A 57,671-nucleotide genomic window follows, 5' to 3' on the forward strand; every position below is an offset into this window, starting at 1 on the left:
AACAAAATCCAGTCGAACAAGCAAAGGCTATACGCGCAGTGGTGCAAAGCATTGTAGCTATTCCAGATGAAATAACACGCACCCTATTTCTTAAAAAATGTAGCCAACTGTTTTCTATAGAAGAAGCAGTGCTTTTTACCACTTATCATACATTACAGCATCAAACTACTGAAGTACGGACACAAAAAAACACCTTACCCAAGTATCATAGTATCGCCAAAAATAGGCCATACGTAGACAGGAAAAACATTCCTTTTATCAGCAAACTCACAGCAAGTATTGAAGCCTATGAGCGGGAGATTATGCGTATTCTGCTGACCTATGGTACCACTACTGTAGCAGAAGGGAAACCATTGTATGCATATATACTATTAGAATTAGAAGATGTAGTATTTAGATCTACCGATTGCAAAGTTCTTTTTGATTATTGTCAAACTGTATTTAAACAGGGCGGGTGCGTGGATATGCAGTGTTGTTTGGATAGTACAGAAGCACTCATTAGAAAAATAGCCATCGATGTAACCGCTTCTCTCCATGACATTAGTGAAGCTTGGATCAAAAAATATAGTATTTATACTACAGAAGAGGCGAAAAATGTATACCAGATGAGTTTGGAAGTTATCCTTAGGCTAAAAATTCGTTTGGTACAAGAGCTTATTGAGCAAAACAGAGAAGCACTTAAAAAAGAATTATCTGAAGATGAAGAAACCCATCTATTACAAGTCCACCAGTCGCTTAAGGATACGGAATGCCGCATCGCTAAACAGTTGGGTACAGTGGTCGCACAATAAAGATAGCTGGCTAGCCATTTTCCACTATAGTGGAAAGCTACTTTCCAATCTACCTTGTATCTGTTCAAAACAACTCGGTCAACATAAAAAAAAATTTAATAACATTAAGCGATTGCAATAGAGCATTTTAACGATTTGTTTTATATCGCACCATCCACACCATACAGCATAATATAAAACAAGTCCATGCAGCGATACGACCAATGTAATCGCCATATAAGCTATAAACAGTCAATTGATTATTAGCATATACTACACCCCGGATTGCAGCAACTGCTAGTCGATTTGTGGCAGCTATTACCGCTCCACGCTGGCTGATTAATCCAGAAATACCAGTACTAGCTGCCCGCACCACACTCCTTCGGTGTGCAATGGCCAATAAGCGGGTATATTGAAAGAAATCGTGATATATTGGCGTGTTGCCCCACCAACCATCATTGGTTGCTACGGCAAACAAATTAGCCCCTTTTTGGGCACTTCTACCTACAAAAGCGCCATAAAGCAACTCATAACAAATAATCGGTGCTACGTTTATGTGCTCATCTATTTTAAACACCTTAGTTTCATTTCCTTTACCGAAGAAAGGATTTATATTGCCAATATCAAGAAATTTTTGTTTGAGCCAAGCAGATAATGGTAGTGGTAGAAGATGAAAATAAGGGATATATTCTCCACCTGGCAATCTTTTTTGCTTATGATATATATCTATTTTTGCTCTATTTTTTAAATGAAAAACACTATTGAAGCAGTCTACATATACACCTCTGCTTATTTGACGAGCAGTTTTTGTAGCTTGGGCTGGACCATACACACAATAAGAACTGATACCAGTTACAAGGTTTAAAGCAGTATAAGTATCCAAAAACTGAAATATAGGTTGCATCAATAGATAGTCACCAACTTTTACTTCGTCTAACCAGTGACTTATTGCTGACTCAGGCCAAACTACTAAAGAAGTCGCTGGTGTAAGCTGTTGTTTAGAAAGGGTCAATAATCGATCTATCTGACGCGGATAAGGAACAAAGCAAGGAGCGTCACAATCTTTTTCAGTATAGTTATCAAAGTTGGGTTGAACCGCTACTACCTCTACATTGCTTCCTTTTTCTTTATAACGATAATAGATCGTTAAACTTATGGCTATAGGCAATAGAATCCCCCAACACCATCCATTGAATAGCATAAAATTTGCTTTTTCAAACAACAAATGATAAAGAAGAATGTTTACTATTAAAACCCAAAGGGAACCTCCGAGTATGCCAGTATATTCATACCATTGAATCCATTGTGGCAATGCCGCGAATCCATTGCCTAAGTTTAGCCAAGGAAAAGTAAGTTCCCAATATTCCCAAGAAAGATGTGCATATTCTAATGTTAACCAGCTCGTTACCAACCCTAAATAGGCTATATATAGTCCGGCCCATTTCCGTATACAATAATAAAAAAAACAAGGCAAAGCCAAACAAAACGTATTGTAACATGCTGTGAAAAGAAAAGCGGGAAAAGTAGCTTTATAAATCCACCAAATCGTTAGTGTATTCCAAAGAAATAAGGTACAAACAACTGAAAATAAGCAAAAATATTTTTGTTTGGGTGCGATAGTGAGCAATCTAAAGATGCCGAGTATCGGCACAATAGCTACAAATAATAAACCACCCAACCAAAAAGAACACCAAGATAGGTAAAAACAAGTACTACTCAAGGTTACTAAAAGGAAAACATAACGCTTGGGAAATCGTTTGAGCGCCATGCGGTCCATGGCTAAAGTATATTGAATAGAAAGCAAATGATGCGCCATAAACTTTATAAATTATTTGGCGTGAATTGGGTAAATCTTCTGGTATAGAGAAGAGCCCTATGTGCCATTGTACTGTTTGCGAGAATTGATAAATAATAGGATCAGACTAATTTACAAAAAAGGAAAGAAAGCTAATAGAATAAATACTACTTAACCACTTGCGGTTATCCGGCCCTCAGAGAAAATATACAGTAGGCAATATGTAAAATAAAAACCATAGACAAAAAATTGTAAATATTTTATTTTTTGTTTACCGTATGTATTAACTTTTAACAAAAGACCTAATCTGCTAGTGCATGGAACGCTTTATACTTTTAATCCAGATATGTCTTATAGAGTTGAAAAAAAGGCAACAATGGACTAAATTAGCAGTAAAATGGTTTCGTAGTTCAACGGATAGAATAGAAGTTTCCTAAACTTTTGATGCAGGTTCGATTCCTGCCGAAACCACTCTATGCTATTTTATTATTTTTGGTATATATCGGTTTAATCATCACATACTATCAGGTTTAAACTTGATCAGACAATAAAGGTATAATAACGTGTAGGAATCACACACATTAGCTTAGTGAAATTATCAAAAGTATATACCTGTTTTTGAGATCTGATTACTTTAAATATCTCTTATCTATACAATATTTTGAATATCACACTTAGATAAGCCAGTAATAGATATGATATCTTCTATAGGGTAACCTTTTGCAAGCATAGATTTAGCTATCTCTAGCTTACCTTCTTCTCTCCCTTCTTGTCTAGCTTTTTTTTTCATATAGTCTTCTACAGCCTGATTATCCATAATCCGCTTGATCTCTTGCTCATAGGTCCTTAATTCTTCTTCTGACCAGTTAAAACGATTTAACGCTTCATACGCACGCTGGATCACTAAATCTGAATCTATTATTTTTCGTACCTCTTCTTCACTAGTAGAGGAAGCATATTTAAAAAAGTAGCACCACTTTTCTATCATCGTAGAAAGTCCTTCAATAGATTGAATATTAAATTTGGGTAATTCTATAAAGGTGAAGGAAAAGTCTTTTAAATCTCTTTCATATGTTTTACAATCTAAAATAACATGATTAGATAAATAATCTTTTTTTGTACGAAAAACAATATAATCTGTAATAGCTATAAAGATCACTCCTTTAAGATCTTGGTATCTACTGCCTACTTCTTGACCTGAGTTTAGTTGCCTGGAATAAGCTTTAGAAGCATAGTACTGCGCTCTTTTTTCAAATCCTTCTCGAGGAGATACTTGCATTTCTACTATTATTTGCTTCCCATATTGGTCTGTGCATAATACGTCTACTATACTCTCTTTTTTACAAGCAATATCTGGGTCTTGAATAGTAGATAAGAAGGTAACGTCTTCTACCTTATCTGATCCTTCTAGATCTAATACATCATTGATAAAGTGAATAAGAATATCTTTATGTTTTTCACTACCAAATATTTTACGAAAGGCTACATCGTTCTTTGGGTTTAAAAATTTTGAGGTCACCATAAGGATACAGTAGAGCTATTTAAGAATAAAATTGAATATAACAACTTTTTGCGTTCTGACAAACCTATATGATCGTATCAAAATCTTGATTTTTCCATACTGTCTCAAATAGCCTAAAAATAATCAGTTTATCGTATTTTGTTTTTTGAGATCGCAATATAATAACTTGAATTATATATTTATCTACTTGATTTAAAGCTATTAAAGCAACTGCTCTACTGCACGATATTCTGGAGCAAAGTTTATGACAAATTCTGATTTAGCTTTTTGCATCCATTTGTCAAGGACTACTTTTTTTTTCTGTTCAAGTAAGTGATGATGAATCTGTTCATAATCCTGAGTAAGATTCATGAGATGGGCTTCCACTTTTTGCTTGAGATAGTATAACCGCCAAGCTGATCTACCTAATGTATCAATATACTTCTGAGGTTGACTAACTCCCCCTACATTAAGGCTCTCAATTGCAAGATAGACTTCTGGATGCAAAGATTTAAAAGGAATGCGTATACCTGGTAATAGCTCACCTTCTTGGTTATGCGTAATCAACTCTGCCTGAACGACTATTTTTTTGTCTTCTGCATATTGCTGTACAGCTGCTTGAAACTTTAATTTGCCTAAAACTATTTGTGTTCTAATTTTATTCAATTCAATTTCAGCTAATTTAACTTCTTGCTCTGTTGGCTTAACTGCTTTAGGATAGACAACGAGTTGATATACCTCACCAGAGGTAGGATAGTAAGGAAGATGACCTGGGGGCAATGCATTGAAATAATTTTTTACCTCTGCTGGTGTAACTACTACATGTTGGGTAAGATGGCGATAGGCTAACATAGCCAAATATTGTTCCTTTAATTGCTTTTTTAACTTTTTCTTAAAATGGTAGATAGATTTACCCGTAACCTCCAGAATCTTTTCTTCAGAGCCAAAGTGCTCTATCCAACTGGCTATTTTAGCCTCACATTGTCCTTCAAGGTATGCTTTGGAAATCTTAAGATCGTCTAACTTAGCTTTTGCTAAAAGCATTTTATATACAACCAATTCCCGTAATAGCGCTATTTTTTTAGATTCATCTACTATTTTTACTTCTGAGTAGAATTGCTGGTTGTATACTTCTTCTAAATCAGAATATAAAATTACCTCTTGATTTACACTAGCAATCACTTTATCCAACAACAATGTATCGGTCGCCCTAGTGATAGGTAATCCAGCACAAATACTTATAGCAAGGCAACATACTACAGTTTTAATTAATCTGAATAACACAGGTATTATTTTTTTTAGCATCTTCTAGGAGTTTACATTTAATTTTATTTATGAGATCTAATTTCCTTTTATGTAATATAATTGCCTTAATTCGATCTTCCACTGCTTCTAACGGGGCAATTTCTTGTGCTAGTTTATACTGATCTATTTTTAAAAAATAGGTATGCTTTCGGCCCACTATATGAATAAATTTGTTGGTTTTTAACAATCTAGTTGCATCTCCGACTGGACGATAGCCAGTTTTAGCCAAAACTGCTTCCCAAGGTAGCCATTTATTTGTTTCTAAGATAGCGGTATGGGCATAAGATTTACAATAGGCTTGCAACTTTGCGCGATCTGCTGCTTTATTTGATAATATGAGTGACCTTACAGAATTAATAGAAGCAGCTTTTGAGGGAAGCACCAAAAAAAGACCCTTTACGATATCATGAGGCAGTATAAAGTCACACTGTTTGTATTTTTGATAGTAATTTGCTACTTCTTCTGATGATACATATGGATTCCATTCAGGTTGAATGAGCGTTTCTAAAAAATGGTACGCCAATAAGTCATTTTTATAGTCATTTAACTTCGCTTCCATAGAAGACTGCATAGATGGGCCATCTGCTTGCGCAATAAGGAGCTGCTTACAGACCCACTCTTCTACATATTTTTTAATAAAAAAATCTCTATCTGCAACATCAGTATGCAAAAGATCGATGGATGCAAGATCCGATGGATATAAATAATGTTTACCAACACAAGCAATAAAAGAATCCTCTGGGGAATTTTTTATGCTTTTTTCACCACTACAACTGCGCAGTATCCAATAAACGAGGATCAACAGTAAGCCATAAGCAAAAAATCTACTTAGATAAGATAACCTCAAAATGAATCCATAAAAAAATGATACTAAACTAGGTTACAAACTAATAAAAACCACTATACCCCCCCTCTTTACTGACTAGATAAAATAGGAAAGAAGGGGGCACCGGCTTATTTTTTCTTAACTGTTTTAGCCGAACGGGTAGATGACTGAGCAGGCGTTTGTACCTTCGGACCTACTACAGGTGGCTCCATCTCTTTAGGCGCCATTGCTTTAAGTTGTTCCAATACAAGCTCAGAAAGATCAAATGCAGGCTGCGCAAAAAATACTATAGGACCTCCGGGTGTATCTTTAGCCAAGACAAAAGCATAACCCTGTTCTTTTGCAATTTTGTGAATGACCTGTTTTATTTTTTGATGGATAGGTTCTATAACTGCCTGATATTTTTTTTCTATGTCAACAGGCATTTGCTGCTCAAGGGTACGAAAACTTTGATGCAATGCATTGAGCTCCGCTTGTTTCTGTTTTTGCTGAGCTTCCGTAAACGTATCCACCTGCTTTTGATAATCGGAAAACTTCCTTTCTAGCTCGTTCGCTTTCAATTGAATCTGATTTTTCAATTGCTCCTGGAAAGTTTGTAGTTCTTCACCATTTTTTATAGCCTCTGGTAGTTGGCCAAATATATAACCCACATCTACATACCCAATCTTTAAACTAGGTGGTGCCACTTGCGATTGGCCATCCTCTTGAGATGGATTTGCCTTTACACCTGTATACATGCAGGCCATTAGTACCCATGCAAATAAAAATCTATAATTCATTACAGTATAATTTTAAGGTTTAATCATATCAATACAAAAGAAATATTAAATATTCCATACTTCTATACACTACTGCCACCCATAGATACCAACCAGATGGCACTAGTTCTATTTACTTAAGTAAAATAGTTTTGCTTGGTAAATTTAACTAAAAAAAATAGATTTTTAAATATTTTTCATCATTAGCTATGCGAGATAGCTTTATGGTTGATAAGAGGTCCAGATCTGCTTTCAACTAAATGGGGCTATTGTGTTCCTTTATGTGGGCTGCTTAGCAGCTTTTCTCCTTTGGCAATGGCTTGTTCAATATTCCCGACTAAGTTAAAAGCCATTTCAGGTAAATGGTCTACCGTTCCATCAATAATCATATTAAATCCTTTAATGGTATCTTTTATAGGTACACGTTCTCCTGGGATCCCTGTAAACCGCTCTGCTACATGAAAGGGCTGAGATAAAAACCGCTCTACTTTTCTAGCACGGTAAACCGTGCATATATCTTCCTCTGAAAGCTCGTCCATACCCAAAATGGCTATAATATCTTGTAGTTCTTTATAACGTTGGAGGGTTCTTTTTACTTTTTGAGCGGTATCGTAATGCAAATCACCTAATACTTCAGGATTTAATGCCCTAGAAGAAGAGGCTAAAGGATCTACAGCCGGATAAATACCGAGTGCCGCTATCCTTCTGGAAAGGACCGTAGTGGTATCCAGATGGGTGAAAGTAGTAGCAGGAGCAGGATCTGTTAAGTCGTCGGCTGGAACATAAACTGCTTGAACAGATGTAATAGAGCCATGCTTAACAGAAGTAATGCGCTCTTGCATGGTACCCATTTCTGTGGCCAAGGTAGGTTGATACCCTACAGCAGAAGGTATCCTCCCTAGTAATGCAGAAATTTCTGCACCGGCTTGTGTGAAACGAAAAATATTGTCAATAAAAAAGAGAATATCTTTCCCTTCTTTACCCTCACCATGATCACGAAAATACTCTGCGATAGAAAGTCCAGTCAGTGCTACACGGGCCCTTGCACCGGGTGACTCATTCATTTGCCCAAATACCAGTGCAGCCTGAGATGTTTTTAATGCTTCATGATCTACCTTACTTAGATCCCAATCGCCTTGTACCATAGCCTTCGTAAATGCTTCCCCATAATTGATCACGCCTGCTTCAATCATTTCCCGTAAAAGATCATTGCCTTCACGGGTTCGTTCGCCTACACCAGCAAATACGGAAAGCCCATTATAAGATTTAGCAATGTTGTCAATCAGCTCCATAATCAAAACTGTTTTACCTACACCTGCACCACCAAACAACCCAATCTTACCCCCCTTCACATAAGGCGCAAGCAAATCAATTACCTTGATACCGGTATAGAGCATTTCTGTTGTGGAAGAAAGTTGGTCAAAAGGTGGCACTGGTCTATGAATCGGGAATTTCTGATCGGTTACTGGTTGTGCCATACCATCTATAGCCCTTCCTATAACATTAAAAAGGCGCCCACGTACTCCATCGCCTACGGGTACTTGAATAGGCGCTCCTGTATCTATTACCTCTAGCCCGCGCGTTAATCCTTCTGTTCTTTCCATAGCAATGGTACGTACACAATGCTCACCCAAGTGTTGTTGACATTCTAGGACAACCAATTTTCCAGAAAGGGTTTTAACATACAATGCATTTAATATGCTAGGCAACTGAGCTTCTTCACTAAAACGGACGTCTATTACAGGACCTATAATTTGAATAACTTTTCCAGTATGGGACATTGCTTTTTAATCAAAATTTAAAAATATGATGCAAGCATCTTTTGCCTATTGGTTTTAGTAGATCTTCAAAAAGATCTTACAAAAAAATTAAATACCTGCAGGTTTATGCAAAAATTTGAAAAAAAACACCAATAGTTCTAAGCAACGGAACCGTATATAATAACATTAAAGACTGGAAATAAAGTTATAAATGGACGTTGAATACTTGAAACTATTTTACATGGTGTGTAACCATTTTGAATATATTGCCATGCAGGATCTACATCTTTTCCTAAATTTATAAAAAAGGATTGAATTTGCTAGTGTAATCTAAAGGGCTGCAGCTGCCGCATTTGGTCTGTTGCTACTTTATTTTTACTTTTCGATGATGTAACCAAGTTTCAACTAATATGACTATAAAGTGCTTTGTATGGATTTTTTTAAATGGCCTGATAGGGTGCATGGAATCAAAAGCTGCCTCTTCATCTAACTGGAAACAATTAAAAAAGGGAACCTATGACGAAAATCTTGCTCCATACAGAATAGAATACCTTAAAAGCCCCAAAGCAATAAAAAAGAGGCCTTCCCTTCCATTGATATGTCCATTGGACCAAACGAGTTGTTTACTGGAGCGTTTAACAGAGCGAAAGCTAGCTTATGCGGAACTTAATTGGTTACAAGGTTATACCATACAGCTCTATACGGGTAGTAGTAGAACAGCAGCGTTAAAGGCACAAGAATTAGTGACTACCTTTGCTTATACTCCTAAGCTTCACTACAGGCAACCCCATTATACGGTTCAGTTAGGATTTTTTTGGGATAGGTTAGAAGCCTATTTTGTCTATCTTACTTTAGTAAAAAAAATACCTTCTGTGATGATTCAACCTTTTATGCTCCCTAACGAGGCCTATTTAGCCACTATCCCCCACCTTAAACTATAGAAACCTATGATTTATAGATGTTTTGTTAGCTTTATTTTTGATATATATTTTCTTTCTCAGGTCTTGTAATGTTATAGATGTTTGTACGATTACACCTTTCCTGTTGTTGGGAAAATAGTATGAACAGGGGGCCTTAGCAACTACGCTGTATTACTTACACAGCCGTCCGCAATCCCCTTCATCTTTCAGCTCACTGCCTAGGGAAGAAAGTTATAGAGCCTACCCTTCTCCACCTGTTTTCTTCCTGGAATTTGGTAATGTGGTTGCTTATTTTAATCCCCAAATTTAAAGCACAAAGGAGCTTTTTTGAACCAACATTTTTTAAAATCCAATCACCAAGCTCACGTTAATACAATTAATTTGTTTACATTAACTATATAACCTACTAAAGGCTCGTTCTTAGTTGGTTCCTTGTTGAAACGACCACTAGATGGTCTAAGTCAAGCCAACTTGGTTTAGGGGAATAGGCAAAAACGGCTAAAATAACTATAGTACATATCAATAACTTATATGAAACCTATCACTTACTCAAAAAAAATTGTTGTAATTTTAGCATGGTATGGGATAATGGTTTTAAATGGAACCGCGTGCTTTAAATCAGTTGAAAAAAAATATTGGTCAGTCGATAATACAAGAGATTTTATCAGGAAAAAGGCAAATGGTATCTCTGAACAAGAGGTGCCTGCTAACAATTTCCTAGCTGATGCAATAGAAGAAGATAATGCTATCTACCTATGTTCAAATCATAAAATGGTAGATGAAAGTAGCGAAGAAAAAAATGGTATATATCAACGGGGAAACAGTACATATCATAAACTACAACCATCCAATCTACCAGATGATTCTATAATAATCCTAGATGATGTTATAAAAACAGACCCAACTGATCAAGAGGAACAGACTGAACAGATAGAAGATTCGATGAACCAGGAGCATGAAAAACAAACTTTACAGGATGAACAAAGGCAACAAGATTAGGACACAGAAAAGTTTAGAAGTCAAGATTTAATCTTACAGCCAGTAAAAAACTATAGCATATAGCATAACGTTAAGCTTATCCAATACTTTTCAAATAGTTTCATTTACCATGCGCATATACTACTATTTTGCTACTAGTACAAACGTAACCTTACCTGTAGAAATACCAGATGGGGTCTGAGCTGTTTTGCTAAACGTAAGGCCAAGTAGCGCATCTGCGTAAATTTTTTCTACGATAGGTGTAACGGTTTTTTCAATTGTTTGAATAGAGATGATTTCACCATCTTGATCTACTTTAATTTCAAAAACTATTTTACCACATTCTTCTGTCTTATCTCTTGGATTAGGGACTACATCCCACTCCCAACCTTTTAATTCAAGCATAGCACCTGCTTGGATAGGGTTTCCTGTATGGTATAATCCCCGTGTATCTATTTGAGCAGTTTTATGATGGGGTATGGTTTTTTGTACTACTCCATTTGGCTGCTTTTGAGACACTTGTTTTGGGCAAATATTTTTATTTTTTATCTGATTTTTAGATATATTATTGGTTTTACGAACAGGTACATCAATGGCTTTCATGGATACTTGAGGTTTATAATGTTCAACAGAATGATCTTTGGCTACTGTATACCTGGATTGTAAAGCAACTTTATAAACCTGTCGATTAGGATACCTTGGGACTGAGGTATGACGTATGGAATAAGCCAAACCTAAAAGGAATAGATGCAATGCAGCTGATAGAGCCATTCCTTGACCATGTGGAGAAGATAACCAGCTATTTTTCATTATTTCTTTCAAATTCTGTTGCTATGGAAACTGTAGCACCTAGTTTATTCACTACATCAGCTATTTTAACCATATCAGCTATAGAAAGTCGCTTATCCATATATAATACAACTACCTTACTAGATCTTTTTACTAGTAGATCTTCTAACACATTGTGCAACCGATTGAAAGCAACCCGTTTGCCGTCCACATAATAGGTCAATTGGGCAGTAACGGTTACATTTACATGGAGCGCTTCTCTTTTCTCATTTGTGCTTTGTGGCAAATCAACTGGAAGCACTTGAGGGCCATAACTAGCTGTAATCAGTAAAAAAATCAATAATAAAAATACAATATCAGTCATAGACGCCATGCTAAAAGAGGCGTCTATCTTATTTTTTGTACTGATTTTCATTTTTTTAATCTATTTTATGCCATTCTACTATAGAGACTGTACCTTAGCTAAGAAAAGATTGACTACGTAAGTTAATGTTGCTACAGCTTTATTAACTTGAGCAATACAGTAATTATAACCTAAATAGGCTATAATGCCAACGATTAATCCCGCTACAGTTGTCACCATGGCTTCATAAATGCCACTTGAAAAAACATGAGAAGCTATATGATGATTTTCTTGGGAAATTGCCATAAACGTTTGAACCATACCTGTCACCGTACCCAAGAAACCAATCATAGGTGCAACCCCAGAAATGGTTGCTAGTAAAGAAAGTTTTTCTTCTAAATAAGCTATTATCTTACTAGATACACTTTCTAAAATCAATGCAACATTAGAAGTTTGTCGCTCAGCTATTCCTTTACTGATTACTTTTTGTATAATGTTATCTTGATCGGTACAGATATGCTTAACCTTTGAAAGGTCTCCATCATTTAATGCTTCTTCCATCAATGCCAAAAAACCGCTGGAAAAGTTTAAGTACTTTCGATAGATGAATAAACGTTCTACTATTATATAGACAGCTGTTACAGATAGCCATATAAGCGGTAACATTAACCAACCACCTTTTAATAGCAATCCTAATAGGGTATGTGTAGTCATAAAATTATAAATAATGGATGGATCTAAAACCAAACCCAACGATAAGGCACTAGTATTTTAAAATAAAAATTTGGGGATATCTTGACTTAAATTGCTTAAGCTTTTCCTCTGCTTCGGATTCAGTTTTACTATGCCCTATGGTTACACGATAGTACATTTCTGTTTTGTTTTTATTTATTCTAGGTAGAATAAGACAGACTCCTTGTTTTTTTTTCATAAGCTGTTGAACCACTTTCATAGCAGATCGCTTATCTAAATAACTGACTACCACTAGGTGGTATATGCCTTGTGGTTGACTTAATACCTGATAGGTACCTGGCTTTACTAGTGGCTTATTTTGTTTGATGCCTAGCTGCTCTTGTGTAGCACTAATACTCTCTTTTATTTTTGTACTTTTTTTATGTTCAAAAGCTGGCTGATCTGGAACAGATTGGTTAACCCCTTGATGAACATTTGTATCCATTTGGCTTGAATGGGCCAATTGGGGAAGAGAATCGGAACTATTACCTGTTGTGTTAAGAGCAGGTATAGTATTTTTCTGACCTAGGATCTTTATGTAGCCATTATAACCCACTTTAGCTATAATAAGCATCACTATTACACCTACAATAACCAATATTGGCCATATAACTTTTTTCTTAGGGAATGCTTGAAAATCTGGTTGGGGCAATCCAAATTTATGATCGATCGTGTCCATAGAGATGCTAAAAAAATTTTAAGTAGAGCTGCATACATGTTATTTACAAACTAACTACGGATAAAACCGCTCATTAATTAATAGTAATATAATAAATTTATAGAAAAATGTGCTGATCTAGACTATAAGATCAACTAAAGGATGCTACTAAAGGATGCTACCTTGATCTAATCAAACGTTATAAAAATATAAGAAAGCTTTGATATACTTTAAAAAGTGATAGTCTTTATGACAAAATTTGTTGTATCAGCTGGCAAAGCGCACCATAAGATTCTGCAAACAGTGGGCACATATTGCCAGTTAGGCTATTTCTAATCTGTGTACGACTGGCACTAAAAGTTGCTCCCAAAAGCATATCCAATTTACAGATTGGATAACGGAACAAAAAACTATTTTTCTGATCACTATCCTGATGGGTAGAGACATCTATAACAATAGAGACCAATTTGCATAATTTATGCTTGTTCTCAGAAACCAATGTTATAAAATTATCCAAACCAACTGGCAGCATATTATTATACTCAGGCAGCACAAGCACTATCTTATCTATAAGAGATAAGGTATTTTGTAATACCGTTAACTTTTCTTGTTCAATCTCTAAAGGTTCATTGGATGAAGCCTGTATGATTTTTTCCAAGCTTATTACTTCTAATGTTGTACCACAACCTTTTGCTTCTAATGCACCTGCACACCAAAAACTAAAATTTTCTGGAAAGGTATTACCAGGCTCAGCCGTAGTGAGCATAAGAACCTTGCTGTTCATCTTGTGGCATTTCTTTAAACTTTGATAGACGTAAATTATAAGCTATTAAAAATAGTTGCATAGCTGGTAACGCTTTTTAATGAATAGTTTTACGTTTTTTCTAAAATTTTTAGTGGTCTACTATAATCATTAAACCAATTTATTCTTGTACAATAGATAAAATATGGAAGCAACAAGTAATGTACGAATATAGCAATTATTTGGGGAAAATAAGCGATTATATCTGTTTATTATGTTTTTTAACTTTATGATTTAGTTTGGACAGCATAATTTCATTGGTCATTTTCACATAGATATAGGATTAGTAAGCACGACAGAGGGGAACGCATATCTATTTAAAACAAGGGTGACAGAAGCGATAACTATAGCAAATAAGATGTAACTTAACAAGTTAGTTGGTTTTCAGTAGTTTATTTTAACAAAAGCTTGAATAAATAAAATTTAGAGAAGAGCTAATAAGTTGGCAAAAAAGAGGGAAAGCTACTATTTAAAATAAATGCGGTAAGAAGAGAGGAATTGCATTTTACTCTATAAAAGAGATATTCCAGCCACACCTTCCGGTACGGCTACCTTGTTACAACTTAGCCCCAGTCGCTGGTCTAACACTAAACAGCTCCTGTTACGGCCACTGTCTTCAAGCTCTACCAACTCCCATGGCTTGATGGGCGGTGTGTACAAGGTCCGAGAACGTATTCACCGCGTCATTGCTGATACGCGATTACTAGCGATTCCAACTTCATGAGGTCGAATTGCAGACCTCAATCCGAACTGAGACATGCTTTTGAGATTTGCATCTTGTTACCAAGTAGCTTCCTTTTGTACATGCCATTGTAGTACGTGTGTAGCCCTGGGCATAAAGGCCATGATGACTTGACCTCATCCTCTCCTTCCTCCCGCTTACACGGGCAGTCTACTTAAAGTTCCCACCATTACGTGCTGGCAATTAAGTAAAAGGGTTTCGCTCGTTATAGGACTTAACCCAACACCTCACGGCACGAGCTGACGACAGCCATGCAGCACCTTGTATTTTGTCCCAAAGGAACCTTTAATTTCTCAAAGTAGCAAAATACATTCTAGCCCAGGTAAGGTTCCTCGCGTATTATCGAATTAAACCACATACTCCACCGCTTGTGCGGACCCCCGTCAATTCCTTTGAGTTTCACCCTTGCGAGTATACTCCCCAGGTGGATCACTTAACGCTTTCGCTTAGACACACATAAAGTTTATGTATATCGAGTGATCATCGTTTACGGCGTGGACTACCAGGGTATCTAATCCTGTTTGCTCCCCACGCTTTCGTGCCTCAGCGTCAGTTAAAGACCAGTAAGCTGCCTACGCTATTGGTATTCCTTATGATATCTAAGCATTTCACTACTACACCATAAATTCTACTTACCTATTCTTAACTCAAGCCTAATAGTATCAATTGCAGTTCTAGCGTTAAGCACTAGGATTTCACAACTGACTTAATAAGCCGCCTACGCACCCTTTAAACCCAATAAAACCGGATAACGCTTGCACCTTCCGTATTACCGCGGCTGCTGGCACGGAATTAGCCGGTGCTTATTCTTACAGTACTCTCAAGAATCCCCGCAGGGATTGTTTTGCTCCTGTACAAAAGCAGTTTACAACTCAGAGAGCTTTCATCCTGCACGCGGCATGGCTGGTTCAGGCTTGCGCCCATTGACCAATATTCCCTACTGCTGCCTCCCGTAGGAGTCTGGCCCGTATCTCAGTGCCAGTGTGGGGGATCTTCCACTAAGAACCCCTACCCATCGTAGCCTTGGTGAGCCATTGCCTCACCAACTAGCTAATAGGACGCACGCTCATTTTACACCGCCGGAGCTTTTATCTTTTTAACATGGGTTAATAAGATTATATGGGGTATTAATTCCCGTTTCCGGAGGCTATTCCCCAGTGTAAAGTAGATTGCATGCGCATTACGCACCCGTTCGCCGGTCGCCGACAACACCGAAGTGTTTCGCTGCCCCTCGACTTGCATGTATGAGGCCTGCCGCTAGCGTTCATCCTGAGCCAGGATCAAACTCTTCTTTCTATTATTTATTAACGGTATTCTTAGATAATTAGTATAATTACTAAGAATGATTTTCTGAGTTACACAATTTCCTCTTACTCATGTTTAAAATGAGCTTCTTACCTACATTTATTTCAAAGAACTAAAGCTAAGCCAAAATTAAACTACTACTTTTTTATCAGTTGCTGCGCTACTTTGACCAGCTGTGAAACAAAGATACGTACTTTTTTATAATTTCCAATAAACTTTTCAAAAATAAAGGGGGATTTTTTACTTATTTTACGAAATACCTAATAATCAAATGATTAACTTTATATATTGGATTGGAAAGTAATTACAAATTAACACAGCGTAACCACTACTTAACTATTCAAGTGTAAATATAGAAGCGCTGATTAAGCGATTCAAAATTTGAACAGATAAGGAGTTGGTATATGACCTAATGGCCTGTGCTTTGGTGACGATGCTACTAAAAAATTAACTGTGTAGATGGAGCCATTAACAACCTTTAGGATTAAAGCTTATACTCCAATGAGGCATTTCAAGCTTAAAAATCCACTGATCATTTATCTTTTTAAACCAAGGAAAATCTATAGACATATGAATAGGATAAATATTTCTATTAGATAGTAATCTACTTAAAACATTCAATTCTAGGCCAAAGGTATCGGGATTTTGGTTGGTAGCTAATGAATAATAACCATTTATCCATATATCCTTTAAAAACCAAATGAGTGGTATGCCACACTCTGGATAGGCTAAGGGCAAACCATATTTAAGCTTAACGTTTTTAAACATGTGACGCCACTTATTATTTAGATTTTTGAATCTTTCAAGTTCAATAATTGGATTTAAAGTAAAAATAAAATAGTGGTGGTGCTGAATCCCTGGGAAATAGCATGCAAAATAAAAATCACATTTATCTTCATAGAAAATATTATTTTTATAAAAAGCCCCACATTTAGAAAACTGTACATTAAATAGTTGCATCCAGGGTGGATATCTATCTCTTTTACTTTGCATGGAGTGATTTTTTATTTTAAAAAAGTAGTCTGTGTCATAAAATCCTTTTTTATCAAAAGGCTGATTTAAATTCAATACAGCTCCTAAAGATGCTTTTCCGAAGCACTTTCCTAAAGTAAAGTAATAAGGAAGTCTGATGCCTAACCTTAATGTGGTTGCCCAATATAGATCTGTTTTTCGCTTTAGATCATAAACATACAATGAATTTTTGTTTGTATTATCCCGAGTACCTACCATACCTGTAATGTTTACGTTAAAGATTGGATAAAAGCTTCTATACTTTACTTGCAACCTTATTTTAGTCGTTGGAAATTGATTTTTAGGTTTAATAACTAGGCTAAAATAAGGGGTAACTTTCAGATTATCCTGTAAGTTTACTAATGTAAAAGGCACGATGTCTAGCGACTTATTATCCCAATTGGGTGCTAAATTTATGCCCTTATAGCCAATATTATCTATTCCAAAACGGTATTTAGTAAGCGGATATTGATGGTTGGGCACTTTTTCCAAAATATCACCATTCTCTTCTTGTAGAACTAATGGTTCGTAGTAAGCTAGAGACCTATCCTCTACCTCTTTTAGAGGTGTCCACAAAAGAGGATCAAAAGGCATGACGGCTATTTCCATACCATTTTTAGTATAGTCACTGAAAATAAGTTGATTGGTTACAGGGTCTACCATTCCCAAATAGGCTCCATATTTTCTTGAAGTAACTTGAAAACAAGCTTGGGTAGGTAAATGGATCGCATAAATATTATCAATGCCATTGTAGGAACTGTTATAGAGTAAATAGTTTTTATATAGTTTAGGATAACTTCTATGCTCGTAGGTGTAAGGCAAGAGTATTTCTGTTTTACCTGTATCCGCATTGATGCGTACAATACTATTTTTTTGGTCTTTGGTTGTTACCACTACTATGTCTGACACACCAGACCAACTAGGCGTTAAATAATAACCATTATCCGGATTATCTATTTTTTTAACGATTTTACCAGACTTTGTTTCTAAGATCACTAAAAAATGGTTACTGGCTTCATCAGATGCTACCGCAACCAGTTGGCGGGTATCAGGACGCATAGCTAGTGCATTATACCTACTGCTTGCCACAAGGGTTCGTCTTTTTCTTTGTTTAAAATCATAATGTTGCAACCGAATGGTTTGCTGTTTTCCTTTCCAAGGATGGGAACAGGGTTCTAGCCAAACTGCGCACCCTTGACCGATCGCAAAAGTAGATGGAACAAATGTATCACTGATATTTATAAAGTAAAAGATAGTTTTATCTTTGCGAAAAGGTGTAACTATATTCTTTGGTAGGGTCGGCTCAGAGGGGGTAACCGTAACCTGTACCAATTGATCACGCAATCCTATACCTCTTTTACAGGCCATCAAGTTACCTGATGCGTCAATAAATGGCTGCATATAATCGAAGCTATCTCCTTTTTTCTTAAAAGTAAGTTGGGTAGCAGGCGTAATTTTTAGACCTTCTAACTGTTTTTGCCAACCAACCAATAATTCTTGATTCATATCACTGTACACTTGGAGTATTGACTTTTTAGTAACCTTTTTTATGGCATGGTAAAATCCAAAAAAAGGTATCCCTTGAAGGGTTTTTTCAAAAATAGATTTGATGGCATTTGGACCATAATTTCTTCGGATATGTGTAGTAAAGTAATAACCTATGTGATACTCAGATGTTATCTCATGTTTCAATGAGCCAAATATTTGCCTTCCAAAACTAGCTGCGCCACGTTCTAGCAGGTTAACTTTATATAACTTTTCCCATCCAGGTAAGCGACCTCGACCACTTTTTGTAAGTGCGGTTTCTATACCAACTGCATCACCTTCTCTGAAAAAAGGAGGGACGCTGGAGTAATTAACCAAATTGCCGAAAAAATATAAGGGCTTGAGCCAAGAAGGTGTACTATAGTATTCAATACTATGTTGTACCGCATGTCTAAACTCATGTATACACAACACACTTAACCAATCCTCATTGCCAATAAAATAAGGATCATGGGCATATAAAGTATACATCCTTATATGGACTGGCATATTGGTAAAGAATCCGTTGCACTCCGTAGATTGGTTATCGATCCATAAACGAATAGGCCTGGGATATACGCCCAATGTTTTACAAACAGGTTTATATATGGTTTCTAAGGTGTTCGCTATATGCTCCGCCGAGCTGGTTACACTTTTACAAAATCCTATATTGAAATGAGGTGTTGTTATTTTTTGAACTTCCTTAGCATGGCTTAAAAAGCCAAGCAATGTAAAGCATATATAATGAATAATTCTAAGCAAACATTTTTGTTTCTTTTGTTTAAAAGCGATCGACAAAAAATGATACAGAAACATAAACAAGTAGTTAAGTGATAATAACCTTTTGTTGGAGGTGCAAAAGGATATAATACAGAAAAAATTAGTTTGATATCATTATATCTGAAGGTTAACTCCAACGGATTAACCAAACATTCCCGCATAAATTAAAAAAAGTTGATAGACATAGTTTTTTTAAAGATGCGACATGGCAAAAAGATATGGTAGTTCTCTAAAACTGCATGCAATGGACATGCTTCTTCATATATCAACCCATACAATTCATGAGAATAGGGGGTAAACTTTAATAATAGTCTATTTTATCAAAATAACCTTGTGCTTGCTCTATTTTTAGAGTAGATTTGTAGTTGAATTTCCATACTGTACCCATTTTAATGACAAACTAAATAAAATATGATTGTTGTAGAAATAAAAGAAAACGAAGCAATAGATAGGGCGCTTAAAAGATTTAAGAAAAAAGTAGAACGCGTAGGCGTACTCAAAGAGGCGAGGCAACGCATGGCCTATACGAAACCTACTGTAAGCAGAAAAGCGAAAAAATTAAGATCCATCTATAAGTATCGCATGTTATATGGCAACAACGGATAAGTCTGGTATCTAGTTTGATTTTCAGTAGTTGTAACTATATATTCAATAAATACGAGCCTATCCATTCGGGTAGATGGAGTCGTATATAGGGTATTTTTTGATTATTTTAGGATGGTTTATGAGTAGCCGTTTATCCTGTTAAAGCTTTAGATTTGCATTTATGGATCATCAATCATTTCTTACCCTTTTTGTAACCTATTTAACAGTAGAAAAAAGAGCAAGTCCATATACCGTTACGGCCTATCAAACAGACTTAATTCAATTTATAGGCCACCTTTCTAGATACATCCCTGAAAAAATAGTTACAGAAGTAACGGGGAATGACTTGCGTAACTGGATCATGTCTTTGGCCAAGGAAGGACTTACCCATCGTTCTATCAATAGAAAAATGGCAGCAATACGTAGTTTTTATAGTTTTTTGCAAAAAAGATCCCTGATAATAGATTGTCCGACAGCCTCACTTAAAAGCCTAAAAGGGAAACAAAGGTTACCGATCTTTTTTCAAGAAAAGGAGCTGATTTCTTTTTTAGACCAAGAGCCCTTTCCGATTCATTTTATCGGTTTGCGGGATCGATTGATTTTAGAGCTGCTATATGGAACAGGTATGCGGTTGTCTGAACTAATCGCCCTTTGCCAAAAGGCTATCAACGTTAGAGATGCAACCGTTAAGGTAATAGGAAAGCGCGATAAAGAACGAATTATTCCTTTCCCACGGCCACTTACACCGTTGATCGCTGATTATATAGTGGAAAAAGAGCGGATAGGTTATCATTGTACCCCCCAGCTCATTGTAACCGACCGGGGACAACCCTGTTATCCTATGTTTATTTACCGAGTAGTAAAGAAATATTTGGCACCTACTACACGCGCTAGCCAACATAGTCCCCATATATTACGCCATACTTTTGCTACACACTTGTTGGATAAAGGGGCTGATTTACAGTCTATTAAAGAATTATTAGGCCATTCCAGTTTGGCTGCTACCCAAATCTATACCCACAATTCTCTGACCAAATTAAAAGAAATTTTTAAAAAAGCCCATCCTAGAGCAGAGGAAAGTTGATGCCATAATATGGTTTTCCGCAATGGAAATAACCTAAAATTCCATAGATTATAGCTATCTATATAAATTATGTTTTTTATACATTTTGTATTAGATTTGATCGGTTATTTGGTTACTCTATTGTAGAATCTTATGCTTTTATATGCTTTAAGAGAGGCCGCACAAAGCCTCAACACCCATAGATCCCGCACCTTCTCTATGGGCTTTGGCATATGGTGGGCTATTTTTATACTGGTATTGATATTGGGTGTGGGCAATGGATTTCACCATGGTGTTTCCAATGCATTTGCAAAGTATGGCACGAAAACGATGGTCATTTGGGGCGGTAGCACCGCTGGTAATCATCACCCTATTCCAACTACAATGGTTGGAAACTTCGCCAAAGCTTTCCCTACGATTCAGCAGATTAGTCCTATGTTAGGGTGTAACAGTCCCGTAAAATATGCCTCCCAAAAGGTTAACGCATGGCTTTGGGGATGTGATCCTTCCTATGCTTTGTTAACCCATTTGCCGATCCAGGAGGGACGTTTTTTTTCTCGACGTGACGCAGTAGCTGTACATAATATTTGCGTGATTGGCATAAACATTAAGGAAAAATTATTTGGTGCAACCTCTGCTATTGGGAAATACATTTTTTTGGGAGATATGGGCCTACAAGTAGTGGGTGTACTAGATGCATTTAATGGAATGTATAATGAATCTAATGCAGTATTGCTGACTAATGGTTTGTTTAAACAAATATTTCCTAGGTATAGCCATAATGTAGATTCTATTCGTCTCACCCTGGTACCAACGGCTCGTGAAGAGATAGTAGAAGCACAATTTCGTTCTTATTTTGGCCGCCACTTAAATTTTGACGTGCACAATACAAAAGGACTCGGTGTGTTTAGTCTTACCAAACATGCCAATAAATTTCATAATTTTTTTAAAAATCTAGCTATTTTTAATGCAATTATAGGTATATGTCTGCTCCTAACCGGTATGGTAGGCATTAGCAATATGATGCTTGTGACCGTTCAAGAAAGAACACAAGAGCTGGCTATTCGAAGGATATTGGGTAGTCGCTCTACAGAAATTGTGTTGATGGTTTTATGTGAAACCATTATGGTAACCTTTGTAGCGGGTATGATTGGATTTACAGCAAGTTTTTCTGTTATGCAGTTGTTAAATCAATGGGTCGTTCCATTATGTCAACCCTATTACCTATCTACTTTAACCTGTTCGCCTGAGTCAATATTTATGGGATTGGGATTAATTAGTTTAAGCAGCTCCTTAGCTGCCATTGTACCAGCCATCAGAGCGGTAAAGATAAAGCCTGTAGAGGCATTGAATCGTAAATGATTAAACCGATTGTATATTTATATATATGTTTGGATATCAAAGTTTTTTAGAGGTTTTTCATAGCTTAAAAGCTCATAAAATGAGAACCACTTTTACCGGATTTGGTGTAATGTGGGCGATGTTTATTTTAGTGCTTTTACAAGGAGCAGGTAATGGATTTTACAATGGTATGGTGAAAAAATTTCAAAGCTATAGTAGCCAAGTCATCTCCATTTATGGAGGCCATAGATCAACTGGTACCATCCATCTAACCGAACGACTAACAGACGATCTAGCCCTTCATTTGAATGTTTTTGAACACATCATGCCTCTATTTGCAACCGATTGTTCGGTTATATATGGGCAAGCTGCACATAAAAGTAATATATTAGGGGTCCGTGTGGGTTATGAAAAAATGAAACATTTGGAACTGGTAGAGGGGCGCTTTTTTACTGAACGTGATGGAATACAAAAACTTCCAGTCTGCGTACTAGGTTTTAAAATGAAAACGAAAATGTTTGGGAGCCAATCAGCAACTCGAACCTTTGTCACAATAGATGGCACTACCTTCTCTGTGATTGGCGTATTAGAAGCAACTGCTGGTCAAGATGACCATCGGGTCATTATCCCAAGCAGCCTATTTAAAGCATTGTTTCCGCGTAATGGGGAAAGTATTGATTGCATGATGTCAACTTTAGCGCCCAAACAAAATCCTATAAAGGTAGAAAAAAAAATTCGGGCTTATTTGGCTAGGCGGCTCAATTTTGAAGCGCAAGATAAACAAGCACTGTACATAAGACATCTATCTAAAGAAGCCAGGCCTTTCCAAATACTCTTTGTAGTGATGCAAGGATTTATTTGGTTCCTTGGTCTCTGTTTTTTAGTCAGTGGAGTGGTAGGAATAGGTAATATGATGCGTGTGGTCGTAAAGGAGCGTACACAAGAATTGGCCATTCGGAAAGTGATGGGTGCTCAATCAAGCGATATTATGGACTTAATTTTATTAGAATCGATAATCATTAACTTCATTTCTGGTGTCTTAGGACTAGGGATCGGTATAAGCATGCTCCAGTGGATGAATACCTATCTATTGCCTATCATCGAAAAACATGGGATCGCTCATTTTGAATTTCACTTTTCTATGGTTGTATCTGCCTTAATTGTTTTGATATTGTCTGGTTGTCTAGCCGGCATTATCCCTGCAAAAAGAGCATTATACATTAAGCCAATAGATGCTTTAAATAATGAATAAAAATGCGTACAATCACTAAATTTATTTTAACCACTGGTCTTATAGCTGGGGGCGTTTTGGCTTATTCTAGGGTCTATAAAGTCAAATGGAGCAAGTTCCATCAAGTAACTTTTAAAACCACACAGCCTACGCGCAGAACGATTATTCGAAAAAAAATTTTTTCCGGTACCCTTATACCTCATAAAGAAATTAATTTAGAAACGCATCTTACAGGTATTGTAGATAAATTATGGGTAGAAGTGGGGGGTTATGTGCAACAAGGTAGGAATATTGCGCGTATTAAAATACAGCCGAATCCAAAAGAGATTGAGGAGGCAGCTAGCAAGTTGCGTGTGGCCTCTATTAACCTAAATCAAGCCAGAGGGAAATACTTAAGAAGTAAACACCTTTTCACTAAAAAGATGCTAGCCAAAGAAGCTTATGAAGCAGATTTGGCATCCTGGGAACAAACCAAAGAAGCATTTGCTTTAGCAGAGAAAACATTGCAAATCACCCAAAAAGGCTATACTCATGCAAAAGGAGCAAATGCCAACCTCATTAAGGCTACTACAAAAGGAACTATTTTAGCCTTACCGGCTAAGGAAGGTAGTATGGTACAGGCCACGAGTGGCAATGCACGTGGTACTACAGTGGCAGTTATTGGTGATATGGATCATTTTTTGTTTTCAGCTCAAGTAAGTGAATTAGATGTGGCCGATTTAACCAAAGGGATGACCTTTACAGCTTCATTAAATGCCTTTAATGAAGCAAAATTACAAGTTACGTTAACTAAAATTGCACCAAAAGCAAGTGAAGAGCGATTAAAAAATGGAGAAATTAAATTTGCAATAGAAGGACTGGTGCAGCAGCCTAAAAAGTCAAAAATTACCTTACGGGCAGGTTATTTAGCAGTCGCAGAGGTAGTAGTTGGACAAGTAGACAATGTCCTGGCTGTTCCAGAAAGCGTAATTCAAATGAAAGGAAAGGACTGTTTTGTAAAATGTTTGCATGACGGTAAAATGGTTCCCAAAAATGTAGTATTAGGGCTATCAGATGGGCTCTATGTTGAAATAAAAGAAGGCCTTACAGAAGCAGATCAATTAATTGTAGAAACGTAGCATGATTCAGATTCAAGATTTATATAAATGCTACCAAAATGGTACGGTTACTAGAAATGTGTTAAATGGCATAAATTTCTACCTTGAAAAAGGAGACTTAGTTGCTTTAATGGGGCAATCTGGTGCAGGGAAGTCTACCTTGTTGAACATTATCGGCATACTAGATCATTATGACGATGGAGATTACCATCTTAATGGCGTCCATATAAAAAATCTGTCTAACCAAGAAGCTAGTAGATATAGAAGCGAATTAATTGGCTTTATCTTTCAACGGTTTCATTTAATTCCTTTTAAAACGGCCTTAGAAAATGTAGCGCTACCGCTTTATTACCAGGGTATAGAAAGAAAAGAACGGTACAAACGTGCATGGGCTATGCTAGATCGAGTTGGCTTGTCTCCCCATGCCCAAAATAAGCCAAATGCATTGTCAGGTGGTCAACAACAAAGGGTAGCGATTGCACGTGCACTGGTAACCGATCCTCCTTTAATTTTAGCAGATGAACCAACGGGCGCCTTAGATAGCCGTACAGCGCATGAAATCATGGCCTTGCTAAAGGAAATGAATAGAGAAGGGAATACCATTCTTATTGTCACACATTCTCTACAGGTAGCACGACAATGTAATAGTATCCAAGAAATTATAGATGGAAAAATTATTTAATAAAAATTTTACTAAAAATGGCGGTGATTCAAAAATTGATTATACGATTCAGTATGATGTGCACGATCGCAATTTTGGCCTATGATGTTGTAGAAGCGAAAGACAAGCCAATAAGTTTAGAAGAAGCCATAGATATGGCCTTAAAAAACAATTTGAATATTCAGATGGCTGAAAATACAAAAAAGCAAAACATTCTTTCGACCAAGATAGACCAATTTTCTTTATGGGTACCTAAAATAACTGTAAAGATTGACCAAGTAAACACGTGGGAATCAAAAGATCCCATATATACAATTCAATCTAGACCTATTTTTAGAGTAGAATGGCGCCTTGCATCACTGTTTGATAAAATTTTTCAGGCTAAAATAGCTGGTCAAAATAATGCTGTTTACAAACTGGTTGCAAAGAAATCAGTGGAAACCGAATTACAGGAAGTCATTTATGCCTATTATGCATTAGCCTTGGCACAAAGAAAGTGGGAATTATCGAATAATCTGATCAAGCTAGCAACAACTACATTGAAAACAGAGGAAGAAAAATTACGGGTGGGACTTATTTCCCAAATAGATTGTTTGGATGCACAACTAGCCCTTAAAAAGGTAAAATTAACCTTATTAGAGCGGCAAGAAATGTTGAAAGAAAAACGCAGCAGTTTCAATATAATGGTTGGTAAGCCGCTTAATGCGGCAACATGGGTGCAATCCAATATTTCCATTCAACCTATATGGGATATAAAGGCTGTTAGAAAAGAAAAAATAGTTGATTTAGAGACTGCCATACAAGAAAAAAAAGTAATCATAGCCGCTACCAATTTAAGTAGGGCCAAAGCCTATCCACTTGCTTGTGTAAATCTGTTCAATAGTTTTTGCTCAAATGGCTACTTATATGATTTAAAAGATAAAAGATGGTCTCGGGATGATTCACCTAGTCAATACATTGCGGGTATTGGCATTAGTATTGATATAGCTACCTTATTGTTAATGCCTGTAACGGTTAAAAAAGAAAAGATCGCATTACATAATGCAAAAGTTGCGTTAACACAAAAAAAACTAGCTATAGAAGCTAGTCTAGAAGATAAAAAGTGGCAATACCATCATGCTTTAGGTGCATACAAAGTAGTAGAATCACAACTAAAAATAAGCAAACAAAAATTGACTTTTGTAAGAGAAAAGTATCGTCTGAATCGGTTAAAACTACTTGAACTGCATGAAGCGGAAGAAGCTACTCAAAAAATAGAAATTGATTTAATAGAACAGGCTTTTAAGGTAAAAAAAGCAGAATATGGTCTATATCGAATGGTGGGTATGTCAGTAATAGACTGAAGAAGGGTAGTTTATTTGGATACAAGTCGATAAAAGATGATACATAAAACAGAGAAAATAATATTAGGCAACCATATGTCCAATAGTGGGTGTTCACTTTGTGTCTCGGCTACAATTTTAGCAGATAAAAACAGGACTATATAAAAGCAACCCAGTATAATGCCCAACGTAATGCGTCCGCCTACCCCTTCCCTGGGCTTATGTAATGCTATTAAAAAACCCAATACAATAAGAATGAGAATGGCAAAGGGTGTCATATAGCGAATATGTTGCTCGGCTATGAAAAAACGTACAGTTGCACTACCCTTGTAGATCAATTTTTGAATATGTTTTGCCAATTCAGAAAGGGTCAAGCTATCCTTTAAGTTGGGGTTAATGGAAAAATCTTCTGGATGGACTGCTAAGGAAATGGTTAGCTTGTCTCCTGTGATAATCTCTTCATGTCTTGGAAAAAAGATACGTTTTTGCCAAGATTGTATAATCCATGTTTGATCTTTTCCATTCCATCCCATTTTTTCAGCAGATAGGCGCTCGATCAGCATGTTATTTTTAAAAGTGTCTAAGCTGATATCATATCCCGTATTACTGTAACCATGGTACTTGCCAATGTGTAGGTATTGATCAGCGCCCACCTTGAGCTGTATATAGTCTGACTGAGGCAAACTACCCATGCCGCCCATGTCGAGATATTCTGTTTCAAACCGAACACGCGCTTTATTCACATTGGCCAATAACCAACCTATAAGATAAAAATTGGCTCCAGTAAGTAAACAAGCAATAATGATATAAGGTCTTATGATGCGATGCAAACTAATCCCACCGCTTAATAGCGCAATAATTTCTGATCGTTTTACCAGCCTAGTCGTACACCATATAGTGGTAGCAAAGACAATTAGAGGGGCTACAAGATTCACTAAATAAAGCGCCAGTACACAGTAGTAGTTGAATACTGCCTGAAAAGAAAGGTGATGCTTTTTAAAATTACTTATATTCTCCACTAGGTGAATAACGATAAAAACTGAGATAAAGATGGTAAGAATCACCCAAAAAGCAGAAAAAAACTTTTTAAAAATGTACCGATCTAGTAGCTTCATTTTAATTAGATTTTTGCCATGATGGTTTTAACTATATGGTTTTTCCATGCAACAAAGCTATTCTGCTGAATCTGCTCTCTAGCTTGACGCACCAACCATAGGTAAAAAGTTAAATTATGGACACTGGCCAATTGCGCACCCAATAATTCTTTAGAGGTGATCAAGTGGCGCAGGTAAGCTTTTGAATAATAGCCACTAACTGGTCCACCTAATGCGCCATCTATAGGGCTAAAGTCATATGCCCATTTTTTATTTCTAATGTTTAAGATACCCTGTGTGGTAAATAGCGTACCATTGCGTCCATTTCGAGTAGGCATTATACAGTCAAACATATCTACACCTAAGGCAATGCACTCTAAAAGGTCCAAGGGTGTACCAACCCCCATTAAATAACGCGGCTTAGACCTAGGTAAAATAGAACAAACCAGCTCTGTAATTTCATACAGTTGCCCATCAGGATGACATACGCCTCCTATGGCATTACCAGGCCTGTCTGCTGCAGCTATGGTTTCAGCGGATTGGATCCGTAAGTCTTTATAGATACTACCTTGCACAATTGGAAAAAGTGCTTGATGGGCATGTTGATTCGTTAAGGTAGCATCAAAATAATTTATGCCCCTTTTGAGCCAGCGATGGGTACGTTCCATAGAAGCCTTTGCGTAGTGGTAGCTACAAGGGTAAGGGGTGCATTCATCTAGTACCATCATGATATCGGAACCAATGCTTCTTTGAATATCTACTACAAGTTCTGGTGTAAATAAATGGCGAGAACCATCTATATGGGAACGAAAGGTAACCCCTGCTTCTGTCAGCTGACGACGATCTGCTAGAGAGTAGACTTGATAGCCTCCACTGTCGGTTAATATCGGTCGATGCCATCCCATAAAGGTGTGGAGCCCTCCTGCTGCATCCAATACTTTAGTACCTGGACGTAGATAGAGGTGATAGGTATTGCCTAGGATGATATCTGCATTGATTTGGTCGCGCAGTACGCCCTGTGGAATAGATTTTACCGATCCTATCGTACCTACCGGCATAAAGATAGGTGTACGAATGATCCCTTTACTAGTGGTGATCAGCCCTGCTCTAGCTTTGGAATGCTGATCTTCATGTATTACCGAAAATTGCAATGCAGTATGGATAATTATATGTATGCGCTAAACTATAAATGTAGGAAAGACCTACTGACCAGAAAGCTTATTTTAGATTTTGAGTCAAATATATGCTTTTTTAGCCTCATTCCCCATGAAGCACGCCACGTAGATAGTAATAAAATGGATATTTTCTTATAAATTTATTGGGATGGGTAATGGGCAGATCGATCCACTTTTATGCCATCATCGCAACAAATGATGCGATGCAGCCTTTGCTTTTTAAGCCTCTCTTAATTTTAATCTGTATAAGGGTGGAACGCAATCTAAAAGGGTATCCCATCATTTAATACAAAATTTTTTATGCAACTTCGCGCAGATTCACTAATCAAAGCATATAAAGGACGAAAAGTAGTAAAAGGCGTCTCACTGACCGTTGAGTCTGGTGAAGTCGTAGGTTTACTGGGGCCCAATGGGGCAGGGAAAACCACTACTTTCTATATGACGGTTGGGCTTATAAAGCCCAATAGTGGTAACATTTATTTAGATCAAACATGTATTACCCCGTTGCCTTTATATAAACGTGCCCAAAAAGGTATTAGTTATTTACCCCAGGAGGCCTCTGTCTTTAGAGAATTAACGGTAGAGGAAAATATCATGGCTATATTGGAAATGCGTAAGCTTTCTAAACAGGAACGGAAAGAAAAATTAGAAAGTTTATTGGAAGAGTTTAGCATTATGCATATACGGAAAAGTAAAGGTAATGTACTTTCTGGAGGGGAACGGCGTCGTACAGAAATAGCTAGAGCGTTGGCTACTGATCCTAAATTTGTCTTACTGGATGAGCCTTTTGCAGGTGTAGACCCTATCGCTGTAGAAGAAATCCAGCTGCTTATCGCCCAGCTTAAGCATAATAATATTGGCGTGTTGATTACAGATCATAACGTAGATGAAACGCTTTCCATTACGAATAGAGCTTACTTAATGTTTGCTGGCGCATTGCTTAAAGCAGGCACTGCAGAAGAATTGGCAGAAGATGAACAGGTGCGTAGGCTTTATCTTGGAGAAAAATTTGAACTAAAACGTTATGAATAACTTGTATCATCTACCCATCGATCATACCCCATATGCTAAGGAATAAAAAATAGCATTGGTAAAAAATCATGCGATCATTGCGGATAGATGCTATCCTATACTTTGTAAGCAAAATAATTGATAGATTCAGATGGCCATACAGCTATCAAACCATATAATAAACTTATGCATGAAACCATCAAAGATCCGTATCAAGTAGTGATTGGACTGGAAATCCACATTCAATTGCTCACCCATAGTAAAATGTTTTCCTCAGATAGAGCTGAATATGGTGCCCTTCCTAATACCAACCTTAGTCCCATTACTTTGGCCTATCCCGGTACATTGCCTAGAGTAAATAAAAAAGCATTTGACTACGCTATAAAATTAGGGTTGGCATGTGGTGCAACGATTACAGATTTAAACTTTTTTTCTAGAAAAAGCTATTTCTATCCAGATTTACCCAAGGGCTTTCAAATCACACAAGATACTACTCCAATTTGCCAAGGTGGATTTGTAACCATTTATACCAATGAAGGCATAGAGAAAAGCATTCCACTTATACGGATGCACCTAGAAGAAGACACTGGTAAATCTATACATGGTGTGGTTGACGAGGTTACTTTGTTGGATTATAATCGAGCAGGGACGCCTTTATTAGAATTGGTAACCGCTCCAGCCATTACAACAGGAGAAGAAGCCTATCAGTTTTTATATGAAATTCGAAAATTGGTCCGGTATTTAGATATCTGTGATGGCAATATGGAAGAAGCTTCTTTACGTTGTGATGCCAATATTTCAGTAGCCCGCAAGGGATCTAAACAACTGGGCACTAGAGTAGAGGTTAAAAATATGAACTCTATGCGTAATGTTCAGCTTGCCATAGCCCATGAAATAGAACGTCAAATAGAGGTGTTAGAAAAGGGTGAGCCAGTGATAGCGGAGACTCGAAACTTTCAAGTTGCTTCAGGTGAAACGATTAGCCTACGTGCCAAAGAAACAGCCAGTGAGTACCGTTATTTTCCAGAACCAGACATCCCTCCTATATGGGTTTCAAAAGAATGGATAGAAAGCATTCGCAAGACGATGCCTTTGTTGCCAAGAGCTTATTTTAAAAAATTTAGAGAGGTATACGGTCTTTCTGATTATGCTGCTTCGGTACTTACCGAGCACAAAGCATTTGCCATATTCTTTGATGAACTATGTCAACATACTAACCATTATACGGCTGCAGCCAATTGGTTATTGGGGCCTATAAAAGGTTATCTTAATGAGCAGTCGCTTCCATTGGAAGAATTGCCCCTTACCGTTGACCGTTTCGTTGCACTCATCACATTGGTAGAAAGTGGTATGGTCCATTTTTCGATTGCGGCCAATCAAATCTTTCCTTTGTTATTGCAACAGTCTGATATAACGCCTATGGCAGTTGCAGAGGAACTAGACCTGATACAGGATAATGATGAGGCCAACTTAAAAGCACTTATTGCAGAGGTATTAGCAGCGCACCCAGAAAAAGTAATAGCTTACAAAAATGGAAAGTCAGGGCTACTGGCCATGTTTATGGGGGAAATTATGAAAAATAGTCAAGGAAAAGCCAACGCACCACTGGCTAATACGTTATTAAAAGCTGCCTTGGATCATCCTTCTTAGGCTTTGACCAATGGGCCACAAGATAATAAAAGTTTATTACAATTGTTATGGTAAAACACGTATACAAACTTGGGAGGATAGTAAAAAATTAGTATTTGAAAAATATAACCAAAGCACATATATTAAAAGAAAATCTGACACACTAAACTTAAACGATAACTATAAGTTATAATTTGTACTGACTATAAGATTAAATATTGACTTCTATACTTTATTGTTTATATAAATTATCGTCTTACCATATTAAATATTTTTGTATAGATGTATAAAAAACATATTGCGTATATTAACGCTTATAGCATATCCCTACTACTGTATAGAGTTCTTTTATTTTTTTCACTTCCGATTTATGGTTATGCTGATTCATATTTATCACCAGTAGAAAGGAATGTTATGCTACATGTACTAGTTAAAAATGGTGATGTACAAGCAGTAGAAGCTTTACTTAATAAACCTGAGGTTGATGTAAATGCGAAAGATAAAGATGGTGATACTCCATTACATATAGCAGCACAAGAGGGTCATGTAGAAGTAGTAAAAGAATTACTAGCCAATAAAGGTATTCAGGTGAATTTACAAAATAACAATGGTGAGACTCCACTATATACGGCAGCCTATAAAGGTCATATAGAAGTGGTAAAAATATTACTAGCCAATAAAGGTATTCAGGTGAATTTATAACATAACAATGGTTGGACTCCATTATATATAGCAGCACAAGAGGGTCATGTAAAAGTGGTAAAAGAATTACTAGCCAATAAAGATATTCAGGTGAATTTACAATGTAACGATGGTAAGACTCCACTACATACGGCAGCCTATAAAGGTCATATAGAAGTGGTAAAAATATTACTAGCCAATAAGGGTATTAAGCTGAATTTAGAAGATGAATATGATTGGACTCCACTACATATGGCAGCAGATATGGGTCATTTAGAAGTGGTAAAAGAATTACTAGCCAATAAGGGTATTAAGCTGAATTTACAACATAACAATGGTTGGACTCCATTATATATAGCAGCACAAGAGGGTCATGTAAAAGTGGTAAAAGAATTACTAGCCAATAAAGATATTAAAGTGAATTTACAATGTAACGATGGTGAGACTCCACTATATATAGCAGCAGAAAATAGTCATATAAAAGTGGTAAAAGAATTACTAGCCAATAAGGGTATGAAGCTGAATTTACAACATAAAGCTGGTATGACTCTATTACATATGGCAGCACGTATAGGTCATCTAGAAGTGGTAAAAGAATTACTAGCCAATAAAGATATTAAAGTGAATTTACAATCTAAAAATGGTCATACTCCACTACATATGGCAGCATATAACGGTCATGTAGAAGTCTGTAAAGCGTTAATACAAGATGAAAGGATTGCAACCAAAATAAAAAATACTTTGGGTAAAACCCCTCTTGATCTAGCTAAAAACAACAATCATGACATATGTATTAATCTTTTTAAATAAAGCAATAATCTTGGGGTAGTAGAAAATATATACTAAATTTTTAAACCAAAAACATAATTTAATACGTTCTGGAATGTAATATTTTTTAATATAATAATCAACTATAAAAATGTAATAACATTTATTTATAAGCAGTTGTATTAAGAACATTTTTATACAAATTATTTTGATTATCAAGTTTTGATATTAAAAAATTACTTGATACAATCAAGTAAAATAGCTAATTTGTAGTAACCATACCAATAAAATTCTCTATTAAAGTATGTGTAAATCAAACAAATAAATCCATAACCACGTTATAAATTTCTAATTTTACGTAAAATCAGATAAACTTTACCTTATGCCTTTTGACGGACACTCCATAAAGCTGGTACCTAAACTTAGACAAGCTATACAACAAGCATTTCTAGCCATTTATGATCTACCTTTATCGGAAGAAGCTTGTAGCGTACAGGTTACCAGAAAAGAATTTGAAGGTACTTTTTCATTCCCTGTATTTTCTTTTTCTAAAAGATGTAATGCACTACCTACTGAATTGGCCCATCAAATAGGCCAATGGCTACAAACCCATACCAATCTAATAGCCAGTTATAATGTGATAAGTGGTTTTTTAAACCTTGTGCTTCATGATGCCATTTGGCTGTCCATTTTAACTACTATTGCAGCAGATTCGACTTACGGTTGTTTGGCCAGACGGATGCGCCATATAGTGGTAGAATTTTCCTCTCCTAATACTAATAAACCGCAACATTTGGGTCATTTGCGTAATAATTTTTTAGGCAGCTCTTTGGCCGCTATATTAGATGCGGCTGGATATACCATCCATAAAGTGAACCTCATTAATGACCGTGGCATCCATATCTGTAAATCTATGGTGGCTTACCAAGAATTTGGCGAAGATGAAACACCAGAAAGTACCGGCATAAAGGGAGACCATTTAGTAGGAAAGTATTATGTAAAATTTGACCAAGTATATAAAGCAGAACAGGCGCTTATGGAAAAAAATGGGGAAGATGCAACGGTACCCCCTATTTTGCAACGGGCACAAAATATGTTGGTGGAATGGGAAAAAGGCAACCCTGATGTAATAGCACTATGGAAAAAAATGAATGGCTGGGTCTACGATGGATTCAACGCGACTTATGCTGAATTGGGCATTACGTTTGATAAGATTTATTATGAATCTGAGGCTTATTTACTAGGTAAAACGATTATAGAAGAGGGTTTGCATCAACAAATATTTTACAAAAGAGAAGATGGAGCCATTACAGTTGACCTATCCAAACAAGGTTTAGGAGAAAAGGTTTTGTTGCGGAACGATGGAACAGCTGTATATATTACACAAGATCTAGGAATAGCTGATTTACGTTATGCAGATTATCATTTTGATCAAATGATTTATGTGGTCGGCAATGAACAAAGCTATCATTTTAAGGTCTTATTTGCTATTATGACCGAATTGGGCAGACCTTATGCATCTTCTATGCACCATTTTCCCTACGGGATGGTGGATCTACCAGACGGTAAAATGAAATCTAGAGAGGGAAACGTAGTAGATGCGGATAACCTTATACAAGAAATGATTGATACAGTTGGGCACTATATGGAGACTACTGATAAAGTTACCAAATGTGCCCAGGAAGGGCTACAGAAATTACACCATACTTTGGCAATAGGTGCCTTAAAATTCTTCTTACTACGGGTTTCACCTCAAAAAAAGATGTTATTTAACCCTAATGAATCTATTGATCTACAGGGCGATACTGGTACATTTATTCAGTATACCTATGCTAGAATTTGTTCACTAACCCGAAAAGCAGCATCCGTTCCAAAGGTTCCACTAGATGGATCAACAACTGGTTCGCTTAGCCCCTTAGAACAGAACCTTATTTTCCAATTGTATAGGTTACCAGAAACGATAGAGGAAGCTGCAGCAGCCTACATGCCCTCTGTAATAGCCCATTACGCTTTAGAGCTAGCGAAAACTTACAACAAATTTTATGCAAGTCATCTAATATTCCGGGAATCTAATGCTAATACCAGAGCGATTAGACTATTGCTTTCCTTTTGTGTAGGTAAGGTGCTCAAAAAGAGCATGGCACTTTTAACCATTGAATTGCCAGAGAAGATGTAAACTTAAAAGTTAGTAATAGGGTGAGGCATTGTATACACTAAAAGTTTTTTTATGAATGTGTCATGCCTATTTTTCTGATCTACTTTAGGTAAATTTTAAGGTAAAAATGTAAAAATTATACAATTTTAATAGATGATCATAATAAAATTACAATATAGTTTAAAACGTACTCATTAATATTAAACCATATAGATGCAAGGAATCATTGTTTTTGGCGTATGTGATCTTACAAAAGGATCTTTAGATATTTTTCAAAAAAATAATTTAATGGTGTATGGCATTCTAGAAGATCAAACCAAATGGCATTGTAGCACCATACAAAATATTCCTGTGTTAGGTGGTACAAATGATCCAGCTTTTCTTAGGCTACTCAATGAAGCCTGTCCTTATTTTATCGCCTATCGCCCTATGGAAAAAAGAAAAGACTGCTTAAACTTTTTAAGGACACAACAAGACGCTATCCCAATCTCTGCTATTCATCCATCTGTTATTATGGCTGATGCCACTCAACTAGGGCAGGGCAATTACATAGGTACAGAAGTTTGTTTGGCTTCAGAGGTAACTATAGGCAACCACTGTATACTACACAATGGGGTGATCATTGAATCAGAAACCCATATTCATGATTGGGTAGAGATAGGCGCTGGGAGTATTATAGGTAGCCAGGTCACTTTGGAAGAAGAAGTTTTTATTGGCATGGGCGTTACTATTATTTCAGGTGTTACCATTCAAAAGGGAGCCAGTATTGGTGCTGGATCAGTTGTATTAGGAAATGTAAAAAAGGGTGATGTCTTACTTGGTAATCCAGCAAAATCTATTCAACCGTCTAAAAAGGTCAATGCTGGATTAGGATTATTGTAAATCCAGAGCGTTGTAATAGAGTTGAAAACTTGGATCTATGGGTAACTAAAAATCATATTTACTGGTACAAACAGGTCATCTAGCGATTGCGCATGTTTGATAGACTGGAATATAGTTTATTGCCTGAAAACAGCCTAAATCTTCTTCCCACTGCCAACAAAAATGAGTAATCCCATTCGTTACCAGTAAATAATTTACCATAAGCTGTCGATTGTATTGCATCATTTGCCCTAAAGTTTTATCGGTTAGTTTGATATAGTGCGCTTTACATTCTACCACCATTTTAGTAACACCAAATTTATCGCATACCATAATATCAGGTCTATAATAGCTCATTCCGTTATATATTCTTTTCTCTAAGCAGCACAACCCTTTAGGATAGGAGCAGTAGTGAATCAAATAATGCAACATATGTTGACGGACCCATTCTTCTGGGGTTAGCAATACATATTTTTTACGAACCAGATCTAAAATATAGGTTTTATTTAAAACTTGCTTAGTTTTATAATCAAACGAAGGCAGGGTAAGCTGCATCATATTATGATATCTTTATCCTTTTTTTTTGAATATGCGGCCACACCAAGCAACAAGAAAAGAGGAATAAGCTATAAGTGACATAATTACTACAATCCAAGGTCCAGTAGGCATAGAAGGAATGGTATAGGAAATAAAAGTTCCTACTAAGGAAGCAAAGACCGCAATCAACATAGCAAACAGCATGATATAAGCAATTTTTCCTGTCCAGAATCGTGCAGTAGTAGATGGCGTAATAAGCATCGCACTCATTAATACTACCCCTACTGCCCTGATGCCAATTACAATAGCCAGTACCATTAAACTGGTAAACAAAAAATTTATTTTTTTAATAGGAAGGCCTATGGACTGCGCAAAAAGACGGTCGAAGGCAATAAGCATAAATTCTTTGAAGAACAAAATTAAAACTACTATAATAATGCCACTCAACCAGAGCAATGCAACCACATCTTCTTGTAGTAACGTAGCAGCACTGCCTAATAAAAAGGACTTTAACCCACCTTGGCCAGCTTGGCCATTATGTTGCAGCATAGATAACAAAAAACTACCCAATCCAAAAGCTATGGAAGCCACAATAGCAATGGCGGCATCTAACTTTATTTTTGAATGGGTAGTGATCTGATCAATGGCTATAGAAGCCAACCAACCTGTAATAAAAGCACTGATAATAAGCCAGATAGAGTTTTTATTTCCAGTTAGCAAAAAAGCCAAACAGCTACCAGGAAGTACCGCATGTGCAATCGCATCACTGATCAGCGTCTTTCTTTTTAGAAGCGCTAATACGCCAATCATAGCGCTACTGGTACTCAGCAAAATGGTGCCCAATAATACATTGCGTACATTTGGATCAGAGCAGGAAAGAAAATCTTGAAGCGTGCTCATCATGTATAAAATTATTCCAGCATTACTGTATAACTGAATGGTAGCGTTGCAATATACTTAATTTTAAAGAAATTTAACTTCATAATGAATGGTAGATTTATTTGTATTTTTATGAGACAGCATTTATTCTTTACCCTTAATCATAAAGTATATGGAAAATCGGATCACCCCTACACAACGTAGGATATTTACGTTAGTTATTGAAGGGGTAGATTTTGCTGGCAAAACGACTTTGGCACATCAAATACAAGCTAGTTTAATCAATCAATCTTATCATGTAAAGTTGCTGCATGATCCCAAAGGGAGTAAAAATGCGCAATTGATTTGGGACACTATCTTAACCATTAAAAATGAAGATGCCCACCCTATTACAGAATTTTTTCTATTCTTAGCCGCACGCCATGAACTGATTGCTAAGGAAGCACTGGTAGGAGCAGCAGATGTACTGATCTTTGATCGATTTATTTTTTCTACTATAGCCTATCAATTAACGCACCAACCAGATTATTGGGCCCCTTTTTTAACGACACATCGTATTTTTTCTAGTTTAATGCCAGATCTATGTATATACTGTGATATAGACTTTGATACTTTTCAATTGCGCAACCAGTCCAGAAGCAACCGGGACGCGTTTGACCAAATGTCTCAAAAGCGTTTTGAAGCCATTAAAAAGGCTTATGAACAAACGCTCGAACTGAAACTATGTCCCTATATTCAGGTCAATCAAGGAAATAATGATCATTCGACATTAATCCAAAATATTATCAAATATATTTCAATGGAGCAACCCAGGTACACTCCAGCTAAATAGGGCTGTTAACCAATAGCTCTATACTAAATATATAGGGAAAGTAAACCCAATATTGTTTTGATCGTATGATATTTTTACTTAAACTTGACTCTTCTCTACACCTATAGTTTTTGGAAGTTTTACTTCTATACTTTTTTCCGAACGGTGTGGGGCGATGTTCATTTAAGCTAAAAGATTCTTATATCAGATGTATACCCTGTTTCCTGCTATGGCAGACAAAAAAAAAAGATTTTTACTTACTGTAGCCATTGTATTCAGAAGGGTTTTTAGAAACTGGATATTGCTATTTACACTCCTACCTGGATATACAGCTTCCTCCAATAAGTATGATCTACATGTACTACCTAGCTTAGCCAAAAAGCCAAGACATATTGGGATTATCATGGATGGTAATGGCAGGTGGGGCATAAAAGCAATAGGCGACAGATCTTATGGACATAAAAATTCAAAAAAGGCGGTCATTGAAGCAATAACTGGATGTTTAGAGCACGGGATCACCTATTTAACCCTTTATGCTTTTTCTACTGAAAATTGGAGCCGACCCACACCAGAGGTACATAACATTTTTCGAACGATTACGAAAAGCATTGTTGACCACATCAACCTTTTTACAAAATATAATGTTAAATTCCGTGTAGTGGGGGATACAGCAGGGATACCTAGTTATTGCTGGAATAGATTAAAAGAGGTGATAGACCTTACAAAGGATAACACTAGGTTACATTTGACCGTTGCCATTAACTATGGAGGGAAAGCAGAAATAGTAGCTGCCTCTGAGGCGATAGCAAATGATTTTTTGATTAAAATAGTGGATGATTTTTTACATAAAGGGTTTAATAAAAATTCTCGTTTTGAGAATTTTATAAAATTTGCAAAGAACCATCGCGCTAAAATTACGCCCACTACCTATCAGCAATATTTGAATACAGGACACTTGCCTGATATTGACTTATTGATACGTACAGGTGGTAAAAAACGAATAAGCAATTTTCTCCCTTGGCAATGTGCTTATTCAGAAATATATTTTACCAATTTATATTGGCCAGACTTTAAAAAAGAGGATCTACTAGAAGCTTTGACCTTTTTCCAGCAACAACAACGGACGATGGGTGGTGTTGCGTAACCACTATTTTTTAGCTGGATAATTGCACTTACGTAAAGGTTGTTTTTCTGTTTTCATTGGGCTATGGTAAGCGACAACTTTTAGTAAAAAACATAATATTATTTTATATTCAATTTAAATCTTTTAACTAAATAGTTTTATTACAAAACTTCGTTTAGCTATTTGTTCACTGTCCACTCAATAGACCTCTTAATTTTTACGCAATAGAATCATTGGTAATGTTTATGACTATTTTCAAGGTATATGGCAAATATCAGCTTTATATTGCCACATTATTAATTGGCTGTAACAGGACTCCTTTACGTATCCTAACAACTACTAATGGAGTAGGTGCAGGTACACCTATAAATATAGATACAGATATCTCTAATACAACAGTCTCAGATAGGTCAGATGAAGTACTATCTGAACACTTAAAACAACATATAACTTATTTGTCAAAAACAATTGGTTCACGAAACATAGAAGACCAAGAACATTACCAAAAGTTGTCTCAAGCTGCTCAATACATTGACGATGCTTTTAAAGAGATCGGCTACGAAACCAATGTAATGACATATAGCGCAACACATACCCATCAAAAATTTGATGTACAAAATATAGAAATAGTTATCCCGGGTAGTAATAGCACATCTTCCGAATGCATTGTAATTGGAGCACATTATGACACCGTTCTTGCAAGTCCAGGGGCAGACGACAATGGATCTGGTATTGCTGTTTTAATAGAAATAGCAAGGCATATGTATAATATATATACTCAAGACAATACAAAAATTAAACATACTATAAAATTAGTAGCCTTTCCTAATGAAGAGTGTCCTTATAGTGTAGATGAAGAAACAGGGAAACATTTCTGCAGTAATATGGGAAGTGTGCAATATGCAAAGCAAGTAAAAGCCAGAGGTGATGTTATTACAGGTATGATATCTCTTGAAAGCATAAGTTATTTCTCTAACGAGCCCAATAGCCAAATCTACCCTTGGTATCTGAAATGGTTAAAATATTTTTATGGAGATCGGGGTAATTTTCTAATGGTTATTGGTGACTTAAAATCAAGGGAATTTCAAAAAAAATGGATGGCACGTTATGAGCAAATAACGCCTAAACCGTTCCCTATGCATCGTGTCGCCTTACCTGGATGGATGCCAAATGTGTACCGATCTGATCATGGCTCGTTTTCCTTGGAAGGGTTTTCTGCTTTTATGATTACAGATACCGCTAATCTTAGAAATAACCATTATCATCAAGCAACTGATAAAATAGAAACAATAGACTTTAATCATTTCACCCAAGCAGCTAAAAGTTTGATTGAAACAGTAGAGTGTCTTGTACTAGATGGTCCATTGAAAACATAGATATAGTTCAATTTTTCTATCTATCTGTTTTACCTATGTCCACGCTTAACTATACAGAATCCAATATCCGCTCCCTATCTTGGCAAGAACATCTTCGGTTGCGCCCTGGTATGTATATTGGAAAATTGGGAGATGGTAGTCTACCAGATGATGGTATCTACCTACTACTCAAAGAAGTAATAGATAACAGCGTAGATGAATTTGTAATGGGCTATGGAAAAAAAATTGAAATAAAAATATTTGAAAATCAACATATTTCTATTAGAGACTTTGGAAGAGGCATTCCATTGGGGAAATTAGTAGATTGCATTTCTAAAATCAATACAGGCGGTAAATATGACACCCAAGCTTTTCAAAAATCTGTAGGTTTAAATGGTGTAGGTATAAAAGCCGTTAACGCCCTTTCTGCCTATTGCAAAGTACAATCTTTTCGAGATGGATTAACCAAATCAGCCACTTTTTCCGCTGGATTGCTCTTAGAAGAATCTGAAATCTCCTCCACTCAGGAGCCAAATGGTACCCATGTGGTATTCCAACCAGATCATGCCATTTTTAAAGAATTTTCTTTTGTACCCCAATTTATAGAAGAACAAATAGCCCATTACAGTTTTTTAAACACTGGGCTTATGCTTTACCTGAATGGTAAAAAATACCAAGCTCGAAATGGGCTTTTAGATTTATTACAAGCCAAAACAGCTGCAGAAAGCTATCTTTACCCGATTATCTATTTAAAAAAACAAGATATTGAACTAGCATTGACACATCATCATACCCTTGCCAATGAGGTCTATTATACTTTTGTCAATGGGCAATTTACTCCTCAAGGAGGGGCCCATTTGAATGCTTTAAAAGAAGCCATTATGCAAACCGTACGAACCTTTTACAAAAAAGAGTTTGACGGAGCGGACATCCGTGGAGGATTAATAGCTGCACTTGCGATTAAAGTCCAAGAGCCTATTTTTGAATCCCAAACCAAAACAAAACTTGGTTCACAACAAATGGGTCCTGAAGGGCCAACCATTCGTAGTTTTATCATTGCTTTTATAAAAAATGCATTAGATGACTTTTTACACAAAAATCCACCCATAGCCGAAATACTACAAAAACGTATTCTGCAGTCTGAACGTGAACGTAAAGCAATAGCTGGTATTAAAAAACTAGTCCATGAAAAAACAAAAAAAGCCAACCTACATAATAAAAAATTAAGAGATTGTCATATCCATTTTAACTCTAGCCATCCCAATCGGTTGGATAGTACCATTTTTATTACAGAAGGGAATTCTGCAAGTGGTTCTATTACTAAATCTCGTAATGTTGCGACACAAGCTGTATTTTCATTGCGGGGTAAGCCCTTAAACTGCTTTGGGCAATCTAAAAAGCTAGTTTATGAAAATGAAGAATTTAACCTACTGCAACATGCTTTAAATATTGCCAATGGACCGGATGGATTGCGTTATAATAAAATTATTGTTGCTACAGATGCAGATGTAGATGGCATGCATATTCGTTTGCTGATATTAACCTATTTTTTACAATTTTTTCCAGAACTTGTATACAATGGACATCTTTATATATTAGAAACACCTCTTTTTAGAGTACGGAATAAAAAAACCACCCATTATTGCTACAATGAAGAAGAAAAAGAGGTAGCCATACAGTCACTGGGTGCACAACCTGAAATTACGCGTTTTAAAGGGCTAGGTGAAATATCTCCTGATGAATTTGCCCATTTTATAGGTGCAGCCATTCGACTGATTCCTGTTACATTGGCGCCCCATAGTGCCTTAAAAAATATATTGGCTTTTTATATGGGCAAAAATACGCCAGAGCGGCGGGATTTTATTATTAACAACCTGAAAATAGAAGAAAGTTTACCTGAAAGATAACGAAACATCTATTTGAATGGGTCGTCAACAAAGAACAAATAGGCGATGATTTTTGTATCGATCAAGATTTGATCTTTCTTACAGGCACTATATATGACTGTTATAATATGTTGAACTGTTATTGTATTTTTTAGTCCAATTTGCTTGCAATGATATCTATTCTTTGTTAATATTAATAAGTCAAAATAAGTAGATACTGCAGTATAATTTAATTCTTTTTGATGATTATAGTTGCTTGAAGCAGAACAGACCATAGGACTTAATAAGCCTTTATCCTGTTGTTATAATCCTGCTTGGACTGTATAAGTATTCGTAATAAGTTTTTACATATTTTAATGTCATTTTTATGAAAAAGATAAACAGTAAAATAGGCCTATACATTGGACTATTTAAGTTTAAGCAGCTTATCTGCTTGTGTACACACTGCTTCATTAAGATACCTGGATTTACATTGAACGCGATGCCCTCTTTAGCAGGTTGATCATATTATGAAAATTTTTTGATCGAAGTAAAATAACCTATAGAATAAAACTTTTACCTAGTTAGAGGTTGGATTTAGATACAATTAATCTTATCATGTACAATACATAACCATTCCAATAACTTCAATACCGATCCTACTTATTTTGAATAAGATAAAAAAATTTTTTAGTAAAATTAAAAAATGGTCTTTAAAACCAGTAAAAAGGCTCTTTTACGGTCTAACGATACTTCTAGTAACGGTTATGGCTTTATGCCATATACCTGCTTTCCAGCAACAACTGCTTAGTAGTCTACTCAACTATTTTCATCAAACTACCCATTACCGCATTACCTGTGATCAATTTCGCTTAACCTGGTTCCGACAACTTGCATTGGTAGGCATAACCGTTACAGATCCTCAAAACAAACCTCTATTTTCCATTCATCGCTGTAAAGGTCAACTCAATCTATTGGATTTACTTCTGCTTAAGCCCAATATGATCCATTCTATTTCAATAGAGGGAGGTGCAGTTTACTTAGAAAAGCATAAAGAGCAACCTTTGAATATGGATATGTTTTATGCTAAGGCTATTGTACCCTTTATACCCGTATCCAATACAGGACTATCGATCGATAAGATTGCATTACATGGAATCAACTTATATTATGACAATCAGATCAAAAAACAAAATATTAGCGTAGGCAATATCGATCTATCTATAAACGACTTTAAATTTTTTTCGGACCATTATTCAGGTAGCTTAACGACGCTTTCCTACCAAACAACCAATGGCCTGCCTTTGGTATTGAAAAACATAATGGCCCAATTTAGCATTACCCCCCATAACATAGTGCTACAAAATTGTCACTTGATGACAAAATATAGCAGCCTACAAGGCGATTTCACATTAAAGCAGATCGAACAACTTCCTTTGCTTGACCATAAGGAAAATATTCTATTAGAGGCTGTATTGCATCAAACTGCTCTATCATCGATTGAATTAAGTAAATTTTCAGATTTTTTTAACGGGGCGCATACTTTATATAGGTTAAATGGTCTCTTCTCTTTGACGCCTCATAATATGGTATGGAAAAATTGCAAACTGGTTTTTGGTGCATCAGATAGCTACATTGAAAGTACAGGCTGCTATAATGGAGTGGATGCAACGCTTGGCATAAAAAGGGGTAAGGTCTATCTAAGTGACCTCCAAAAGCAGATGCCGGTCTACCTGAATAGATTACAATACATTGGTCTAACCAACGCCACTTTTGTAGGGAATACTGAAAAATCTACCTTAAGGGGGCATATTGCAACCCATATAGGTGGTATAGAAACAGATTTAACCCTACATCATCTAGGTAAAGCGATACAAATGGTAACGGGTAACCTAACCTTACACAAGGTAGCCGTGGCGGCTGTGCTACCTGCTCTTCCGATTAGAGCCCTTTCTGGAAAAGTGACCATAAAAACGCAAGGGAACGACTTCAATACCCTAGATGCAGTAATGGATCTAACAAAGATAAAAACGAACCATTATAGCTATCAGCAGATAAAGGCCTCTTGTATGGTGGCCAATGCTATGGTAAATTTTACTTTACATAGCAAAGATCCAAACGCAAAGCTAACCTTAGCCGGCCGTTATCATATAACGCCTAATAACTATTTAAAGGCAAAGGGCATCATTGAACAGATCAATCTAGAAAAACTTGGTTGGGTAGCGGTACCTTTGACAGGCAGTACACAATTTACGTTGAAAATAAAAGATTTATTAAGTGAACGTCCACGTGGAGCAATTAGCTTAAAGGAATGTGTGGTACAAAGATTGACCCAAAAAGTAAGCTGCAAACAGCTTGTCCTACATGCCCTCCAAGATGGCAAAGAAGATCTGCTTACCCTGACTTCTTCCCTTATAGAGGGTAAGCTAAAAGGAAAATTTACCATTAAAGACTTAGCAAGTCATATAAAGTACTCCATTGCGCGACTTAAAAATTCGGAACATCTGGCCGCAATGCCTGCTAGATTACATCTACATTACACCATCGATTGCAAAAAGATAGACCCAATCTTAAATTGGTTTTCAAATCATCTACATGTATCTCCTGCTACAACTTTTTCGGGTCATTTGGCCTATAATACAGATTATGATTTTTCCTTAGCGCTACCTCATGCGTCCACCTTCCGTTTTAAGCAGTTTAGTTTCACAAATATCAAAGTAAAACTCAACATCGGTCACCTCATGGATGTTAAAAAGCGCTTGGTGCAACTATTCATTGCTTCAGACAAACAGGATTGGCATTCCATGGTTCAAACAGATGATCTAGACCTTCAATTCCGGATGGACAAAGATAAATTTACCTTTTTAAATAGATTGGTCCACCAACATAGTCATCTGTCCATAGCCTGTGCAGGTACCCTGAGAGATGGTGGGATAGCAATAGATCTACTCCCTTCTAGCCTAACCACTAAAGGACAAATATGGACCATACAAGCAAAAAGGCCCAGTTTTATTTCCAAAACGGTCATAGACATTGGAGCGCTATCCATAACCAACGGTCAAGCATCTATTTTCATGGACGGTAGCCTTACTCAATCAGCTACTACAACGCCCTTATATTGCACCATACGCCATCTTCCCTTACACTATGACGCATCAGTAGGTCCGATTAAAGGCATTATAGAGGCAAAACTCATAGCCCAAAAAAATCAGCTTATTCCAACTGGTAGCTTACGTATAGAAGAAGCAACCATTCAAGACTATCCGCTAGGTACCCTAAAGGTAGATTGGAATGTATTAGAAAACAAACTAGCGTTAAGAGGCATGCTGGAAAAAGCAGCTCAACGATTGGTGGAGATAGAGGGAAATTATTACCTCACCCATCCTGCTGATAACTTAGCGATTACCACTAGATTTAACCAAATGGATCTACAACTACTCAATCCGTTATTTGAATCTGCTTGTTCAGATATACAGGGCAAACTAAGTGGTACATTTCAACTAACTGGTCTGCTCAGTGCACCTAAAATAAATGGAAAAGGACGAATAGATCAAGGACAATTTACCATTAACTACTTAAACAGTTGTTGCCAAGCAACTGGCCCCATTAAGATTCGAGAGAATCGCTTATACCTGACCCAACTTGATTTTCGAGATGATGCATCAGGACGAATGAGCTTATCTGGATATGTTGCACTAGAAAATGGATTTCCTTTAATGTTTGGAGGTCGTATGGAAACTTTTCATCTGCTGCATACCACTCGAACCCATAATCCCGACTTCTATGGAGACCTATATGCTACTGGGACTTTACAAATGGAAGGTTCTATCTACAATTTACTGGTTAAAATAAAGGCTACAACTGACCAAGGTGCCTTTACAATTGTGGCACACGATAAAGAAAATATAGATAATACAACAAAATTGGTACAGTTTATTTATAAGAAAGCGAAAAACCAGACAGATCAACCCTGTCAAAATGAAGATGGCGCAATGATTAAATTAATCCTTGACCTAAACATACAACCCACTGTAAAGGTTCAAGTGTTATTTGGCTCTAATCCCAATATGAGCGATAGCTTACAAGGGCAAGGCACTGCCGAGATTCAACTAGAAGTAGGCACCAATCGTAAGCCATATGTAATGGGCAATTACCTCTTTCAAAATGGTACCTATACCATTTCTGTTTATAATCTCATTCAAAAAACATTTACCATTGCACCTAATAGCCAAGTCAATTTTAACGGTTATCCACAAGAAGGTATGGTCCATATTGAAGCATCCTACACGCAAATGGCATCTGTAACAGCATTATACCCTCAAAGTAATGACAAGCGCCTCATTCCAGTAAAAATTTCTCTTTCTGCATATGGAAAGTTGACCCATCCACATATTACTTATCAACTTTTCTTTCCGGTAAAAAGTATGGATTTTGAACTAAATACGGCGCTAGAAGCATGTGCCGCAAAGGCATTATTAGACAAACACTATCTGAATACTCAAATTTTAAGTCTGATAATAGCTAAAAGAATCTATGATGACAAAAAAATAGATGGCTGGGCTGCATTAAACAATAGTCTCAATGACTTGCTTTCGCAAAGGATACAGGATATGGCCTCCAAAATCATCCATCCCAATCTAGCAATAGAAACCGATCTAGGAATACATCAATTGGAGCATCAGGACCAAAATATATTGCAAAGAACAAAGATTACAGTGCGTTATCTACTGCTGTCAGAGGATCTGAAACTTTCTAGTACGGTAGGGCAACACTCTCGTTTTATCAATGATTGGGAAATTTCTTATCGGATTTCAAAAGTTTACAACATGCATGCCAAGCTTTATCAACAACCTTTACAAACAGGATCTACCAATCTGGCCCTTTTTGGTATAAGTTTTGGTTATGTTAAGAAGTTTTGGTAGCATCCTTTTAATCTCCCTTTTGGGATTGTGTAACCATTTGAATATAGTCTAGAAGGTTTTCCAGCCCTACCCTATCATGTGCAGAAACCATAAAAATGGGTGGTATGGTGGCCCAGTCTTCTTGTAAAGTAGCCGTTAGGGCCATATAGTGTTTTTGAACCACCCTTTTATTTTTTTTATCTGCTTTTGTAAGTACAATGACAAAAGGAATGCGATGTACCCCTAGCCATCCTATACATCCAAGGTCAATGGATTGCAGACCAATTTTCGCATCCATTAACAAAAAAACTGTAACCATATTGGGTCTATACAAAAGATAGCTTTGTAACATTTTTTCCCATTGTATTTTTGTCGCACGCCCTACTTGTGCCCATCCATATCCTGGAAGATCTACAAAATAGATTTGGTTGTTGACCAAAAAATGATGGATCAGTTTTGTTTTTCCAGGCATTTTAGACACCCTGGCCAATTGTTTTCGTTGCAAAAGGGCATTAATTAAAGAGGATTTTCCTACATTGGAACGGCCTATAAAAGCAACTTCTGGTCTGGCCTCACGGGGACATGCTTGGTAACGCGCACTACTGGATACAAGACGAACAGAATGGATTTTCATATATAATCAAGATGTTTGGTTAATAAATCTAAATATTTTTAAGGACTTTATACCAAATGAATTGCTTTTTTATCCAATTTTAAAATTGGTTTTTAACCATTGCGCATCTAAAAACAAAAAAATTGCACATAGCTTTAACCCTATGTTTAGCAGTCTGAATACACTTTGGGTGGTAAGCCAAAGAGATAACATTATTACCATTCAAGCTACCAATACTATTGGTAATCCGAGATGCTATTTTTGATATAGGCGGAGACCTATTTTTCTTTTCACAGCTATTTTTTTTAATTTGCAGCCAATCTTAAAGATACTATTGCAAACCCATTGCTTTTGATATTACTTTTTATACCATGCCCAATCGACTATCCTTTTCTGGTCCCCATAAATGGGCTACCAAACATTTACAAGTAGCTACTGAAATGGTACATGCTGGTGTAGAGCCAGAACCCCATACGGGTGCTATACTTACGCCTATTTTTCAATCATCTGTATTTGTACAAGCCTCGATTGAAACCTATCTAGAAAAAGGGCACTCCTATTCTGGTTCAAAAAATCCTACGGTTGCGGTACTGGAAGCAAAGGTGGCTGCTTTAGAAAAAGCAGCAGTGGCTTATTGTTTTGGCTCGGGTATGGCGGCTATTGTTACCACTATGGCCACTTTTTTACGCCATGGCGACCACTGTATCCTCTCAAATGGTTGTTATGGCACTACACAAGAATTAGCCCGCGACCTTTTTGGTGAACTGGGCGTAACTTTTTCTTTTGTAGATTTTACAAATCTAGCAGCGATAGAAGCAGCTATACAAGCCAATACCAAACTGATTTTTTCAGAATATCCGACCAATCCTACCCTTGCTTTGACCGACTTAGCCACTGTGAGTCGATTGGCCCATCAAGTAGGTGCCAAACATGTCTGTGATAGTACACTGGCCTCACCTATGGTAGTTTGCCCGTTGGAATTTGATGTAGATATAGTTATTCAATCTACCACCAAATACTATGACGGACATAATATAACCATTGGTGGCGCAGTAGCTTGTGCATCTGAAAAAGATGGAAATCAAATTTTTACCTATAGAAATAGACATGGAAGTATTATGAGTCCTATGGTCGCTTTTTTTACCTTACAATCCATCAAGACCATGCACTTACGCATACGAGAGCAGTCTAAAAATGCAACACAAATTGCTACATTTTTAGCAAGCCATCCTAAGATAGAAAAAGTAGGCTATCCAGGATTGCTTTGTTTTCCACAAAAAGGATTAGCCGATAGACAACATAAAAATGGATTACATGGTGGAATGTTATACTTTGTATTGAAAGGTGTAGCAGATGCCAGTAGCAAATTTATACAGTCACTGCGTCGTCCATGGAGTTTTGGCGCTAATTTAGGTGGCGTAGAAAGTTTGATCTCGTATCCGATTGTAATGTCCAATGGAACCATGGATGCTACACAACTGCAATCCATTGGTATAACCAAAGGTTTTATACGTGTATCTTGTGGAATTGAAGATGGGCAAGATCTAATTTACGCACTGGATGCAACGCTTAATGAAGTGTAGAAGCAAAAAACCGCTTATCATATCCTAAGCGTATATCAAGTTGATGGGCACGTTCTAAGATAAGCGTTATGACCCTATTTTTACAGGCATGCTCTAGACTGCTTTCAGTAGTATCTAAATGGAAATTAAAAATAATTATAAATCCATTTTCATTCATTTTGTCAAGGTATATGGTTGTTTTTTCTGGTTGTACCAATGGTTGCGCATCGGCAATTTCCCGTAATGCTTTTGTAAATCTTTGCAAGGATTCCAAAGATACAGCGTACCCAATCGGCACTTCCAAAGAAACCATTCGTGCCGTTCTTTTACCGAAGTTATCAATATAGGCATCAGCTAATTTTGCGTTGGGTATGTAAACCAAAGATCCTTGCCTCGTACGCAATAAAGTGGAACGTAACCCCACTTCTTCTACTTTCCCACGAATGCCTCCACAAACAATTTCATCACCTACACTAAAAGGTCGATCCATTGTAATCATCAATGATCCAAAAAGATTTTTAATTGTATCTTGACAAGCTAAAGTAAGACCCAGTGTGCTAACAGAAAGTGCTTGAACGAAGGATTCTGTTTTAAATCCAAGGTTTTCAACTATTTTTATCAAACCCACAATTCCTACAATAATTTTAGCGGTTATGCTAAAAAGAGGCAAAATATGGATCATAAACTTATGATGTTTTTTGTCAATCTTTAGCTTATATTGTATTAAATTGATGCATTCATAGGCCAAACACATTCCTACAAATGAAATACAGGCATCTATAATGCGATTGATCAAAGAGTCTAAAGATTCAGATTGGAAGACGGTAAAGCCTTGCTTTAACAAGTACATATTTACCACTAGAATCAAGAACCGTTCTAGAGCCAATGTTTTTTTATGGAAACTACTATTGGGATTCCGGATCCATTTGTATAGTATAAGTTTCAAACAATAAGGCATAATTTTATAGGTAACCCAAATCATAATCGCCCAACCCATACATAAAATGTATTGCCACATCTCAAAGTTAAATAGCTGTTTTTTACAAAATGCTTCTGGTAAAAAGTGATACAAGCAAGCATGGAATTGATCTGATCTTGGATTTATTTTTATAAAATCTATTTTTTTGTTGCTATAAGGCGATGCTAGACCTTCCTTGATTAAATAGACCTTTGGTAGATTTAAAATATATCTATTTTCATGGATCCTTGGATCCATATAGCCAGGATCTTTAGGAACGGTTTCCATATTGATACTTTGAAGGGTAAGTAATCTTTTTAACTTAATAGCCATTTCTTTACTTTTGGGGTGAAAGGTATGGATAGGTAACGATACCATTCTTACATACTTAGTATATTGATTACCAGGATTTAAAATCATAAAATGGGTATATACTGTATCATATAACGCAGCTAAATTTATTTTAGGGATATCAGCTGGTCTATGATATGCTTGTAGCATGGTTGGCAACATACATCCACCTATCAAAAAAGCAGTGTATCGCGTTAACTTGATGCGTAGGCAATAGGTTGCCAACCTAATTAGGCTTATATACATTCCACAGATGCTATTCATACTTGTTTAATTATGATTTTAATCGATACCGGATATAGCTGTTTGTTTGCTAAATTAAGTGATAGGTTGCAGTTTACACAAAAAATAGGTACCTAAAATCTTTATTGTTCAGGTTGGTTGTGTTTTCTTTATAAGAACTGTTTATATTTACGCAGGCAATTTATTTATATATAGCGTCATCTAACTGTTGTACAACAGATCTGTTTCAAGGCCTCCGATGGCTTGGATAGATGAATGGTTCGATCAATATTGCTAGGTTAGCTTGTATTTTGTTTGCGTACAAGTTGGCATGTGATGGCCTATGCGCCATCCAATAGGGTGCCTAATGGTGAAAAATGGTGCTCAGCCTTTATCTAATTAAATTTTCCATATGGCAGATAAAATGGATATCCCAAAGACCCATCACGCCACGCGACCGCGTTATGGTTTTGATTATGTAGAAGTGCTGGGTGCAAGGACCCACAATTTAAAAAATATTGACGTTAATTTTCCACGCAATCAATTGGTAATCATTACAGGTGTAAGTGGTAGTGGAAAATCTTCTTTGGCTTTTGATACCATAAATGCAGAAGGTCAAAGGCGATATAGAGAAAGTTTTAGTGCCTATGCACGGAGTTTTTTAGGTAGCTTAACTAGACCGGAAGTAGATAAAATAAATGGACTCAGTCCAGTTATTGCCATTGAACAGAAAACAACTCATCGGAATGCCCGCTCTACCGTAGGAACTACTACTGAAATTTATGACTTTATCCGTTTGCTTTTTGCACGTGTAGCCGATGCCTATGCCTATACGACAGGTAATAAAATGGTCACCCAAGACGAGGAGCAAATCGTTGCCCATCTATTGCGCACCTTTGCTGGGCAAAGGGTTACCTTAATGGCCCCTTTGGTTAAAGGAAGAAAAGGCCATCATGAAACACTCTTAAAACGTTTTATTAAGCTGGGGTTCAATAAAATTAGGTTGAATGGTGTAATGGTTGAATTGACAGATCGTCTACAATTGGCCCGCCATAAAAAACATGATATTGCTTTGATTATAGATCATATGCGCATAGATCTAAAAGTATTGGATCGCATCAACAATGGATCAAAATTGGCCCTGCAACATGGCAAAGGGACATTATTAGTAGTAGATGCTGCGCAAAAGGATTACTACTTTTCTACCTACTTAGTAGATAAAGAGACAGGACTTGCCTATGGTCCACCAGAACCTAACCTTTTTTCTTTTAATACACCTTATGGAGCATGTCCTACTTGCGATGGATTGGGTGAAACTACCCAAATAGATATAGATAGGCTTATTCCAGATAAAAGGCTAAGCATTCAAAATGGCGCTATTCTACCTTTAGGCTCTTATAAAACGTCACTTTTATTTAAAAAAATAGCGGCTTTACTAAAGTTTTTTCAATGTCAAATAACCGATCCGGTTGAAGTCCTTCCTTCAGCTGTATTAAATTTGTTGTTATTTGGCAACGTTACAAAATATCGTTCTGCAGTGGTTGCAAATTGTGTGGAACCTTTTGAAGGCATCATCACTGCACTCATCAAACAAAAAGAACGAGAAACGGCTACAGGGCATGGTAGTCTAGAAGCAGGATTGATCTATACTGTTATATGCCCAGATTGCAACGGGACTAGATTAAACCCGACCGCTCGGTCTTTTAAAATTAAAGACAAAAGTATTGCTGATTTGGTTTCGATGGATCTAGATACACTCAAAAAATGGTTTGACACCTTATCCACTGCATTGACCCACAAACAGCAAATCATTGCCAATGAGATTATAAAAGAAATCAGCAAGCGGTTGCAGTTTTTAATAGATGTGGGGTTACATTATTTACATCTTAATAGAAGTTTAAGTACCTTATCAGGAGGAGAAGCACAACGGATTAGACTAGCTACTCAAATAGGTACCCAACTATTAGGGGTCCTTTATATCCTTGATGAACCAACTATTGGTCTACATCAACGGGACAATGGACGGCTTATTCATGCCTTAAAAAGGCTTAGGGATATAGGGAATACCATATTGGTAGTAGAGCATGATAAGGACATCATGTTGGCAGCAGATTATCTGATTGAAATAGGGCCTCGTGCAGGCATTTGTGGCGGCGAAGTAGTGGCAGCAGGTTCCTTAGAGTCGTTCCTAGCACAGCCTAGCGCTACAGCTGAATTTTTAACCAACAAAAAAGGCTTTCTCTTTTCATCCGATCGCAAACAAGGCAATGGTAAAACCTTAACCATTACAGGATGTAGTGGGAATAATTTAAAAAATATAACCTTAACCATTCCATTGGGTCTAATGGTTTGCATAACAGGGGTATCAGGGAGTGGAAAATCTTCGTTGATTCGTAAAACCCTTTTGCCTATTCTTAAAAAACAGCTTTACAATAGTCAAAGTATACCATTACCCTATATAGAAGCAGCTGGATTGGTCCATATTAATAAAGTAATAGAGGTCAATCAGTCACCTATAGGTAGAACGCCCCGTTCTAATCCTAGTACCTATACCGGTATGTTTGTAGACATACGCAACTTTTTTGCGATGCTCCCAGAAGCTAAAATAAGAGGTTATAAGCCAAGTAGATTTTCTTTTAATCTAAAAGAAGGCCGCTGCACCACTTGTGAAGGCGCTGGTATTCAACGCATAGAAATGGGCTTTCTTCCAGAGGTATACGTAACCTGTGACAGCTGTAAAGGCAAGCGATACAACCGTGAAACATTAGAAATACAATATAAAAGCAAATCTATTTCCGATGTTTTGGATATGACGGTATCGAATGCCATTCCTTTTTTTGAAAGCCATCCCTCTATACTGGTTAAGCTGCACACCCTAGAAGCAGTAGGGCTGGGCTACATTACCTTGGGACAACATGCTACTACGTTATCAGGAGGAGAAGCGCAACGGGTGAAATTGGCCACCGAATTGGCCAAAAAAAGCCCAGGAGATACCTTATATATTTTGGATGAACCCAGTACCGGGTTGCACTTTCAAGATATTTTAGCGCTATTGTCTGTATTAAAAAAATTAGTAGACCAAGGCAATACAGTGCTCATTATAGAACACAATATCGATATGATCAAGGTAGCAGATTATGTAATTGACATGGGACCCGATGGTGGACGAGATGGAGGATATCTGGTCGCAGCAGGTACCCCAGAAGCAGTTGCTAGGGTAGCCGAGAGCCATACCGGTTACTTTTTAAAAAAAGAGTTGGGATTGTAAAATCCTGATCTGAATGGTTTGAATAGGTGGCTAGTTGCTGCCTTACCTGAATGCACCATTACAACTAGATTATATGGACGATACAGCTATACGCTTCATAGAAATGTATTTAGATAGATGGGTTATACAACAGGGCAGCATGCATTTGTATAGACAAATTTGAAAAAGAGGGCTATTTTCAGATTTTTTTGACCCTCTGAATGATTTTTATTAACTTGCGGTCCTATTTCCATATGATATAACTACATTTTTATGGCAAATTATTTTTTTCAATCTAATACTTCTTACTTCACAATGTTATTTAGACGAAACTGTTTATATCTTATGTTTGCTATATTGGGCGGTCTGGATATAATTCCCCTCCATGCAAAATCAAAAAAAAAGGTAGTATAGCGCAAAAAATAGATTATCATCAAGCAACTATTGCTATCAAAGCTTCTTCAAAGCAGCAAGCAAAATCTATGTTAGCTCCCTACAAAAAGAAAAGAACCAAACAAAATTCTTTTGTAAAGGAGCAAATGGGCGAATTATTTCGATCTAGTACACAGTTATGCGTGTCAGCTGGCTTAATTTTTTCCCTACACAAATTTAGCAACAAACCCTTTGAATTATCTACTCTAGTGGCGCCACTCATTGGTAACCTAGCTGCCGATCCACTTAAAGCTATAGGGCGTTCTTGTGCTATGTTGTTTTGTCCTTCGTTATCCCAGCCTAGATTAAATGAAGCTATACATTTAAAAAAACAGTATGAAGCAAGAAAACACACTTTATCGATAAGTATGCAAAGTTTTATAGAACAGCTATTGAGTGAACATATCTGGTGTATACAACGATTTGACTATTATAGTCATGAACGCGCCAACGCTATCAAAGAGGTCTTACAATTCCCTGTAGGTCCTAAGCAAATTGTGCCTGATACAGCAGTTATACACCAGTTCATGTGTAACTATCCAGACGAGGTTCGTTTGGCTATTGGTGAGTGGGTTGCCACTATAGTTGAGGATGCCAAAACTAGTCAATTGACTAAAAAATCAACACCCATCATATTTGTGGGACCGCCTGGAACTGGGAAAACCTATTTGGCGAAGCAATTGGCAGCTTTGTTGCAACTCCCCCTGCAATCTATCGATATATCTAAATATAAAAATGTATATGGGGCTCGTTATTATTCTTCTGATCCTGAAAAAGGGGTGATAGCAGAGGCACTGATAAAATCGACGAGTCAGGAGCAAAACTGGTCTAATAAAATAGTTGTACTAGATGAAATTGATAAAGCCCTAGCCATGGATAAAGATGGCAGATTTCTATCCAATAATGGGACAGAGGTATATAGTTTGTTGCATACGCTTTTAGAAGCACAAGAAGTAGCCATTCCCTTGTCTCGCTATGACAACGCATCCCCTGACATTTCCCAGATAAAAATTGTTTTGATCGCCAATAAAACTTTTACAGAAACCCTGACCGCAGATAAGGCAGCGGCCTTAGAAAGTCGTGTAAAAATCATCTCCTTTGATGAAGGTTTTAGAATTGAAAAAAAGCAAGCCATTGTAACGGATTATGTGGATCAGCTGCTTACTAAAAAAGGTATTGATCGGGCAATGCTAGATCAAAAGGTCATAAATGCGATTATAGCAGAAGATGACCGTATAGGTTTGAAAGGGGTTCGTATTTTGCTCAGTGTGATCGATCGATACATCGATAGATTAAAGTCCCAAAAATTGATCTATGAAATTTCAGGTATACCAATCCCTACTTTTGATGTCAAGCAAGCTTATATGCCTTATCATCCTCAAACAGAACCATTGGCTACATTACATGATAAAAAATTGCCTACTAAAAAGGGCTTAAAAAAATAAAGTATGGTTTAGGCATCATACCCATGATAGGTTTGCTTGCTATCGTTTTAAGACGTAAATTTACGATTGAATTTTATCCTTTTTGATGTGCAGTAGCATGCAATCTCCATCCAAACGTATCGCTTTGCACACGCTGCCTTAATCTAGGTTTAGCTTTTTTATAGGGTTTTTGAACCACTATTTGTAAACTTTTTTGCTACATGTTTGCTTTTTTTTCGGTTTCCCATGGATTGCTAAGCCACCTGAGAAATATTTTTATCTACTTATGGCTATTGGGCCTATGGGGCTGTAAGGACTTTAAAAATTGGGAAAGTGCATATGTAGATGTAGTAAATATTGAATTTAAAAAAGCAATGGATGAATGGGCACCCGACATACCAGAAGACTTGGGTAGCGAAAAACTTTCGGAGCTACAGTTTCACATAAAGCTGCCTGATGGTAACAAAAATTCTTCATTAGAAGAAATTTTAAACATAACTCTCAAATCAAATACCAATCAAGTCAGCTTTGAACTTATAGAGGCTACAGATAAACAAAACCCGTATCGTCAAAAAGTTACTATTTACTATGAAACCAATGTTTCCATGATTTCTCCTCAAGCAGGCGGGCTGCAAATAAGATACTATATTAAAGATATACAGTTTGATAAAAATAGTAAAAAGCCTATTTTCAAACGTTTCGTAATCAAAGATCCAGTATTGCGAAACCCTAAAAAGGAGGGAAGGCATGTTAATAAAGAGGAAAATAATGTTACGTTATATTATTAAGCCATTTCTGGGGCTGTTTTTGTTGGCTGCGGTACCTCAGTATATAGTTGCCAAGGATCAGTTGCCCCCCAATAGGATTTGGCCCACTACCTGCTGCCTGGGTATAGATCTAGCAAAAACTTGTCTAGGTTGGTACCAAAAGACAGGTTCTGCCTATGAAATCAATGGATCTATTGATTTTAACCGCATCTTACTGGATCTAGACTATGGGATTGGGACCATACAACGTGACCATAGGAAAGATAAAGGCTCCCTTACATTCTCTAGGGGATACTATTTTAGAATAGGGTTAGGGTATAATTTTCTAACGCCTACCATGGACCGAAACCAATTTTTTATAGGCTTTCGTTATGCTAGAAGTTTTTTTGATTTTCAACTAGAAAGTAATAAATTACAGTGCAACCACCCGTCAGATAAGTCGTGTAATGAAGCAAAATGTACGCCACCTAATGGCTTATCCGCTTCCTTAAAAAAGCGACAAGGTGCTCAAATAGTCCACTGGTGGGAATGGGTAGTAGGCGGGAAGGTATATTTAATGCCTATGCTATCGATTGGTTGTACGGCTCGTTACAAATTCAATAAAAAACTAGAAAAGCCTCTAGCTACTCTGCCATTTGATATTCCAGGGTT

General features: G+C 36.8%; 44 protein-coding genes, 1 tRNA gene, 1 rRNA gene and 2 pseudogenes (2 of these 48 only partly in view). 29 read left to right on the forward strand and 19 right to left on the reverse strand.

Going from position 1 to position 57,671, the window contains the following annotated elements; all coding sequences use genetic code 11:
* Positions 1–791, forward strand: the 3' end of a protein-coding gene (gene dnaG, locus AL022_RS00805; protein WP_014934332.1) for a DNA primase. The gene continues 1,141 nt to the left of window position 1, outside the view; 791 of the gene's 1,932 nt are visible here — the last part of the coding sequence; the start codon falls outside the window, past its left edge; it ends in the stop codon at positions 789–791.
* Positions 792–918: 127 nt separating this feature from the next.
* Here the strand turns inward: dnaG and lnt are convergent, their stop codons facing one another.
* Positions 919–2,586, reverse strand: a complete 1,668-nt coding sequence (lnt, locus tag AL022_RS00810) for an apolipoprotein N-acyltransferase (RefSeq protein WP_014934333.1) — start codon at positions 2,584–2,586, stop codon at positions 919–921.
* Positions 2,587–2,964: 378 nt separating this feature from the next.
* Between lnt and AL022_RS00815 the strand changes: the two genes are divergently transcribed.
* Positions 2,965–3,036: transfer RNA gene (locus AL022_RS00815), tRNA-Arg, on the forward strand.
* Between the two features lie 178 nt (positions 3,037–3,214).
* Here AL022_RS00815 and AL022_RS00820 read toward each other — a convergent pair.
* From AL022_RS00820 to atpD, 5 genes are all read right to left on the reverse strand, one after another.
* A complete protein-coding gene (locus AL022_RS00820; RefSeq protein WP_014934335.1) occupies positions 3,215–4,087 on the reverse strand; it encodes an Rpn family recombination-promoting nuclease/putative transposase in 873 nt (290 codons plus the stop codon).
* 201 nt (positions 4,088–4,288) lie between these two features.
* Positions 4,289–5,350 carry a hypothetical protein gene (locus AL022_RS00825; protein WP_148269025.1) on the reverse strand — a complete coding sequence of 354 codons (1,062 nt, stop codon included), beginning with the start codon at positions 5,348–5,350 and terminating at the stop codon, positions 4,289–4,291.
* On the reverse strand, positions 5,331–6,218 hold the full coding sequence (locus AL022_RS00830) for a hypothetical protein (protein WP_014934337.1): 888 nt from the start codon (positions 6,216–6,218) through the stop codon (positions 5,331–5,333). Before AL022_RS00830 ends, AL022_RS00825 begins: the two co-directional genes overlap by 20 nt.
* A 107-nt stretch (positions 6,219–6,325) precedes the next feature.
* Positions 6,326–6,976, reverse strand: coding sequence for an OmpH/Skp family outer membrane protein (locus AL022_RS00835; protein ID WP_014934338.1), 651 nt, complete (start codon positions 6,974–6,976; stop codon positions 6,326–6,328).
* A 245-nt stretch (positions 6,977–7,221) separates the two neighbouring features.
* Positions 7,222–8,736 carry a F0F1 ATP synthase subunit beta gene (atpD, locus tag AL022_RS00840; RefSeq protein WP_014934339.1) on the reverse strand — a complete coding sequence of 505 codons (1,515 nt, stop codon included), beginning with the start codon at positions 8,734–8,736 and terminating at the stop codon, positions 7,222–7,224.
* Positions 8,737–9,176: 440 nt separating this feature from the next.
* On the opposite strand from atpD, the gene AL022_RS00845 reads away from it, so the two are divergent.
* Together AL022_RS00845 and AL022_RS00850 are read left to right on the forward strand one after the other, a co-directional pair.
* A complete protein-coding gene (locus AL022_RS00845) occupies positions 9,177–9,656 on the forward strand; it encodes a hypothetical protein (protein ID WP_014934340.1) in 480 nt (159 codons plus the stop codon).
* A gap of 510 nt (positions 9,657–10,166) precedes the next feature.
* The gene (locus tag AL022_RS00850) at positions 10,167–10,634 is read left to right on the forward strand and encodes a hypothetical protein (protein WP_014934341.1); all 468 of its coding nucleotides are present in this window, start codon (positions 10,167–10,169) and stop codon (positions 10,632–10,634) included.
* A 123-nt stretch (positions 10,635–10,757) separates the two neighbouring features.
* On the opposite strand, the gene AL022_RS00855 is transcribed toward AL022_RS00850, so the two are convergent.
* The 7 genes from AL022_RS00855 to AL022_RS00885 all read right to left on the reverse strand — a co-directional run bounded on the left by AL022_RS00855 (position 10,758) and on the right by AL022_RS00885 (position 19,335).
* On the reverse strand, positions 10,758–11,423 hold the full coding sequence (locus AL022_RS00855) for a hypothetical protein (protein WP_014934342.1): 666 nt from the start codon (positions 11,421–11,423) through the stop codon (positions 10,758–10,760).
* Positions 11,413–11,817 carry an ExbD/TolR family protein gene (locus AL022_RS00860; RefSeq protein WP_014934343.1) on the reverse strand — a complete coding sequence of 135 codons (405 nt, stop codon included), beginning with the start codon at positions 11,815–11,817 and terminating at the stop codon, positions 11,413–11,415. The genes AL022_RS00855 and AL022_RS00860 overlap by 11 nt, the downstream gene beginning before the upstream one ends.
* Before the next feature lie 27 nt (positions 11,818–11,844).
* A complete protein-coding gene (locus tag AL022_RS00865; RefSeq protein ID WP_014934344.1) occupies positions 11,845–12,459 on the reverse strand; it encodes a MotA/TolQ/ExbB proton channel family protein in 615 nt (204 codons plus the stop codon).
* A gap of 49 nt (positions 12,460–12,508) precedes the next feature.
* A complete protein-coding gene (locus AL022_RS00870; protein WP_014934345.1) occupies positions 12,509–13,156 on the reverse strand; it encodes an SPOR domain-containing protein in 648 nt (215 codons plus the stop codon).
* 226 nt (positions 13,157–13,382) lie between these two features.
* Positions 13,383–13,919 carry an NAD(P)H-dependent oxidoreductase gene (locus tag AL022_RS00875; RefSeq protein ID WP_014934346.1) on the reverse strand — a complete coding sequence of 179 codons (537 nt, stop codon included), beginning with the start codon at positions 13,917–13,919 and terminating at the stop codon, positions 13,383–13,385.
* 532 nt (positions 13,920–14,451) lie between these two features.
* A 16S ribosomal RNA gene (locus AL022_RS00880) occupies positions 14,452–15,975 on the reverse strand.
* A gap of 477 nt (positions 15,976–16,452) precedes the next feature.
* Positions 16,453–19,335: a hypothetical protein gene (locus AL022_RS00885; RefSeq protein WP_014934347.1), complete on the reverse strand. Its 2,883-nt coding sequence runs from the start codon at positions 19,333–19,335 to the stop codon at positions 16,453–16,455.
* A gap of 375 nt (positions 19,336–19,710) precedes the next feature.
* Between AL022_RS00885 and rpsU the strand changes: the two genes are divergently transcribed.
* The 7 genes from rpsU (at position 19,711) to AL022_RS00920 (ending at position 26,620) form a co-directional block, all read left to right on the forward strand.
* Positions 19,711–19,905, forward strand: a complete 195-nt coding sequence (rpsU, locus tag AL022_RS00890) for a 30S ribosomal protein S21 (protein WP_014934348.1) — start codon at positions 19,711–19,713, stop codon at positions 19,903–19,905.
* A 160-nt stretch (positions 19,906–20,065) separates the two neighbouring features.
* The gene (locus tag AL022_RS00895) at positions 20,066–20,968 is read left to right on the forward strand and encodes a tyrosine-type recombinase/integrase (RefSeq protein ID WP_014934349.1); all 903 of its coding nucleotides are present in this window, start codon (positions 20,066–20,068) and stop codon (positions 20,966–20,968) included.
* Positions 20,969–21,100: 132 nt separating this feature from the next.
* Positions 21,101–22,309, forward strand: coding sequence for an ABC transporter permease (locus AL022_RS00900; RefSeq protein ID WP_014934350.1), 1,209 nt, complete (start codon positions 21,101–21,103; stop codon positions 22,307–22,309).
* Between the two features lie 79 nt (positions 22,310–22,388).
* The gene (locus AL022_RS00905; protein ID WP_158309902.1) at positions 22,389–23,540 is read left to right on the forward strand and encodes an ABC transporter permease; all 1,152 of its coding nucleotides are present in this window, start codon (positions 22,389–22,391) and stop codon (positions 23,538–23,540) included.
* Between the two features lie 2 nt (positions 23,541–23,542).
* Positions 23,543–24,637: an efflux RND transporter periplasmic adaptor subunit gene (locus AL022_RS00910; RefSeq protein WP_014934352.1), complete on the forward strand. Its 1,095-nt coding sequence runs from the start codon at positions 23,543–23,545 to the stop codon at positions 24,635–24,637.
* A 1-nt stretch (position 24,638) separates the two neighbouring features.
* Positions 24,639–25,298: an ABC transporter ATP-binding protein gene (locus AL022_RS00915; RefSeq protein WP_014934353.1), complete on the forward strand. Its 660-nt coding sequence runs from the start codon at positions 24,639–24,641 to the stop codon at positions 25,296–25,298.
* 56 nt (positions 25,299–25,354) lie between these two features.
* Complete coding sequence (locus tag AL022_RS00920; protein ID WP_158309903.1) at positions 25,355–26,620, forward strand: TolC family protein; 1,266 nt, start codon at positions 25,355–25,357, stop codon at positions 26,618–26,620.
* Positions 26,621–26,631: 11 nt separating this feature from the next.
* Here AL022_RS00920 and AL022_RS00925 read toward each other — a convergent pair whose 3' ends face one another.
* On the reverse strand, positions 26,632–27,714 hold the full coding sequence (locus AL022_RS00925) for an LptF/LptG family permease (RefSeq protein WP_014934355.1): 1,083 nt from the start codon (positions 27,712–27,714) through the stop codon (positions 26,632–26,634).
* A 5-nt stretch (positions 27,715–27,719) separates the two neighbouring features.
* Positions 27,720–28,844: a tRNA guanosine(34) transglycosylase Tgt gene (tgt, locus tag AL022_RS00930; RefSeq protein WP_014934356.1), complete on the reverse strand. Its 1,125-nt coding sequence runs from the start codon at positions 28,842–28,844 to the stop codon at positions 27,720–27,722.
* A gap of 6 nt (positions 28,845–28,850) precedes the next feature.
* Between tgt and AL022_RS04485 the strand changes: the two genes are divergently transcribed.
* The 8 genes and pseudogenes from AL022_RS04485 (at position 28,851) to AL022_RS00960 (ending at position 35,994) form a co-directional block, all read left to right on the forward strand.
* Positions 28,851–29,006: a hypothetical protein gene (locus tag AL022_RS04485; RefSeq protein ID WP_158309904.1), complete on the forward strand. Its 156-nt coding sequence runs from the start codon at positions 28,851–28,853 to the stop codon at positions 29,004–29,006.
* A 162-nt stretch (positions 29,007–29,168) separates the two neighbouring features.
* Entirely contained in the window at positions 29,169–29,900 is a 732-nt protein-coding gene (lptB, locus tag AL022_RS00935; RefSeq protein ID WP_014934357.1) for an LPS export ABC transporter ATP-binding protein, read from the forward strand.
* 165 nt (positions 29,901–30,065) lie between these two features.
* Positions 30,066–31,529, forward strand: a complete 1,464-nt coding sequence (gatB, locus tag AL022_RS00940; RefSeq protein ID WP_041546198.1) for an Asp-tRNA(Asn)/Glu-tRNA(Gln) amidotransferase subunit GatB — start codon at positions 30,066–30,068, stop codon at positions 31,527–31,529.
* A 43-nt stretch (positions 31,530–31,572) separates the two neighbouring features.
* Positions 31,573–31,701 (forward strand): annotated as a pseudogene (locus tag AL022_RS04655) (IS481 family transposase); the annotation flags it as partial.
* 221 nt (positions 31,702–31,922) lie between these two features.
* Positions 31,923–32,210, forward strand: coding sequence for an ankyrin repeat domain-containing protein (locus tag AL022_RS00945; RefSeq protein WP_158309905.1), 288 nt, complete (start codon positions 31,923–31,925; stop codon positions 32,208–32,210).
* Positions 32,211–32,225: 15 nt separating this feature from the next.
* Positions 32,226–32,999, forward strand: a pseudogene (locus AL022_RS00950) (ankyrin repeat domain-containing protein); the annotation flags it as partial.
* A gap of 340 nt (positions 33,000–33,339) precedes the next feature.
* The gene (argS, locus tag AL022_RS00955) at positions 33,340–35,133 is read left to right on the forward strand and encodes an arginine--tRNA ligase (protein ID WP_014934362.1); all 1,794 of its coding nucleotides are present in this window, start codon (positions 33,340–33,342) and stop codon (positions 35,131–35,133) included.
* Between the two features lie 192 nt (positions 35,134–35,325).
* Positions 35,326–35,994, forward strand: a complete 669-nt coding sequence (locus AL022_RS00960) for an LbetaH domain-containing protein (protein WP_014934363.1) — start codon at positions 35,326–35,328, stop codon at positions 35,992–35,994.
* Positions 35,995–36,069: 75 nt separating this feature from the next.
* Here the strand turns inward: AL022_RS00960 and AL022_RS00965 are convergent, their stop codons facing one another.
* Complete coding sequence (locus AL022_RS00965) at positions 36,070–36,531, reverse strand: type I restriction enzyme HsdR N-terminal domain-containing protein (RefSeq protein ID WP_014934364.1); 462 nt, start codon at positions 36,529–36,531, stop codon at positions 36,070–36,072.
* Positions 36,532–36,543: 12 nt separating this feature from the next.
* Positions 36,544–37,410: a metal ABC transporter permease gene (locus tag AL022_RS00970; protein ID WP_014934365.1), complete on the reverse strand. Its 867-nt coding sequence runs from the start codon at positions 37,408–37,410 to the stop codon at positions 36,544–36,546.
* Between the two features lie 151 nt (positions 37,411–37,561).
* Here AL022_RS00970 and tmk point away from each other — a divergent pair, with 151 nt between their 5' ends.
* The 5 genes from tmk (at position 37,562) to AL022_RS01000 (ending at position 47,465) form a co-directional block, all read left to right on the forward strand.
* Entirely contained in the window at positions 37,562–38,221 is a 660-nt protein-coding gene (gene tmk / locus AL022_RS00975; protein WP_014934366.1) for a dTMP kinase, read from the forward strand.
* Between the two features lie 208 nt (positions 38,222–38,429).
* Entirely contained in the window at positions 38,430–39,344 is a 915-nt protein-coding gene (gene uppS / locus AL022_RS00980; protein ID WP_158309906.1) for a polyprenyl diphosphate synthase, read from the forward strand.
* A gap of 224 nt (positions 39,345–39,568) precedes the next feature.
* On the forward strand, positions 39,569–40,699 hold the full coding sequence (locus AL022_RS00985) for a M28 family peptidase (RefSeq protein WP_014934368.1): 1,131 nt from the start codon (positions 39,569–39,571) through the stop codon (positions 40,697–40,699).
* A 35-nt stretch (positions 40,700–40,734) separates the two neighbouring features.
* Positions 40,735–42,585, forward strand: a complete 1,851-nt coding sequence (locus AL022_RS00990) for a DNA topoisomerase IV subunit B (RefSeq protein ID WP_014934369.1) — start codon at positions 40,735–40,737, stop codon at positions 42,583–42,585.
* Between the two features lie 725 nt (positions 42,586–43,310).
* Positions 43,311–47,465 carry a translocation/assembly module TamB domain-containing protein gene (locus AL022_RS01000; protein WP_014934371.1) on the forward strand — a complete coding sequence of 1,385 codons (4,155 nt, stop codon included), beginning with the start codon at positions 43,311–43,313 and terminating at the stop codon, positions 47,463–47,465.
* Between the two features lie 7 nt (positions 47,466–47,472).
* Here the strand turns inward: AL022_RS01000 and yihA are convergent, their stop codons facing one another.
* Entirely contained in the window at positions 47,473–48,078 is a 606-nt protein-coding gene (gene yihA, locus AL022_RS01005; protein WP_014934372.1) for a ribosome biogenesis GTP-binding protein YihA/YsxC, read from the reverse strand.
* Positions 48,079–48,428: 350 nt separating this feature from the next.
* Here yihA and AL022_RS01015 point away from each other — a divergent pair, with 350 nt between their 5' ends.
* Positions 48,429–49,640, forward strand: a complete 1,212-nt coding sequence (locus AL022_RS01015; protein WP_014934373.1) for a trans-sulfuration enzyme family protein — start codon at positions 48,429–48,431, stop codon at positions 49,638–49,640.
* Here AL022_RS01015 and AL022_RS01020 read toward each other — a convergent pair.
* Entirely contained in the window at positions 49,627–51,153 is a 1,527-nt protein-coding gene (locus AL022_RS01020) for a mechanosensitive ion channel family protein (RefSeq protein WP_158309907.1), read from the reverse strand. The two genes, AL022_RS01015 and AL022_RS01020, sit on opposite strands and share 14 nt — an antisense overlap.
* A 421-nt stretch (positions 51,154–51,574) precedes the next feature.
* On the opposite strand from AL022_RS01020, the gene uvrA reads away from it, so the two are divergent.
* From uvrA to AL022_RS01040, 4 genes are all read left to right on the forward strand, one after another.
* Positions 51,575–54,418 (forward strand): excinuclease ABC subunit UvrA, encoded by a 2,844-nt coding sequence (gene uvrA / locus AL022_RS01025; RefSeq protein WP_101677510.1) that lies wholly within the window; start codon positions 51,575–51,577, stop codon positions 54,416–54,418.
* 461 nt (positions 54,419–54,879) lie between these two features.
* Positions 54,880–56,274, forward strand: coding sequence for an AAA family ATPase (locus AL022_RS01030; protein ID WP_014934376.1), 1,395 nt, complete (start codon positions 54,880–54,882; stop codon positions 56,272–56,274).
* 200 nt (positions 56,275–56,474) lie between these two features.
* Entirely contained in the window at positions 56,475–57,041 is a 567-nt protein-coding gene (locus tag AL022_RS01035; RefSeq protein ID WP_014934377.1) for a hypothetical protein, read from the forward strand.
* Positions 57,022–57,671, forward strand: the 5' portion of a protein-coding gene (locus tag AL022_RS01040) for a DUF6048 family protein (protein WP_014934378.1). Its footprint extends 118 nt past the window's final position; only the first 650 of its 768 coding nucleotides appear in the window; it begins with the start codon at positions 57,022–57,024; the stop codon falls past the right edge of the window. Before AL022_RS01035 ends, AL022_RS01040 begins: the two co-directional genes overlap by 20 nt.

Source organism: Cardinium endosymbiont cEper1 of Encarsia pergandiella (genome assembly GCF_000304455.1).
Taxonomy (GTDB): domain Bacteria; phylum Bacteroidota; class Bacteroidia; order Cytophagales; family Amoebophilaceae; genus Cardinium.

What these genes read in the sequence shown, in the direction of transcription:
- gatB (WP_041546198.1), top strand. Translation starts at nt 30,066, where the DNA reads ATGCATGAAACCATCAAAGATCCGTATCAAGTAGTGATTGGACTGGAA.
- AL022_RS00850 (WP_014934341.1), top strand. Translation starts at nt 10,167, where the DNA reads ATGAAACCTATCACTTACTCAAAAAAAATTGTTGTAATTTTAGCATGG.
- rpsU (WP_014934348.1), top strand. Translation starts at nt 19,711, where the DNA reads ATGATTGTTGTAGAAATAAAAGAAAACGAAGCAATAGATAGGGCGCTT.
- AL022_RS00920 (WP_158309903.1), top strand. Translation starts at nt 25,355, where the DNA reads ATGTGCACGATCGCAATTTTGGCCTATGATGTTGTAGAAGCGAAAGAC.
- AL022_RS00965 (WP_014934364.1), bottom strand. Translation starts at nt 36,531, where the DNA reads ATGATGCAGCTTACCCTGCCTTCGTTTGATTATAAAACTAAGCAAGTT.
- AL022_RS00990 (WP_014934369.1), top strand. Translation starts at nt 40,735, where the DNA reads ATGTCCACGCTTAACTATACAGAATCCAATATCCGCTCCCTATCTTGG.
- AL022_RS00870 (WP_014934345.1), bottom strand. Translation starts at nt 13,156, where the DNA reads ATGGACACGATCGATCATAAATTTGGATTGCCCCAACCAGATTTTCAA.
- AL022_RS00900 (WP_014934350.1), top strand. Translation starts at nt 21,101, where the DNA reads ATGCTTTTATATGCTTTAAGAGAGGCCGCACAAAGCCTCAACACCCAT.
- lptB (WP_014934357.1), top strand. Translation starts at nt 29,169, where the DNA reads ATGCAACTTCGCGCAGATTCACTAATCAAAGCATATAAAGGACGAAAA.
- AL022_RS04485 (WP_158309904.1), top strand. Translation starts at nt 28,851, where the DNA reads ATGGATAATTATATGTATGCGCTAAACTATAAATGTAGGAAAGACCTA.
- uvrA (WP_101677510.1), top strand. Translation starts at nt 51,575, where the DNA reads ATGGATATCCCAAAGACCCATCACGCCACGCGACCGCGTTATGGTTTT.
- AL022_RS00910 (WP_014934352.1), top strand. Translation starts at nt 23,543, where the DNA reads ATGCGTACAATCACTAAATTTATTTTAACCACTGGTCTTATAGCTGGG.
- uppS (WP_158309906.1), top strand. Translation starts at nt 38,430, where the DNA reads ATGGCAGACAAAAAAAAAAGATTTTTACTTACTGTAGCCATTGTATTC.
- AL022_RS00835 (WP_014934338.1), bottom strand. Translation starts at nt 6,976, where the DNA reads ATGAATTATAGATTTTTATTTGCATGGGTACTAATGGCCTGCATGTAT.
- AL022_RS00970 (WP_014934365.1), bottom strand. Translation starts at nt 37,410, where the DNA reads ATGAGCACGCTTCAAGATTTTCTTTCCTGCTCTGATCCAAATGTACGC.
- atpD (WP_014934339.1), bottom strand. Translation starts at nt 8,736, where the DNA reads ATGTCCCATACTGGAAAAGTTATTCAAATTATAGGTCCTGTAATAGAC.
- lnt (WP_014934333.1), bottom strand. Translation starts at nt 2,586, where the DNA reads ATGGCGCATCATTTGCTTTCTATTCAATATACTTTAGCCATGGACCGC.
- AL022_RS00860 (WP_014934343.1), bottom strand. Translation starts at nt 11,817, where the DNA reads ATGAAAATCAGTACAAAAAATAAGATAGACGCCTCTTTTAGCATGGCG.
- AL022_RS01030 (WP_014934376.1), top strand. Translation starts at nt 54,880, where the DNA reads ATGTTAGCTCCCTACAAAAAGAAAAGAACCAAACAAAATTCTTTTGTA.
- tmk (WP_014934366.1), top strand. Translation starts at nt 37,562, where the DNA reads ATGGAAAATCGGATCACCCCTACACAACGTAGGATATTTACGTTAGTT.
- AL022_RS01035 (WP_014934377.1), top strand. Translation starts at nt 56,475, where the DNA reads ATGTTTGCTTTTTTTTCGGTTTCCCATGGATTGCTAAGCCACCTGAGA.
- AL022_RS00945 (WP_158309905.1), top strand. Translation starts at nt 31,923, where the DNA reads ATGCTACATGTACTAGTTAAAAATGGTGATGTACAAGCAGTAGAAGCT.
- AL022_RS00925 (WP_014934355.1), bottom strand. Translation starts at nt 27,714, where the DNA reads ATGAAGCTACTAGATCGGTACATTTTTAAAAAGTTTTTTTCTGCTTTT.
- AL022_RS00820 (WP_014934335.1), bottom strand. Translation starts at nt 4,087, where the DNA reads ATGGTGACCTCAAAATTTTTAAACCCAAAGAACGATGTAGCCTTTCGT.
- AL022_RS01015 (WP_014934373.1), top strand. Translation starts at nt 48,429, where the DNA reads ATGCCCAATCGACTATCCTTTTCTGGTCCCCATAAATGGGCTACCAAA.
- AL022_RS00915 (WP_014934353.1), top strand. Translation starts at nt 24,639, where the DNA reads ATGATTCAGATTCAAGATTTATATAAATGCTACCAAAATGGTACGGTT.
- AL022_RS00960 (WP_014934363.1), top strand. Translation starts at nt 35,326, where the DNA reads ATGCAAGGAATCATTGTTTTTGGCGTATGTGATCTTACAAAAGGATCT.
- AL022_RS00905 (WP_158309902.1), top strand. Translation starts at nt 22,389, where the DNA reads ATGAGAACCACTTTTACCGGATTTGGTGTAATGTGGGCGATGTTTATT.
- AL022_RS00985 (WP_014934368.1), top strand. Translation starts at nt 39,569, where the DNA reads ATGACTATTTTCAAGGTATATGGCAAATATCAGCTTTATATTGCCACA.
- AL022_RS01000 (WP_014934371.1), top strand. Translation starts at nt 43,311, where the DNA reads ATGGCTTTATGCCATATACCTGCTTTCCAGCAACAACTGCTTAGTAGT.
- AL022_RS00895 (WP_014934349.1), top strand. Translation starts at nt 20,066, where the DNA reads ATGGATCATCAATCATTTCTTACCCTTTTTGTAACCTATTTAACAGTA.
- yihA (WP_014934372.1), bottom strand. Translation starts at nt 48,078, where the DNA reads ATGAAAATCCATTCTGTTCGTCTTGTATCCAGTAGTGCGCGTTACCAA.
- AL022_RS00855 (WP_014934342.1), bottom strand. Translation starts at nt 11,423, where the DNA reads ATGAAAAATAGCTGGTTATCTTCTCCACATGGTCAAGGAATGGCTCTA.
- AL022_RS00875 (WP_014934346.1), bottom strand. Translation starts at nt 13,919, where the DNA reads ATGAACAGCAAGGTTCTTATGCTCACTACGGCTGAGCCTGGTAATACC.
- argS (WP_014934362.1), top strand. Translation starts at nt 33,340, where the DNA reads ATGCCTTTTGACGGACACTCCATAAAGCTGGTACCTAAACTTAGACAA.
- AL022_RS00885 (WP_014934347.1), bottom strand. Translation starts at nt 19,335, where the DNA reads ATGTTTCTGTATCATTTTTTGTCGATCGCTTTTAAACAAAAGAAACAA.
- AL022_RS00865 (WP_014934344.1), bottom strand. Translation starts at nt 12,459, where the DNA reads ATGACTACACATACCCTATTAGGATTGCTATTAAAAGGTGGTTGGTTA.
- AL022_RS00845 (WP_014934340.1), top strand. Translation starts at nt 9,177, where the DNA reads ATGGAATCAAAAGCTGCCTCTTCATCTAACTGGAAACAATTAAAAAAG.